General features: G+C 58.6%; 38 protein-coding genes, 4 tRNA genes and 1 pseudogene (1 of these 43 running past the window's edge). 16 read left to right on the top strand and 27 right to left on the bottom strand.

Going from position 1 to position 57,671, the window contains the following annotated elements:
- The 7 genes in view from PVZ78_RS30240 to PVZ78_RS30210 are tightly spaced (at most 50 nt apart) and all read left to right on the top strand, a layout consistent with a single transcriptional unit that may run on beyond the window.
- On the top strand, window positions 1-355 hold the 3' portion of the coding sequence (locus tag PVZ78_RS30240) for an HAD family hydrolase (RefSeq protein WP_273829717.1). Its footprint begins 344 nt before the window's first position; only the last 355 of its 699 coding nucleotides appear in the window; its start codon lies beyond the left edge, outside the window; its stop codon occupies window positions 353-355.
- Window positions 352-921 (top strand): DUF2165 family protein, encoded by a 570-nt coding sequence (locus PVZ78_RS30235; RefSeq protein ID WP_273829716.1) that lies wholly within the window; start codon window positions 352-354, stop codon window positions 919-921. The genes PVZ78_RS30240 and PVZ78_RS30235 overlap by 4 nt, the downstream gene beginning before the upstream one ends.
- Window positions 918-1,604, top strand: a complete 687-nt coding sequence (locus PVZ78_RS30230; RefSeq protein ID WP_273829715.1) for a hypothetical protein — start codon at window positions 918-920, stop codon at window positions 1,602-1,604. The genes PVZ78_RS30235 and PVZ78_RS30230 overlap by 4 nt, the downstream gene beginning before the upstream one ends.
- A 50-nt stretch (window positions 1,605-1,654) precedes the next feature.
- Window positions 1,655-2,899, top strand: coding sequence for an efflux RND transporter periplasmic adaptor subunit (locus PVZ78_RS30225; RefSeq protein ID WP_372437235.1), 1,245 nt, complete (start codon window positions 1,655-1,657; stop codon window positions 2,897-2,899).
- 17 nt (window positions 2,900-2,916) lie between these two features.
- A complete protein-coding gene (locus PVZ78_RS30220; protein ID WP_273829714.1) occupies window positions 2,917-6,099 on the top strand; it encodes an efflux RND transporter permease subunit in 3,183 nt (1,060 codons plus the stop codon).
- Window positions 6,096-7,496 (top strand): efflux transporter outer membrane subunit, encoded by a 1,401-nt coding sequence (locus PVZ78_RS30215; protein ID WP_273829713.1) that lies wholly within the window; start codon window positions 6,096-6,098, stop codon window positions 7,494-7,496. The genes PVZ78_RS30220 and PVZ78_RS30215 overlap by 4 nt, the downstream gene beginning before the upstream one ends.
- A 32-nt stretch (window positions 7,497-7,528) precedes the next feature.
- Window positions 7,529-8,005, top strand: a complete 477-nt coding sequence (locus PVZ78_RS30210; RefSeq protein WP_273829712.1) for a RidA family protein — start codon at window positions 7,529-7,531, stop codon at window positions 8,003-8,005.
- Between the two features lie 58 nt (window positions 8,006-8,063).
- Here PVZ78_RS30210 and PVZ78_RS30205 read toward each other — a convergent pair whose 3' ends face one another.
- Window positions 8,064-8,309, bottom strand: coding sequence for a hypothetical protein (locus PVZ78_RS30205; protein WP_273829711.1), 246 nt, complete (start codon window positions 8,307-8,309; stop codon window positions 8,064-8,066).
- Window positions 8,310-9,404: 1,095 nt separating this feature from the next.
- On the opposite strand from PVZ78_RS30205, the gene PVZ78_RS30200 reads away from it, so the two are divergent.
- Window positions 9,405-10,181: a hypothetical protein gene (locus PVZ78_RS30200; protein ID WP_273829710.1), complete on the top strand. Its 777-nt coding sequence runs from the start codon at window positions 9,405-9,407 to the stop codon at window positions 10,179-10,181.
- A gap of 399 nt (window positions 10,182-10,580) precedes the next feature.
- Here PVZ78_RS30200 and PVZ78_RS30195 read toward each other — a convergent pair whose 3' ends face one another.
- The 5 genes from PVZ78_RS30195 to PVZ78_RS30175 form a co-directional block, all read right to left on the bottom strand.
- Complete coding sequence (locus PVZ78_RS30195; protein ID WP_273829709.1) at window positions 10,581-11,582, bottom strand: fimbrial protein; 1,002 nt, start codon at window positions 11,580-11,582, stop codon at window positions 10,581-10,583.
- Window positions 11,583-11,938: 356 nt separating this feature from the next.
- Window positions 11,939-12,565, bottom strand: coding sequence for an IbrB-like domain-containing protein (locus PVZ78_RS30190; RefSeq protein ID WP_273829708.1), 627 nt, complete (start codon window positions 12,563-12,565; stop codon window positions 11,939-11,941).
- Window positions 12,555-12,995 (bottom strand): GNAT family N-acetyltransferase, encoded by a 441-nt coding sequence (locus PVZ78_RS30185; protein ID WP_273829707.1) that lies wholly within the window; start codon window positions 12,993-12,995, stop codon window positions 12,555-12,557. Before PVZ78_RS30185 ends, PVZ78_RS30190 begins: the two co-directional genes overlap by 11 nt.
- Window positions 12,992-14,218, bottom strand: coding sequence for a DUF3440 domain-containing protein (locus PVZ78_RS30180; RefSeq protein ID WP_273829706.1), 1,227 nt, complete (start codon window positions 14,216-14,218; stop codon window positions 12,992-12,994). The genes PVZ78_RS30185 and PVZ78_RS30180 overlap by 4 nt, the downstream gene beginning before the upstream one ends.
- A 466-nt stretch (window positions 14,219-14,684) precedes the next feature.
- Complete coding sequence (locus tag PVZ78_RS30175; RefSeq protein WP_273829705.1) at window positions 14,685-17,666, bottom strand: ATP-binding protein; 2,982 nt, start codon at window positions 17,664-17,666, stop codon at window positions 14,685-14,687.
- A 181-nt stretch (window positions 17,667-17,847) separates the two neighbouring features.
- On the opposite strand from PVZ78_RS30175, the gene PVZ78_RS30170 reads away from it, so the two are divergent.
- Window positions 17,848-18,255 carry an Hpt domain-containing protein gene (locus PVZ78_RS30170; RefSeq protein ID WP_273829704.1) on the top strand — a complete coding sequence of 136 codons (408 nt, stop codon included), beginning with the start codon at window positions 17,848-17,850 and terminating at the stop codon, window positions 18,253-18,255.
- A gap of 26 nt (window positions 18,256-18,281) precedes the next feature.
- On the opposite strand, the gene PVZ78_RS30165 is transcribed toward PVZ78_RS30170, so the two are convergent.
- Window positions 18,282-19,472, bottom strand: coding sequence for an EAL domain-containing response regulator (locus PVZ78_RS30165; protein WP_273829703.1), 1,191 nt, complete (start codon window positions 19,470-19,472; stop codon window positions 18,282-18,284).
- Between the two features lie 1,415 nt (window positions 19,473-20,887).
- On the opposite strand from PVZ78_RS30165, the gene PVZ78_RS30160 reads away from it, so the two are divergent.
- On the top strand, window positions 20,888-24,664 hold the full coding sequence (locus tag PVZ78_RS30160; protein ID WP_273829702.1) for a transporter substrate-binding domain-containing protein: 3,777 nt from the start codon (window positions 20,888-20,890) through the stop codon (window positions 24,662-24,664).
- Between the two features lie 271 nt (window positions 24,665-24,935).
- Here PVZ78_RS30160 and PVZ78_RS30155 read toward each other — a convergent pair whose 3' ends face one another.
- The 4 genes from PVZ78_RS30155 to PVZ78_RS30140 all read right to left on the bottom strand — a co-directional run bounded on the left by PVZ78_RS30155 (window position 24,936) and on the right by PVZ78_RS30140 (window position 29,687).
- A complete protein-coding gene (locus tag PVZ78_RS30155) occupies window positions 24,936-25,592 on the bottom strand; it encodes a response regulator transcription factor (protein WP_273829701.1) in 657 nt (218 codons plus the stop codon).
- 133 nt (window positions 25,593-25,725) lie between these two features.
- Complete coding sequence (locus PVZ78_RS30150) at window positions 25,726-28,248, bottom strand: fimbria/pilus outer membrane usher protein (RefSeq protein ID WP_273829700.1); 2,523 nt, start codon at window positions 28,246-28,248, stop codon at window positions 25,726-25,728.
- A 58-nt stretch (window positions 28,249-28,306) separates the two neighbouring features.
- Window positions 28,307-29,029, bottom strand: a complete 723-nt coding sequence (locus PVZ78_RS30145; protein WP_273829699.1) for a fimbrial biogenesis chaperone — start codon at window positions 29,027-29,029, stop codon at window positions 28,307-28,309.
- A 70-nt stretch (window positions 29,030-29,099) separates the two neighbouring features.
- Window positions 29,100-29,687, bottom strand: a complete 588-nt coding sequence (locus tag PVZ78_RS30140) for a fimbrial protein (RefSeq protein WP_273829698.1) — start codon at window positions 29,685-29,687, stop codon at window positions 29,100-29,102.
- Between the two features lie 593 nt (window positions 29,688-30,280).
- Here PVZ78_RS30140 and PVZ78_RS30135 point away from each other — a divergent pair.
- Together PVZ78_RS30135 and PVZ78_RS30130 are read left to right on the top strand one after the other, a co-directional pair.
- The gene (locus PVZ78_RS30135) at window positions 30,281-31,108 is read left to right on the top strand and encodes a fimbrial biogenesis chaperone (RefSeq protein WP_273829697.1); all 828 of its coding nucleotides are present in this window, start codon (window positions 30,281-30,283) and stop codon (window positions 31,106-31,108) included.
- Between the two features lie 579 nt (window positions 31,109-31,687).
- Window positions 31,688-36,847, top strand: coding sequence for an autotransporter outer membrane beta-barrel domain-containing protein (locus PVZ78_RS30130; protein ID WP_273829696.1), 5,160 nt, complete (start codon window positions 31,688-31,690; stop codon window positions 36,845-36,847).
- Between the two features lie 174 nt (window positions 36,848-37,021).
- On the opposite strand, the gene PVZ78_RS30125 is transcribed toward PVZ78_RS30130, so the two are convergent.
- Both PVZ78_RS30125 and PVZ78_RS30120 read right to left on the bottom strand, forming a co-directional pair.
- Entirely contained in the window at window positions 37,022-38,293 is a 1,272-nt protein-coding gene (locus PVZ78_RS30125; protein WP_273829695.1) for a type II toxin-antitoxin system HipA family toxin, read from the bottom strand.
- On the bottom strand, window positions 38,290-38,838 hold the full coding sequence (locus PVZ78_RS30120; RefSeq protein ID WP_273829694.1) for a helix-turn-helix domain-containing protein: 549 nt from the start codon (window positions 38,836-38,838) through the stop codon (window positions 38,290-38,292). The genes PVZ78_RS30125 and PVZ78_RS30120 overlap by 4 nt, the downstream gene beginning before the upstream one ends.
- A gap of 314 nt (window positions 38,839-39,152) precedes the next feature.
- Between PVZ78_RS30120 and PVZ78_RS30115 the strand changes: the two genes are divergently transcribed.
- Window positions 39,153-39,665: a hypothetical protein gene (locus PVZ78_RS30115; protein ID WP_273829693.1), complete on the top strand. Its 513-nt coding sequence runs from the start codon at window positions 39,153-39,155 to the stop codon at window positions 39,663-39,665.
- Between the two features lie 128 nt (window positions 39,666-39,793).
- Here the strand turns inward: PVZ78_RS30115 and PVZ78_RS30110 are convergent, their stop codons facing one another.
- Entirely contained in the window at window positions 39,794-41,404 is a 1,611-nt protein-coding gene (locus PVZ78_RS30110) for a hypothetical protein (protein ID WP_273829692.1), read from the bottom strand.
- A 127-nt stretch (window positions 41,405-41,531) separates the two neighbouring features.
- Between PVZ78_RS30110 and PVZ78_RS30105 the strand changes: the two genes are divergently transcribed.
- Window positions 41,532-41,795, top strand: a complete 264-nt coding sequence (locus PVZ78_RS30105; protein ID WP_337960409.1) for an autotransporter outer membrane beta-barrel domain-containing protein — start codon at window positions 41,532-41,534, stop codon at window positions 41,793-41,795.
- Window positions 41,796-41,872: 77 nt separating this feature from the next.
- On the opposite strand, the gene PVZ78_RS30100 is transcribed toward PVZ78_RS30105, so the two are convergent.
- The 11 genes and pseudogenes from PVZ78_RS30100 to PVZ78_RS30050 form a co-directional block, all read right to left on the bottom strand.
- Complete coding sequence (locus PVZ78_RS30100) at window positions 41,873-46,219, bottom strand: ATP-binding protein (protein ID WP_273829690.1); 4,347 nt, start codon at window positions 46,217-46,219, stop codon at window positions 41,873-41,875.
- Between the two features lie 189 nt (window positions 46,220-46,408).
- Window positions 46,409-46,762, bottom strand: coding sequence for an NIPSNAP family protein (locus PVZ78_RS30095; RefSeq protein WP_273829689.1), 354 nt, complete (start codon window positions 46,760-46,762; stop codon window positions 46,409-46,411).
- A gap of 47 nt (window positions 46,763-46,809) precedes the next feature.
- Window positions 46,810-47,334 (bottom strand): annotated as a pseudogene (locus PVZ78_RS30090) (IS66 family transposase); the annotation flags it as partial.
- Window positions 47,335-47,404: 70 nt separating this feature from the next.
- Window positions 47,405-47,692: a hypothetical protein gene (locus PVZ78_RS30085; protein WP_273829688.1), complete on the bottom strand. Its 288-nt coding sequence runs from the start codon at window positions 47,690-47,692 to the stop codon at window positions 47,405-47,407.
- Between the two features lie 9 nt (window positions 47,693-47,701).
- A complete protein-coding gene (locus PVZ78_RS30080; RefSeq protein WP_273829687.1) occupies window positions 47,702-48,694 on the bottom strand; it encodes a caspase family protein in 993 nt (330 codons plus the stop codon).
- A 14-nt stretch (window positions 48,695-48,708) separates the two neighbouring features.
- Entirely contained in the window at window positions 48,709-49,080 is a 372-nt protein-coding gene (locus tag PVZ78_RS30075; protein ID WP_273829686.1) for a TIR domain-containing protein, read from the bottom strand.
- Window positions 49,081-49,689: 609 nt separating this feature from the next.
- Window positions 49,690-51,546, bottom strand: coding sequence for a tyrosine-type recombinase/integrase (locus PVZ78_RS30070; RefSeq protein ID WP_273829685.1), 1,857 nt, complete (start codon window positions 51,544-51,546; stop codon window positions 49,690-49,692).
- 236 nt (window positions 51,547-51,782) lie between these two features.
- Window positions 51,783-51,858: transfer RNA gene (locus PVZ78_RS30065), tRNA-Gly, on the bottom strand.
- Between the two features lie 3 nt (window positions 51,859-51,861).
- Window positions 51,862-51,937, bottom strand: a tRNA-Glu gene (locus PVZ78_RS30060).
- Window positions 51,938-52,041: 104 nt separating this feature from the next.
- Window positions 52,042-52,117 (bottom strand) — tRNA-Gly (locus tag PVZ78_RS30055).
- Window positions 52,118-52,119: 2 nt separating this feature from the next.
- Window positions 52,120-52,195, bottom strand: a tRNA-Glu gene (locus tag PVZ78_RS30050).
- A gap of 365 nt (window positions 52,196-52,560) precedes the next feature.
- On the opposite strand from PVZ78_RS30050, the gene PVZ78_RS30045 reads away from it, so the two are divergent.
- Window positions 52,561-53,331 (top strand): hypothetical protein, encoded by a 771-nt coding sequence (locus PVZ78_RS30045; protein WP_096373414.1) that lies wholly within the window; start codon window positions 52,561-52,563, stop codon window positions 53,329-53,331.
- 88 nt (window positions 53,332-53,419) lie between these two features.
- Here the strand turns inward: PVZ78_RS30045 and PVZ78_RS30040 are convergent, their stop codons facing one another.
- Both PVZ78_RS30040 and PVZ78_RS30035 read right to left on the bottom strand, forming a co-directional pair.
- The gene (locus PVZ78_RS30040; RefSeq protein ID WP_016702190.1) at window positions 53,420-55,384 is read right to left on the bottom strand and encodes a methyl-accepting chemotaxis protein; all 1,965 of its coding nucleotides are present in this window, start codon (window positions 55,382-55,384) and stop codon (window positions 53,420-53,422) included.
- Window positions 55,385-55,591: 207 nt separating this feature from the next.
- Window positions 55,592-56,353, bottom strand: a complete 762-nt coding sequence (locus tag PVZ78_RS30035; protein ID WP_029526150.1) for an SDR family oxidoreductase — start codon at window positions 56,351-56,353, stop codon at window positions 55,592-55,594.
- Between the two features lie 233 nt (window positions 56,354-56,586).
- Here PVZ78_RS30035 and PVZ78_RS30030 point away from each other — a divergent pair, with 233 nt between their 5' ends.
- Window positions 56,587-57,591 (top strand): NADP-dependent oxidoreductase, encoded by a 1,005-nt coding sequence (locus PVZ78_RS30030; RefSeq protein ID WP_009047797.1) that lies wholly within the window; start codon window positions 56,587-56,589, stop codon window positions 57,589-57,591.
- The last annotated feature ends 80 nt before the right edge of the window (window positions 57,592-57,671 follow it).

The following is a 57,671-nucleotide window of genomic DNA, read 5'->3' as shown; positions in this document are numbered from 1 at the left end:
CTTCGTTTCGGGCTCGGCAGTTCAATTCCTGGCGCCGCTGGCAGCCGAGCTGGACGTCACCCATGTCCTGGCGAATCGGCTGGAAACACGCAACGAACGCTTCACGGGCCAGCTGATTCCCCCGCAGACCATCGGAACAGGCAAGTGGGAAGCGGCGTTGGGCTTGATGAATCAGTTGGGGGTGTTGGCGGCCAATTGTTACGCCTACGGGGATCACCTGTCAGACCTCGCGCTGCTGATGAACGTCGGCAGCCCCACCGTCGTTGCGCGTGATCCGGCTTTGGTCAGGCACGCCGAGCAACTGGGCTGGCCCATCCTATGGCCCGCCTCCTCCACTCAAGGAGGAACGCCATGATGTCCTTTCACGCGTTCTCCTTTAGCCGCTTGGTGGTGGTGGCCGGCCTTGCACTTTGGCTGAGCATTGCCGTGCTGAACAACCTGTGCGACCCCGAAACGAACCGCTTCCATATCGGCAACACCCTTTCCATGGTGCTGTTGGAAGAGGAAGAGCTCCTGGGATCGGCATTGCGTTGGCGCGCCTGGCCAGCCCAATGGGCCGAGGCCGTTTTGTACGCCGTGGCAGGCATCCAGGTCTTGGTCTCGCTACTGCTCTGGTACGCCGCCTTCAGCTACGCCAGGGCCTGGAGGCGCAAGAGTTTGGCCCTGCTCAACCTCGCGCGCAACCGAGCCGTCATCGCGTTGACCTGCTTTCTACTGCTCTGGTTTGGCTTCATCTGTGGCGGACTGTGGTTCGGCTACTGGCTGAAGCAAGGCGCCATCCAGTCCGTGCACTTGACCCTGATTCTGATTGGGCTCCTTGCGCTGCTGTTCGTGCAAGGCGAGGCCCCGTCGCAGCCGGCCACGCCCACTGCAGTGTCCACCGAACCCGGTGACCCATCACTCCATAGGAGTCTTCCATGACCACGCCCCGTATCACCGCAGGCCTGGCGCTCGCCGTTGCCCTCGTAGCGAGCGCAGCCAACGCCAGTAACGAAATCGAATCGACCCAGGAGATCTCAACCATGAATCAGGCCGTCAACAACGTTGTCGCTATTCCGTCCTCTCACCAAGAAACCTTCCAACGCGCCGTGGCTGTCGATGGCGAGTTCGCAGTGCTCTCCCGGTATGAGCGAGCCGATGGTCGTAACGCCGGCCTGGGCGGTGAGCATTTCAGCACAGTGGTATCCGACGCAGGGATTTTGAAGGGTTTCGCCAACATGTCGTTGGATCTGGTGGGCAAGACTTTGCCCTCACGTGAGCGCTCCGAGGCGATCGCCCGGGACTTTCTCCAGCAGTATGCCCCGGACCTGTTGGAGCAGATGAGAATCAGCTGGATCGAGCCGCACGACGAACCGCTAAAAGTGATGCGTAATGGGCGTGAGGAAATCGTCACTCTCACCGGCATGAAGATCAAAGCACGCAACCTGGCCGATGGCCGCTGGTTCTGGGTCATCGTCGGCGGCGATGCCAAGCCGATGGTGTTCGAGCGAGACATTGTGTGGATCACCTTCCCAGGCAAGCGCAAGACCGAGAAGTGGCTGCATGACAGCTGGCTCGCCGAACTGCCGCTGGGAGATGTCAGCAAACGTACCCAAGCGCTCTAGCCGCTTCAAGAACCGCGACGTACACCCTGCATCTTCTTATGGAGTGAGACATGCGTATTTCGATTTCCGCCAGCATTAAACTCGCTATGGCCATCGCTACCACCAGCATGTTGGTTGGCTGCGGCCCAACTGATACCGGCCCGATAGCAGCACAGCCACCGCCCGCCGTCAGCGTCGCGCAGGTGATCGTTCACCCCATCAGCGACTGGGATGAGTTCTCCGGCAGGCTCCAGGCCCCTGAGTCAGTGGAGCTTCGTCCTCGGGTATCCGGGCATATCGACCGGGTCCTGTTCCGGGATGGTTCGCTTGTGAAGAAAGGCACCGTCCTGTTTCAGATCGACCCCAGGCCCTTCCAGGCAGAGGTCGACCGCTTGGAGGCCCAGCTGCAACAGGCCCGTGCCATCCAGGTGCGGGCAGCCAGCGAGGCCGGACGGGGGGAACGACTGCGGGCGAGCAATGCCATCTCGGTTGAGCTGGCCGATGCGCGCAAGACGGCGCATCAGGAAGCCACGTCTGCCGTTGCGGCGATCAGTGCTCAGCTCAAGGCAGCACGACTGAACCTGAGCTTCACGCGTATTACCGCGCCCATTGATGGGCGCATCAGCCGCGCTGAGGTCACTGCCGGCAACCTGGTCAACGAGGGGACGACGCTGTTGACGACGTTGGTGGAGACCAAAGAGTTGTATGCGTACTTTGATATCGATGAAGCCACCTATGTGAAGCAACTTCGCCGTCTGCGCGGTGACGATGCCGCACACTCCTCGCGCGTTCCGGTTCAACTAGCATTGAGCTCAGATGAAAGGCCCCAGTACGAAGGACATCTGGATTTCGTCGACAATCAGGTCAGTCCGCTCACCGGTACCATGCGCGCGCGCGCCGTCATCGACAACGCTACGTACCAGCTCACGCCTGGACTCTTCGTCCGGCTGCAGCTCCCAGCCAGTGACACCTACCCCGCTACGCTGGTTCGAGACGAAGCTGTCGGCACCGACCTGGGCAACCGTTTTGTCCTGGTGCTGGGCGAGGACGCGGTAGTGAGCTATCGCGCGGTCCAGCTCGGCCCCAAGGTAGAGGGCTTGCGCGTGATTCGCGATGGTCTGAGGGAAGGGGACCAGATCGTGGTCAATGGGCTTCAGCATACCCGGCCTGGCGCCACGGTTGTCCCTGAGCAGGTGGCCATGGCGACTGATGAGGTGCTCGCGCGCCTGGCACGGATGAAGACCGCCAGCGACCCTCTGCCTGTCGTCAAATCGGCCCAGGACAGCGAGTCGGCGCGTGCTGCGCCGAACAGCTGAGAACGAGGAACCTTGCCATGAACTTCTCGCAATTCTTCGTTCGGCGCCCGATCTTCGCCATTGTCCTGTCTCTGCTGATCCTGATCGCCGGCGCCGTCTCGTTGTTTCAGTTGCCTGTCAGCGAGTACCCGGAAGTTGTTCCCCCCACCATCGTGGTGCGGGCACAGTTTCCTGGCGCCAACCCTGACGTGCTCGGCAAGACCGTCGCTTCGCCCCTGGAGCAAGCGATCACCGGCGTGGAGAACATGCTCTACATGGCCTCCCAGTCGACCGCGGACGGTTCGATGACGCTGACGCTGACCTTCGCGCTCGGCACCGATCTCAATGCAGCACTGGTGCAGGTGCAGAGCCGGGTGACCCGGGCGACCACCCAGCTTCCACCTGATGTGCAGCGGCTTGGCGTGACGGTGGACAAGACCTCGCCTGCCCTCGCCCAGGTGGTTCACCTGTATTCCCCGAGTGGCCAGTACGATCCGACCTATCTTGCCAACTATATGGCGATTCACGTCATCGACGAGTTGTACAAGATCGAGGGGGTCAGCGACATTCGGTTGCTGGGTATGGGCGACTACGCCATGCGGGTGTGGCTGGATCCGGACAAGGTGGCGTCCTACAACCTGGTAGCGGCGGACGTGATTCGCGCCATTCGCGAGCAGAACCGGGAGGTCGCGGTTGGTTCACTCGGCGCACCGCCAAATGCGAGCGACAGCGCGTTCCAGTTGCTGATCAACGCCCAGGGGCGACTGGTCGACGAGGATGACTTCGAGCGCATTATCGTGCATGTCGGCAAGCACGGCGAAGTGGTCCAACTGCGCGATATCGCGCGCATTGAACTGGGCTCAAGCCAATATGCGCTGCGCGCACATCTGGACGGACGTCCCTCTGCGGCGTTGCAGATCTTCCAGAACGCCGACGCCAATGCAATCGAGTTGTCCGACCGGCTTCGCCATCGAATGGTCGAACTGGCGCGCGACTTCCCGCCGGGTGTCGAGCACTCGATCGGCTATGACCCGACCATTTTCGTTCGCAGTTCGATTACCGCTGTGGTGTACACGTTGCTGGAGGCGGTGGCGCTAGTCGTACTCGTCGTCATCCTTTTCTTGCAGACCTGGCGCGCGTCGATCATCCCGCTTGCAGCGGTACCGGTGTCCCTGGTCGGCACATTCGCGGTCATGCAGATGCTGGGCTTCTCCATTAACGCGCTTTCGCTGTTCGGCCTGGTGCTGGCCATCGGAATCGTGGTGGACGATGCCATCGTGGTGGTGGAAAACGTCGAGCGCAACATCGGCCTGGGCAAATCTCCCGTCGAGGCGACACGCCAGGCCATGAAGGAAGTCACCGGCCCGGTTGTCGCTACTGCGCTGGTGCTGTGCGCCGTCTTCATTCCCACCGCCTTCATCTCCGGCCTCACGGGACAGTTCTATCGGCAGTTTGCGCTCACCATCGCCATCTCGACGGTGATCTCGGCGCTCAACTCGCTGACCTTGTCGCCGGCGCTGGCTGCGATGCTGCTCCAGGAGCATGGTGCACCCAAGGACCGGTTGTCGACGTTGATCGAGCGGTTGTTCGGCGGATGGCTGTTCCGCCCTTTCAACCGCCTGTTTCAGAAGGCCAGCGGCGGGTATGTTGCTCTGACCACCCGTTTGCTGCGCGCCAGCTCGATCGTTCTGGTGTTGTATGTCGGGTTGGTGGGGCTGGCCTATCTCGGCCTGGAAAGAACCCCCACTGGATTCATCCCGCAGCAGGATAAGCAGTACCTGGTGGCCTTTGCCCAACTGCCCGAGGGCGCCAGTCTGGACCGCACCGAGTCGGTCATTCTGCGGATGTCCGAACTCGCCCTGGAGCACCCGGGCGTGGCCAATACGGTCAGCTTCAGCGGGCTGTCGATCAACGGCTTCGTCAACAGCGCCAGCGCAGGGCTGATGTTCATTCCCCTCAAGTCGTTCGATGAGCGAAAGGACGCATCGATGTCCGATGTGGCCATTGCTCAGGCCCTGGGCGCCAAGTACGGCCAGATCAAGGAGGCCTTTGTGATGGTGGTGCCGCCACCACCGGTGGAAAGCCTGGGCACGATCGGCGGATTCAGAGTGCAGATCGAGGACCGAGGCAGCCTGGGACACGAAGCGCTGTTTCGTCAGGTACAAGCTGTCGTGGACAAGGCAAGGGCACTGCCGGAGCTGGCGGGCGTGTTCTCCGGCTACCAGGTGAACGTACCGCAACTCGATGCGCAGATCGATCGGGACAAAGCGAAGGTTCAGGGCGTGGCGATCGATGACATCTTCGACACCCTGCAGGTGTACCTGGGCTCGATGTATGCCAATGACTTCAACCGTTTTGGGCGGACCTACCATGTGACCGTCCAGGCCGAACAGGCGTTTCGCATGGCGCCGGAGCAGATCGGCAGGTTGAAAGTGCGCAATCGGAACGGCGAGCTGGTTCCGCTGTCGTCGTTCGTGCGCGTTCAGGAGTCAGCGGGCCCCGACCGCGTGATGCACTACAACGGCTTCCTGACTGCCGAGATCAATGGCAGTCCTGCCCCCGGGTTCAGTTCCGGGCAGGCCCAGGCCGCCATCGAACGGCTGCTGCAGGAGGAGTTGCCTAACGGCCTGGCCTACGAATGGACCGAGCTGACCTACCAGCAGATCCTCGCGGGCAACACAGCGTTGTTTGTCTTCCCTTTGTGCGTGCTGCTGGCCTTCCTGGTACTGGCTGCGCAGTACGAAAGCTGGAGTCTGCCACTGGCAGTTGTGCTCATCGTTCCGATGACCTTGTTGTCGGCCATTGGAGGGGTTCTGCTCACCGGGGGGGACAACAACATCTTCACCCAGATCAGCTTGATCGTGCTTGTGGGGCTGGCATGCAAGAACGCCATCCTGCTGGTCGAGTTTGCGCGGGAGAAACAGGAACAGGGCCTGGACCGCGCCAGCGCGGTGCTTGAGGCCTGCCGCCTGCGCCTGCGCCCGATCCTGATGACCTCTATCGCTTTCATTATGGGTGTGGTGCCTCTGGTGTTGTCGAGCGGCGCCGGCGCCGAGATGCGCCGTGCCATGGGGGTAGCGGTGTTCTCGGGCATGCTCGGAGTCACCGTCTTCGGACTGTTGCTGACTCCGGTCTTCTACGTGTGGCTGCGCAAGATGGTGGAGCAACGTGTCACACGTCGCGCCACCGTGGCCAAGCCCCTGCTGGAGGAGAAGGTATGAGCTGCCACATTCGAAATGTAGGTATCCCCCTTGTCGCAGTGCTGTTGGCCGGCTGCGCGGTCGGGCCTCACTACAAGCAACCAGTGTTGCCTTCGGCCGCCGTGATGGCCTCTCAGGATGAGGAAAGCTACGACAAGGGGCGCTTTGAGGTGCTCTGGTGGCGGCAGTTCGAAGATCCAGTGCTGGACCGGCTTGTCATACGGTCACTGGAGGGGAACCAAGACCTCAAGGCAGCTTTTGCCCGGTGGAGGGTGTCGCGCGCCTTACGCGACGACGCCGCAAATGATCGCTTCCCGATCGTCACAAGCCGTGCCAGTGCCGATCTTGGCAAGGGGCAGCAGCCAGGCCTGACCGAGGCGCGCGTGAACCAGGAACGCTACGACTTGGGGCTGGACACAAATTGGGAACTGGACCTGTTCGGCCGCATCCGGCATCAGTTGGAGTCCAGCGAGGCCCGAAGCGAAGCCGCCGAGGCTGATCTTCAACAGTTGCAGGTGAGTCTGATCGCAGAGCTGGTCGACGCATACGGCGGGCTTCGCGGCGCGCAGTCGAGGGAGCGCATTGCCCAGGCAAACCTTGGCAACCAAAGCGGCTCGCTCAATCTGACCGAGCGGCGCCGGGAAGCCGGAATGGGCACCGACCTGGATGTGCTGCGGGCGCAGGCCCGCCTGCAGGCCACGCAGTCGCAGATCCCTGGGCTTCAGGCCGAGGCGGCACGCGCCAGGCATCGAATCGCCGTGCTGCTGGGAATGCGTCCAGACGAGCTCACCGAGGACCTGTCGCCCCAAGTTTTGCCGGCAATCGCCACAGCGCTGCCTATCGGCGATCCCGCGGACCTGCTGCGCCGGCGGCCCGATATCCGCGCAGCTGAACGGCGCTTGGCTGCCAGTATTGCCGAGGTTGGCGTTGCTACAGCTGACCTGTTTCCACGGGTCAGTCTGAGTGGCTTTCTGGGATTCACCGCCGGGCGCGGGTCGCAACTTGGCTCGGCGGCCGCCAAGGCCTGGAGCGTCGCCCCAACGCTCACCTGGAGTGCATTGGACTTAGGCAGCGTGCGGGCTCGCCTGCGCGCTGCGCAAGCCGGGTCGGATGTCGCCATGGCGCAGTACGAGCAGCAGGTGCTGTTGGCCCTGGAGGAGACCGCCAACGCTTTCAGCGACTATGCCAGGCGCCAGGAGCGACTGGTGGCGCTGACGCGTCGCAGCGATGCCAGCCGCGGTGCGGCACAGCAGGCATCGATCCAGTACAGCGAAGGCGTTGTGGATTTTCTCGTCCTCCTGGATGCAGAGCGTGAGCAACTGGCCGCGGAGGATGCCCAAGCCGAAGCGGAAGTGGATCTGTACCGCGGCATCGTCGCCATTTACCGAGCCCTCGGTGGGGGCTGGCAACCTGCCTGAAACCCAATTTTCTCAAAGGAGTATCTCAACGCATGAAAGCACTCGTAGTTGCCTGCTTGATAGCTGGCGCGGCCAGCTCATTGCCCGTGTTTGCGGCAGGTTCCCCCAACTCCAGCAGCGGAGAAAACTCAATGATCACCAGAACGAACTATCCCGCCTTGCCCGAGCCAGCAGGCCCGTACTCGGTGGCAGTGCGCCACAACAACACCTTGTACTTATCCGGCATGACAGCCTTCGGCACCCCGGCCCAGGGCAAGGATATCGCCAGGCAAGCAGAGGCGATCTTCGAGCAGATGCAACGAGTCACGCAGGCCGAAGGCATTGGCATGCGTGAGCTCATCAAGGTGACGATTTTCGTAACCTCCATGGACGATGTCGGGGCACTGCGCAGTGTCTTGTCCAAGCACTATGACGGCTCGTATCCAGCCAGCTCCCTGGTCAAGGTGGCCGGGTTGTTCTCAGAGGACGTCAACATCGAGATCGAAGCGGTGTTCGCCTTACCCGGCTAAGCCCAAGGGGACGTTGACACGAGGGCAGAAGGTGGGACACACCTTCTGCCCTCACTTGCTAGTGAAGCTGCTTTGGCCAATGCTCGGACGCGATGTCGTTGGTGACGTTCCTGATCCGATCCAGCAACGCCAGGAACTCCTCCTCTCCGCTCAGCAGGCGAGTGAACGCTGCACACTGGCAAAGGATGGATTCCAGCAGCAATCGTTGTTCTTCTCCAGTGCCGCACTCCGTAATGCCTGATTGAATCAGGTCGAATGCCCGCTCCGCATGCGCTCCAATCGTCACTAATCTCAAACTATCCATAACCGACTCTCCCTCTTGCGGCCCCTTAAATGAGGCACTTCCTGGCAAATGATGACAACAATGCACGCGCCAGATCCGGTGCATTCGCACGCAACGCGGCCAGATCATTACTGCATTCAACCGCTCAAACAAGATGGCCGGCCCGCTGCAGCGTTTCCAATAGGAGACAGCGGCTCAACTTGGCAGGAATTCACCTGGCCGCAAACCCGCTTGCAAGGCATGACCTTCCCAAGCCGTACGATCCTGGAAAAGCCTGTATATCAAGGAAAAACCTACTATGGACGACAATCCGAACAGGCTAATGTGCACGTGTAGCCAAACCAATTTGGTCCAGATCGAATCTTTAGCCTTAGGATTATTCCGCCTTTATTTACGAATAATCTGAAGAAAAAATAGTTCCCGCCTCGATACGGACCGCACTTCGTATAGCCAGGCCATATTGGGAACAGTTCCAGATGCGAAATACGGCCTGAGCATCCTCCCAATCTAGTTCAATAGCCGGCTTCAGCCACGACGAATTCCGAACCCAAAGTCGCAATCATCCTCGCAGTTCTCCGTGCCGGCGGGCTGCGGGTTTTGGCTCGACCCCAGGCTGGGGTTGAGCTTTTTTTTCGAGTGCCACTTCGTGTTTTGAAACACTGTTGCGACGTAGAAACATATGTACGCCGTTATGTCATTCTGACTGATCGGATCGGATCAAAGAGAATGAAATAGAGATAGTTCCCATATTCTCTACGCAGTTGATATAGGAAGATTTTGGTATCGGCAGAGTGCTTTTTTAACAAGCCGCCGCCCTTAGACCGAAATCCCACCTTCCTCCAATTGTTCCGGCAGACTTATCGAGGCCGTGACCTCGCCACCACTCCGGCTAGCCGATAGAGACCGCGGCGCTCCCTGTTCAGAATCGACAATCTTTGCCGGGATTCGTACAAGGCAACGAGAGATACCGGCATTGGAAGTCTGGGATGCACCTTGTGTTATCTCACGATGAAAAATCCAACTAGCGCGTTATTGAACATTAGAACGAAGACCCCTGCTTGCAAAAGGGTGCGAGGGCTACTGTTACAGCCAGCCTTTGCTTCAGATGGTGAAGTCGTGGAGTACGTTGTCCAGAACACGGGAAACCACACAGTCGCCCATCATGCTTTTGGCTCTCCGAAATCCATCCTGAAAAGTGCCATGGCGCTCTTTCTGCGCCACGGCAACTCCATCCCGTTCTCAATGCCCTACACCCCTGCAGGTGGCCGTCTCGATCCGCTATCGGCAGAGGACATGTGTAAGGAGCTTGGATTACGCGTTGTTGACGGTGGGCTGCACATCGACGCGTCAGAGCTTGAGCCCGCGCTTGCCCCGCAGATGAACTACCCGGCAAGCCACATCACCTTCACGGTGCCCCTATCAGAGTCACTGTGTGACAGGGCCTATGCATTTGCCCGATTCGAAGAGTTCCGTCCTCGCCTGCGAGTTGCCCTACTCCCTTTGACCAACGCGTCTGGGGAGCGCGGTCAAGCAGCTGTGAGGTCGGTGGGGCTTCACCTGAATATCCCGCACGGGGTTTCCGACTCCTCACTGCTTCAATCTCGGTTCTGCCAACTGCTGGAACTGGCCCGCACCAGTCGACTACAGGTTCTGGTGGGGGGGGCCGACATTGCAAGCGACTACTGGTGGATCCGCCAGTTCGACAGGGTGCAGCAATATGGCAACCTGTTGTCCCCCGTATTGAGCGCCGATTGCCTAGAAGCCATGCTGCATATCAGCAACCCGAGCTGGCGCAATTTTCGGGTTTCCGGGCGCTACGCGTTGCAGCACGCTACGCCGCAGGCTCGCAGAGGCGCGGAGACATCGACATCGGTGGTCGCGCAGGCTGGTTAGCAATCCAGAATAGAAACGCGTGAGTTCTGCCAGGCAACAGTGCCGCTATCACTCGATGGCTACGGTGGCACCAGCCTGGCAGGTTCGATTCTGCAGAGAGGCAGCTAGCCTACCGGACCGTTTGAGAGCCAAGATGACCTGACAGGCTGATGAAGGGGCGCCGCCTTGCCTCAGATTGGATGCGGACGGAGTGGCCGCCCTCAGGGTCGGGAGTGGTCAGGCGGGGGGCATGGAGAGCTCTCGCGCATGTGGCCAAGAGCTTGCTATACGTGGGGCACTGACCTCTTGAATTGTGAGTCAACAGAGGCCTGGCCGCCGTCTACCGGCCAGTGCTGGACGGTAGACGGGCTTTGTGTGCAGGGGGCCGCGCAAGGTGCTCCTACATTGCATTCCGGAGGGTCATTTGTAATACACCTCCAATTGCACAGCGGCTTCAAAATCTCCCAATTTGGCCGTATTGCTCAGCCAGCGAAGCTCTGCCGTGTAGTCCTTGACGGAAACTCTATTGGCGGTCTTCGCGACCAATTCGAAATCCCGGGCAAGCGGAATCGCTGAGGCATTTTCCTTCTTCAGCAATCGAATTCCCAACGAATTATTGTTGGAAGGAATCAAGGTGGTCCCATCCGCGCCAATGCTTGCCTTCATAGGGAGAAATCGACCGGTGAGCCCGTAACTACTGTCGCAGTTCTTGGTCGATGTGATGCTGAAGCTCTCCTCTTTCACAACTTTGTTGGTTTGAGCCCCGAAAGAACTGATCGGGCCAAAGTCGATGACCCTTGGCGAGACCTCCACGGTCGAAGCGCAGCTGACGAATCGCATTGCATTCATACCAATAATGCCATATCCGAAACTGACGCCGGGAATATAAGGCGGGGGCGGCGGAGTGATATGTCCAGACATTTGGAACACCATATACGCCCCTCCCGGCACGCCTGTCACTGGCCCCTCCTTGCCTGGGCCTGCCTCTGACCTTTTGGACAAGAAAACGCTAAAACTCAGAGGAACCCGAAGGGCCGTGGAATAACATCCCGCCGGGTTTTTACATGGTGGGATTAGATTGTATAAAACAATCTTCTTATTAGCCTCGCTCCATCGGTAGTCTACGCCGTTCAGGCGGATTCCCGCTTCGATCTCTGACCCCAGCAGCGTACCGGTAGGATCATTCGGCGCTAAGTACAGGGTTAAGTATTCACCATCAGCTACTCCTTGGTGCCAACACTGGATGTTGATGGTCTGCGGTTCCGAACGCCAGATAATGGTGTTCTTTGGCAACGTAGATGCCAGCGCAAGGGTAGGAACTTGTGCGGCCTCAATGTCTTGGTTGCCGTTCTTAAGACACGTGAGGGCGTAGCTGCTTTGAGCTGCGAGTAACCCCAGTGCAAGGATAATGAGTCGTAACATGGGCTTCACTTTTTGGAAGGCTCCTGGCGCCAATTGGCCGGAAATATGGCAAAGGGTAGTGATCACCTATTCTATTTGGTAGGGTCGCTGAGCTCGACAGGATCGTTCCTCAAATCCATCAGATCGGTCTGAGATCCGCAGCGGCATCGAGGGGTTACCTGACTAGCCACGCACCAAACCGTGTTGCAGTGGCGAGCCCCTGCTCGGTCAAGGTGGGGAGGCTTCTACCCTAGGGGTTGCCGCGGCCGAACTCAACTCCGACTGGGGCTACGTCGATGGTGCGCTGTACGATGAATATGAACACACCAGCCGTTCAACGCACGCATGCTCTCGCCGTGTCCGATGGCTAGTACAAATCACTCCCAGGACCGGGAGTAAGGGTGATCCTTGAACAGTTCCGGCAGGCCGGCCACCTGCTTGAAACGCAGGACTTCTTCGGCATCCATACCAAGTCGCTGTGCGACGACTTCTTCAGTCCACCCCGCCCGCAAGAGCGTGACAACGACCTCTGTCATCGGCTGGACACCGTGAATGCCGCGGGCACGGTTATGCCTGATCGTGGCGGCTATGCGGTCCTCACGCGCTGCTCGCTCGCTGCGGACGGTTACGACAGGCAGATACCCGTGAAGCCGCTCCTTGAGGGGTTTGGAACGCTTGCCCACTCGCTGGCGGTGAAACCCATCCACCACCACACGGCGACCCTCTTCGGTATGCGAAACGATAGGCTGAGTGAAGCCATCGACATCAATCGAGTGCTCAAGCAGCTTCAACTCCGGAGGCGCTACGGAGTTGGGGTTGTAGTCGTTGCCTTCGACCTGCTCGCCTTCGACCCATTCAACGAAGTCGACCGGCTCGCCAGCAAAGGGGCTGTGCCCATGGAGGCTGCGGCGGATTCTGTTGATCGCCTCGATCTTCGTGTGCAGCGGAAGGGAATCGAGTTCTTCAAAGAGCAGAGCCGCTCGCTGTACTAGGCTATCGGGCATTTTGCTTCCTTTCGAGCGTTGCCCACTTTCCTCGCGTAGCACGCAGAGTAAAACCGTGGGGCTCGAGGAATGGAACTGAATTGTCGGGAACCCGTGTCGTACACGTCAACTGGTGGCAATCCACGTAGGTCAGCACCTGTTGGCGCAGCGTTCTGAACACGCCGCGGCCACGCGCTTCAGCGCGTACGTAGGCTTCACGCCACATAAGGATGCCGCTCCGATGCTCGATGCTGGCAAAGCCGACCACGCGAGAATCAGCCTTATGGACAGCGACGAACCACCGATGAAACGGACTATCGTTGAGAGGGTAGCCGCCGCATTCACGGCGCACATGCGGGCTGGCAAAGAAGCGGCCGAGAAGCGAAAAGAAGCGTGCTTCGTCCTCCATAGAGCAGATCTCGGTGAACTCGTAGTGGGTAGAAGCATTCATGCCTTCACCTTGTTGCAGATGCCAAGCGCCTTCATGTCGCGCTGGGACGTGCTGAAAGACAGCGACCGGGCCATGTCCTGCTTGAGCAGTGCCATGGCTACCCTACGCCAGGAGGGTTGCGCCTTGCGGTTTTCAAGCGCGGGCGTGCCGGCGTCTGGCCACACCTCCAGTGGGTAGCCATGTTCCCCCCACCACTTGATAAACCGTTGGATGCGTCGAAGGTAAATGCCCCGCAAAGGTGAGGGCATGCTCTCTAGGAGGAACTTGGCGTAAGCGCGCCAGGTGTCGAATGATGGCGGCAGGCCGAGTCCACCTCTGTAGCCCAGGAACCGCTGCCGGCAGTAGCGCGCGGCATAGTTCGCACCGGCTACCCGCCGGACGACACGGACCCAAGTCTGGGGCTCGAGCTTCTGGAACAAGTCCAGCCCTTTTCGCTGATCGTCGCCAAACGGCTGGCAGATGCGCATCTGGGAAAAGGGCAGCCCCGCGCGATACATCAGATCGTAGATCCGGTTGTAAGGCAGCCGGGCGCTGCCAACGTACTTCCAGATATCTTCAAATCGCCAGTCGTAGATTGGGAAAAACGTGACGCATCGATCATCCAGGAGCACGTCCCGAGAGCTCCATTGAATTGGAGTGGATGTGTCTGGCGGTGTCCACGCGCTTTTCTTCTGCTTGGCCCTCTTCTTGACTGCAAGATAGCGGTTCAATGACTCGTCCGAGCGGATTCCAACCAGAAACGCTGTCGACTTATCTTGCGAGAGCCAGGCATTGAAGGCCGGGAAGAACTCCTCGAACTCCATGCGATGGCGAAAGAACGGGAAGCGGTCGGGATCGTTGATCACCGCCGGATGCTTCGGCAGCGGGCGAATCCAGTCAGCTTCACGACCGGGTTCCCAAGAGCACCAGAAGGGCTCCTGCAGGCTCGATGCATTGCGCAAATTGATGGGCAGGCAAATCCACCATGGGTGCACGTCGTCTCGATCAAACATCTCTGTGACATGGTCGATCGTCGCTTGATACTGCCCTTCCAGATCAATGAACACGGCATGCACGGGCAAGCGGTTCAGTTCGCGGGCGACTTCCAGGGCCAAGTGGAGGGTGATAGAGCTATCCTTGCCGCCAGATAGCGCCACACAGACACGCTCAAAGTGTTCGAACACGAGTCGAATGCGCCTCTTGGCCGCGTCATAGACGTTGAGGTCCTGGTAGTCCTTGGCCAACTTCTCCCCCCTCCCTGTTCACCAACATCTCCTGAATGGTTGTCTGGGCTATCACCCCGACGCGTCAGCACTTCCCCAGCCTTCAATAGGCTCCGGCTGCAGCACTCGTGGATGAGCTGCAGCGGTGCTGGTAAGAGATCTTTAGCGGTCGGTTGTGAGCTATCTCGCCAGCCTGCGCGGATTTGCGAAACGGTAGCGCTTCCAATATGTCCAACCGCTCGAGGCCTGTGTAACAAGCCAGTCCGCACGGTGCCTGACCGACAAGGCCCTTGTCGGGTGGATCGCAGACTGGGGAGAATGACGGCGGCATTGCAGTTCAAGTAAGGTCGTTCGCTGTCGGCCGATTTATGGTTTTGACAGCCCATGCTAATGGCGGATGCAGATCGCGACCAAGAGGACGTGTCTTGGTCATCCGGAGATATATCTGATTCTGCGGACAGACGCAGGCTGACTGCCCGCTGATCAGCTATGGCATGATTTCGCGCAGCGCCTGCTCCAGAATCTCGAGCGTTATCGGCTTGAACAAGATTCGATCCATTCCCGCATCGATGCCACGATAAGCCTCCTCTTCCTCGGCGCTTGCCGTGCACCCGAGGATGTAGCAACGGCGTCTACCACTGTTCGCCTCTTCCGCGCGGATCTTCTCGGAGAGCTCATAACCATTCATTCGCGGCATCTGGCCGTCCGTGACGACAAGGTCAAAAGTCCCCGCCTGCCACAGCTCCCATGCGCTCTGACCATCAACCGCCAGGGTGACCTGGTGGCCCAGCCGCTCGAGTTGCGCCTCGAGGGTAATCCGGTTGGCCAGATTGTCGTCGACCGCTAGGATGGACAACGCCACTTGGTGCTGCGTGGGCGCGGCAACGCGTGGCACGGGCGCTGCGACATCATCCGTGGGGCTGGGCGCCTCACAAAGTGGCAATTCGAGCAGCACGCAAAAGCATGTTCCTTTACCGACCTCACTTTGCACACTCAGCGTCCCGCCCAGCAGTCCTACCAGACGCCGACTGATGCTCAAGCCCAACCCGGTGCCGAAGGGCTGGGCCTCTTGTGCTGATTCAACCTGGCTGAACGGCTCAAAGAGCGTCACTTGATCCTGTGGGGAAATGCCGATCCCGGTATCGACGACTTCTACGCGCAATTGGAGGTGGCCTGGCCGCGCTTTCACATTTGCTACGGCTCGTAGCGTCACCCCGCCTTGCTCGGTGAACTTGATCGCATTGCTCAGCAAATTGAATAGCACTTGCCGGAAGTGCATGCGGTCCATGAGAACCCACTGGTCAACATCACCCTCCAGGGTCGCCTTAAGCGCCAGGCCTTTCTGGCGGGCCATGCCCACGACAAGAGGAACGATCCCCTCGATCTCAGCGCGAACCATGACAGGCTTGGGAGCAGAGTCGACGCGGCCGCTTTCAATTCGAGCAAGATCCAGGACATTGCCCAGCAACAGAAGCAGGCCGCGAGCGGCATCTTGGGCGGTACCTAGAAGGCCTGATTCAATTTTTCCTTGTTGAGCGCGCTCAAGCACCAACTCCTGCAAGCCGATTATGGCGTTCAGGGGCGTGCGGATCTCGTGGCTCATCGTCGACAGGAAGACGCTCTTCGCCTGATTGGCCGCTTCCGCTTTTTCCCGTGCGATTTGCAGTTGCTTCTCGGCTCGGCGAGCCCGCTGAACCTGGCGAAAAAGGTAGAAGCCCCAGACCAGCGAGAGCACCAGCACCACGCCGAATGCGGCGATCAGCTGCAGGATGTTAGCGCGATGGTCTCGCCAGAAATCAAGGCCGGATGCAGGGTAACGGGGCCCCCACTTTTGTATGATATCGGCGAGCTCTTCCGGAGCGACCGCATACTGTGCTTTTTCAAGGATGCTTATCAGCAAGGGCTCCTTGACCGTAGCTCCGATGCTGACTGGACGTTCGAACTCAGACAGAACTCCGGTAACTGTTATACGGTCGTTGAAGCTTTGGGCCGAGATGAATCGGCCGGTGTACTCGCTTCCGACAAATGCGTCGCTACGGCCCTCGTCGACGCTGCGCATGGCCTCCAAGAAGTCCGGGTAGATCTGCAGTTTGATGTCCGGATATTGTTGCTCAATGATTGAGTTGATGAAGTAGCCCGATGGCGATGCAAGGCGCTTACCACGTAGATCGTTCAGGTCATAAGCATCAAATGTGTCGCCATGACCAAAGTTCGGAACGCCGCGGGTCATCAACACAACAGAACTTGGCAAATACGGAGGCAAGAGCTCAACACTTCCGTCCGGTTCGGTCTCCGTAGACATGATCGGCGTTAACATCGCCTTACCTTCACGCAACAGGTTGCCAACCTGGGTATAGTTACTGGCGTAGATATACTTGAACTGAAGGCCGCTGCGCTGACCGATCAGGTCTAGGTAGTCCGGCCCGATACCCACCGCACCGCCCAGCGTATCGCGCTGGCCAAGCGCACCGAGCGTATCGTTTATCACCACCGGCACCACGGGGTGCGAGGACAGCCAGCGGTTCTCCGCAGGTGTCAACGCAATCTTGCTATCGCTGAGCCGCAGGTGTCTGCCTGCGCTCCAACTGCGCAAGATGTCATCACCATAGGTTGCGGTGATTTGAGGGAGCGTGCGATTGATCAGCGCATGAAGTCTTGTATCGGTGCCGCGAACCAGAAATCCGAATCCTTCAGCCTCCAGCGGTGCAAAATTCTCGATGCGCAGATTCAGCAGGTAGTAGGTGTTGATGGCATAGTGCGCGGCAACGGCGTCGATGATGGCGGCATCCGCGACGCCCAGGCTGACGGCTTCCGCCGCCAACTTCGGCGTGGCGTACCGCAGGATTTTGCTATTGGGGTAGACAGCCCGGACTTGATCGCTGGTGCGATAACTCGTCACCATCGCGATGCGGGAAACCGGAGCCTTCCGGTCAAAGGGCGCTCCGCGGCGGGTTATCAGTGCCGGCTGGTCCTGTAGGTAGGCTCGGCTCAACAGGAGCTTGTGATTGGTGGCTGCAAGTTCAGTTCCGCCGCCCAAAAGATCAATCTCGCCCCGCTCCAGCGCATCCAGCGCAGCTTCCCAGGAAGGAAACATCCGCACGGTAGGCGGTGCCTCCAGCAGGAGCGCCAGGTAGTCGACGGTTACCCCGCGGATCCGGTCGCCGCTCATTACGCTCAAGGGCGGATAGCCAGGGGGCATCATCCCCACGACGAGCGGCCCGCGCTCGGTAAGCCATTGGCGGTCTGCGGGCGTGAGCCAAGGTTGTGTGGATGAGCTGGTACCGGCCACCATTACGTATTGGGAGTCGGCAGGGGCTGCTACGCTGGAACAGGCGGCAAGCAGCAGCCAGAGCACCGCGGCAAAGGCGCATAGGCGAAAAACAGCGTTAGATAGCGCGAAACCGGCCCTCCCTGCGGTGGGCCATTGATGAAAGTGCCGGCCGGCAGTTGGAGAGAAGGCTTCCCTCATAATCAGTCGCAGTTCCTTGGATGGCAGCGTGGGCACGGCTTGGCCCCGATCGTCACTATAGCGATTTGCCGGATATCTCCAAAGTTCGAACCACGTTATTCTTGCAACTGCACAACAAGTCGGCCCATCCAGGTCAATGGAAGGTCAACTTCGGCCAATCTTATCTGGAACCCGTGGAATCATGAATACACCTCCCTCGTCCAACTTGCCCGTTCAGACGCCTTTGATTGGCGACGCCAACGCTACCCTGTTCGACCCAGAGTCGATCGTGGCGTTGGGGGGTGGGGATTTGGAATTGGTCAAGCGATTGATAGCCGGGATCATTCAGAGCAATCAAGATGACCTGGCAGCATTGGAGCCTCTGCTAGCCAAGCAGGACCGGATCGGCATCGCGGCGCTAGCGCATCGCACCAAGGGGACGGCCCGTATGATCAATGCGGCAATTGTGCTGGACGCCTGCCACGATCTGGAAGTTTGCGCAGGACACGGAACTGCAGCCGAGCTACGGGTTAAGGGAGAGAAATACTGTGCGCTGCTACAAAAAATGGAAGTGGCCCTGCGTGATCTCCTCGCCCGCGATGAGAGCTGAGGAAAGCTCTCCAACCGCGGGCTGAGTTACAGAAGATAGGGGTCTTTCGAAACGAGCAACTCTCCCAGGGCATCCCGATCGACCGCAGGAGAAACCAAGAACCCTTGAATCATGTCGCAGCCGAGCGAACGCAGCAGCTCCAGTTCCTCGTGGGTCTCCACACCTTCGGCGACCACGTTCAAGCCAAGCTCTTTTCCGAGATGGATCAGACTGGTAAGCGCTTTGCGAAAGGCCTCATGCTTGACGGAACTCTGCACCAGGCTTCGGTCGAGCTTCATTTCCGTAAACGGTGTGGCCACCAAGCGGTAGAAGGAACTGTAACCTGTGCCGAAATCGTCTTGCGACAGGCCGAACTGCATCATGCGCAGGCGGGACGCTCCACTGTAATAGCTGCATGCTTCCGTAGTCGTGGTGTTCTCTGTCAACTCGAAGCAGATGCTTCCGGGCGACACTCCCATCTCGGTGACGAATGCGTGAAGACGCTCCGGAAGGGTAACGTCATCCAACAGACGGGTATGAAGGTTCACTGATCCCATGACTTCATGACCCAGTGACTTCCAGTACTTCAGGGCTGTAATCGTCTGTCGCAAGATCACCCAAAGAAGCCTCTCGTAAAGCCCTTCACGCTGCATGTCCGGCATGAACGCGTGGGGAAGCAACAGGCCCAATTGAGGATGCAGCCAGCGCGCCAAGGCTTCTACGCCCACAATACGCCGCTCGGACAACGAGTACTTGGGCTGAAACCAAGCCTGGATGTCCTGACACTCCAGCGCATTGATGAGCATGTCGGCCGGATTGTCATAAACAACATTCTTTTTTGCCGCGGGAACAGCCGCTCGCCTGTCAAGCGCCAGAAGCAGCTCTTCTGCGGCGTCTTTTGAGAACGGCTTGGGGTAGGCCCCTAACACTTTCAGGCCTCGCGCTCGCGCCGCCTGATAGGCCCCCGATAGAATCGGCTGCGCATCGCCGCTGACGATGGCAAGTGCTGGGCTGGTCCGGTCCTCAATGGGGAACCGCTCAATCAACTGTACACCGTCAATGCCCGGCATGCGTAGATCACTAACTACCAGGTCATAGGGTTGCTCAGCGAGCAGTTGCAACGCCTCTCCCCCGTCCTTGGCGCCCTTCACCTGGTGATGGCCTGAGGCTTGCAGCACGGACATCGTGCTCGCGCGTACTAATGGATGGTCCTCGACAACGAGGATGCGATAGCACATGGGTGACACTCCTGCGCCAGTGGCGCCAGCATGCGATCTGTCGTGCATAAAGTGAGGCCTGAAATTCCCCGAGGACTCAGTCCTCGCAGAGGCAGCGGCTGCAAACACCTGCTGAGCTTGGGCGCAGAAGAGTTGAGCCTTGTTAGGGGAGGTTTTATGTATGGATGACATCATCGATCTGAGCTTAGTGCCGGCCCGAGTCAGAGGGAATGCGGAATGATCCCGGCTTTGCGTGGATAGTTCTTAAAGATCAAGACGAGAGCGTTACTTAAGAATCAGATGAATCTGCCGTTAGCAAGATGGGAGACGGCGAGTTCGCCGCTGCACCTAACGGAACGATTCAGATTCGAGGAGTAGCCATGGCTGTGCATCGCATATCAATAGGTCGCACCCTGACACTTGCCGCCCTGCTAGCTTGCTGCTCTGCAGCTGGGGCCTCGCAAGTGACTTCCGGCTTCATTCAGTTCACGGGAAGGATCGTTACCCCACCGCTGCGACTCATCGCAACTTCCTCACCCATTGTTCAAGCGCCTTCACAGAGGGTCTCTCAGCTGGAACTGGAGCTGCGACCGCAAGACAGATCGCGGGTCAGCGTAGCCGTTGCCTTGCCGACCGCGCACCTCGCCGCAGGAGTGCGCGGACAATGCGTGGAATCACCGCAATCAGCGCCCTTCACCATGCCAGCCGGAGGATGTCACTTTGGTGAGCAGGGCGGCCGGGTTCTACTCACAGCCGCGCCGGGTAGCGCAGTGATGTCCACGGTGGTGCGCATCAGCTACGACTGAGGGCGTACTCTCCAGAAATTCGGTTCACGCCAACTACGCCCATTCCTGGGCGTAGCACGGCGATCTTCAATCGCCGATAGATGCGCCTTCCAAGCTATCGCTGGGGTTGCGGCCACAGGATAGACTCTTGGTCTGCCTGGATTTGCCTTGTTCTCCAAGCTCATTGCTCGAAGGTCTCGCCGGCATTGCTTGGAATCTCCATAGCCTGATTCCTTCGTGATTCCTGCCGAAGGATGCCGCTTTGCTGGGTGAGCGGGCAAAAGACGCTCACTACCGCACGACATCAGAACACTCTGACACCACCTATCCATAGGCACCCCAAGAATTCGGGATGCATCTGATCTGATTTCCGATCAGATTTGGCTAACTTGCATAAATAAACCACATAGCCCCCAGCTGCCTCCCGGCGAAATGTCGGATTGTTCCAAGTAAGATTCATCGCCATCCTCAACCCTGTGTCTGCGGACCTCCAGCGACGTCGGATTGAGCGAACGCGCAGCCCCGTTCTTCGACGCCCGGCTGGCGAACACCTACGTGCTGAACAAGGCATCGCGATCGCCAACTCTTTGCTGATGGTGACGACTATGCCGTGGCCTTGCCCCTGGCTGGCTCCACAGCGGAGTTTCCTAAATGCGTCGCATCGTCTTCTCGTTTGCCCTCTTGATTCTGTGCTCTCTGCGTGCAACGGCCACCCCCGGCGTGTCCAGCGAGACGCAGGGGCCCGTTGAACTCTCTCTGCTGAGCTCGGTTAGCCCAGCAGAACACGAGCCCCCCCTGACCCCGGACGAATGGGCGTTTCTGCGCCGCAAGAACATCCTAACCCTAGGTGTGGTCGAGCCAGGTTTGCCTCCTTTTGATATTTCGAGAGACCCGGACCTCAAGGGCATAACCGCGGACGTGGCCTCACTGTTGGCCAGCCAACTTCATCTCAAGGTCCGTGTGCTGCGGTACGCGAGTCGTGAACAGGCGGTCGATGCCTTGAAGGAGGGCCAACTCGATCTGCTCGCCGGTGTTTCGAGCATGAAGACGGCTGGGAGCAAGATCGCTCTCTCGGCCCCTTACGCGGTGGACATCCCGGCCATCTACCGGAGGCCCAAGGACAGTAGGGTATTTCCTGACGACTTGGCGGGCATGAGGATCGCCTTCAAGGAAGGCTATCTGGACGACAACACACTGGCGGCCAAGTATCCCGCAGCGACCTTCGTCAAGTATCGGTCGAGCGGACAGGCGATGGCATCAACCGCATTCAACAGGACCGACCTGTTCCTTGGCGACTCGCTGTCGGCCCGATACCTGATCAACCACAGCTACTTCAACTACATCAAGATCGAGCGCCTGATGCCGATCGAATCGCGAGGCTTTGCATTCGCTCTGAGAGAAGAGGATCGGACGCTGATCCACATCGTCAACACCGCACTGACAGCCTTTGGCAAGGCGAAACTCGAGTCATTGAGCCGCAGGTGGGTCGGCGGGGGCTATGACCTCCCCGAGGCGAAGCTGCGGTTGACACCGGACGAGCAGGCCTGGATGGCGAACCACCCTGTCGTGTCGCTTGCCGTCAATGATGACCAGGCGCCCGTGTCCTTTGTGGACAAGGACGGAAACTTCAATGGGATGGCGGCCGACATACTTGATCTTGTGACCCAAAGGACAGGGCTGCACTTCAGGGTCGAGCGTGTCGATGATTTCGCATCGCTCGTCAATGCGGTCAGGGACGGCAAGGCCGACTTGAGCGTGATCAGCCGAACGCCGGAGCGTGAAGCGATCCTGCGATTCTCTCCCCCCATCGTGACCACGACCTATTCGCTGCTCACCCGCCGCGAGAACGTGCGCGCCTACGGCCAACTCAAGGATCTGAAAGGCAGGCGTCTGGCTATTGCCAAAGGCCATGCATGCATGAAGGACATTGCGGAGAATTACCCCGAGATCAAGCTCGTTGAAACTGCGACATCACTGGACTCTCTGCAGGAAGTGGCGGCCGGCAATGCCGATGCGGCCGTGATCGGGTTGATCCTGGGGCGCTACTACATATCGAAGCTCTACGAAGACAAGCTGGCGGTAAGCGGGATTGTTGACGACGACACAGCGCTCGGCCACTTTGCGATGCGCCGCACCGACGTCGAACTGCAGTCGATTCTTTCCAAGGTCATCCTGGATATCCCGCCAGAGGAAATGAATGCCATTGCCAGCCGGTGGCGCCCCAACCCGGCGATGAGCGGCCAAACATGGCGAGATCATAGGCAAGTTATCCAGTTCATCATTGCTGCTGCCGCGCTACTGGTAGGCATCTTCATTGTCTGGGCGCTCTACCTGCGAGCTCAGGTCGCCAAGCGAATCGCGTCTGAAAAGGTGGCAAACGACCAACTCAAACTGATCGATGCACTGAGCGCGGCCACGCCGCAACCCATCTATGTGCGGGATCTGCAGGGCAGATTGGTCGGTGCAACGCACAGCTACGAAGAGGCAGTGGGCGCCAGCGTGGCCGAGCTGAAAGGCAAGACGGTCATTGAGAGCACATCGAAATTTGGGGCTGCCCAGTCCCTGCACGATGCATATCTGCATGCCATCGGGAGGAACGAACCCATTCGGGCGCTGCGAAAGATCCACATGAATAATGAAGAGCGCTGGATAGATCACTGGGTCCAGCCGTTTCATGATGCGGCCGGCGCCATGCAAGGCGTGATCTGTGGCTGGCTGGACGTCACTGAGCAACAACAGATGATCATGGAGCTGGAGCACCTGATTGGCGAGGTCGAGAATGCCCGTGAGCAGGCGATGCAGTCCAGCAGACAGAAAACCAACTTCCTGGCCACGATGAGCCATGAAATCCGAACGCCGCTAAGCGCCGTGATTGGCACACTGGAGCTGGTACAACGTCAAGCGGATAAGGGCGTGCTTGATCGGCATGGCATTCAGGTCGCCCACAGCAGTGCAAATGGGTTGCTCGGCCTCATCGGGGATGTGCTGGATGTCGTCAGAATTGAATCAGGGCGGCTGACCTTGGCGCCGGTGCGCACCGATCTCATAGACTTGATCGAATCGGTAGCGCTGGTGTTCGACGGGTTGGCTCGTCAAAAGGGGTTGAACTTGGCGTTGGAACTTGATTCGAGCATCGGGGGAGACTTCCTTATCGACCCTGTTCGGGTCAAGCAGATCCTGTCCAACCTGGTCAGCAATGCCATCAAATTTACCGCTGTTGGGCAAGTCAAGATCAGTGCACTGGGACGCACCATGGCTGACGACAGGATCCAGATGGAACTGACGGTCGCAGATACCGGCATTGGCATTTCGCAGACCGATCAACAGCGCTTGTTCCAGCCGTTTTCCCAGGTGAAGCAAGATATCTCTGGCCAAGCTGGCGCAGGGCTCGGGCTGGCTATCTCGCGCTCCCTCTGCGAGCTGATGGGGGGGAGCCTGACAATGCGAAGCTCGCCTGGTGCGGGGACCAGCGTAGTCATCGTCTTGGCCCTCCATCAGATGCCCGCGATTCCTTTGGATACACCGGACGAACACGGCAACCTCCCCGCAATCAGCCCAATGGATGTACGTGAGGCACGTCGACTCCGTGTGCTCGTTGTCGATGATTACGCGATTCACCGACAATTGCTCTGCCAGCAATTGGAGTTCCTGGGCCAGGAATTCGAGGCCGTGGAAAGCGGAGAGCTTGCGCTCGAGCTGTGGCGCGCCGGCAGCTTCGACATAGTGATCACCGACTGCCAGATGCCTGGCATGAAAGGCGTGGATCTGGCGGCGGCGATCCGCAGTGAAGAAGCGTCATCGGGTAGGCCACGATGCATGATCCTGGGCCTGACGGCCGATGCGCAGCGAGAGGAGATCGATCGTTGTCTTAGGGCGGGAATGGACGAATGCACGCTCAAGCCGCTGGGGCTGGACGCGCTTAAAGGCCAGATTGCCACTTGGTCCGGGCGCTTGGCACAAGCGCCGGATGCGTCAGTGAGAGCTGCTGATCCGATTGCACTAGACATGCAGACTCAAGCATCGCCGGCTCATTCGAAGCGCGATTTCGATGCGATTCTGACCCTTACCGGCGGAGACCTGGCCAAAGCCAGAAACGTGGCCCTGGAGGTGGTGAAATCACTGGTCGATGCCCGAGCTCGATTGCAGCGACCAACCAAAGAACAGGATCTTGCAGATCTCGGTGTGTTGGCTCACCAGATGCTGGGGATTGCGGGCGTCCTCAACGACAATAGGCTTGCGCAGTTGTGTATCAAGCTGCAGGTGGCCTGCCGCGAGGGGAAGCCCGATGGAGTGGATCTGCTCAGCGTCTCGCAAGAACTCGACGACATGTTGGTGCAGATGCATGCACGCTACCAGAAGCATCTTGCCAATGTCTGGATCGCTGCAACTGAAGAGGCCACCTCAGGGACTGAGGAGCAATCAGTCTGATGCGGCGCAGGAAGATTGTTCGAACTGGTTAGCTCGTCTCAAGGGCATAGTCCCAGCACTTGCGCCTTAGGGGGCGCGCTCTGCTGCGGCCCATACTCTCGCTGGTAGTTCATTTCGGCGTGACACCACCCGTTCTCTGGCTAGCGGTGTTGCGTCATACCGGTGTTTGGACTGATGCGGGGCCTCCAACGCCCCTACCCCCCAATGGAATAGGGGCGCCATCGTTGGATAGCACCCCTATGCAGATTGAACGAAAAGCGGTGCGGAGAAGTTAGGTGGTCGCAATTCCATTGCGTTCCGCAAGCCTCAAAAGCGCCACCATGTTCGGGGTATTGAGCTTGCCCATCAGCCTGACCTTGTACGTGCTGACGGTCTTATGGCTGAGCATCAGGATTCCAGCGATTTCCTGGTTATTCATCCCCTTTGCCAGCAATCCAAGGATGGTCATTTCTCGATCAGTCAAACCGGCAAGCTCCGAGGCAGGCTCAGCCTCGGATTGACTGACCTTGGCAACCGGACCCTGTTCTGCCAGCAGGTCGACGACAACCCGGGGGAAGTAGGTGTAGCCGGAGAGCACGGCTTTCACGGCACCCGCCAATTCATCCAGCTTGTCGTCCTTGCAGAGAAAGCCAGCCGCGCCCGCCTGCAGACAACGCATCCCATAATTACGGGCATCGCTGGAGGTGAGAACAAGAATATTGGCGGGTGACTTAGCATTCCGAAGGCGGCTGATGACGGAGAAACCGTCCAACTTCGGGATGCCCAGGTCAAGGATCACCAAGTCAGGCTTCAAATTGCGCACGGCTTGGATGCAATCGGCGCCGGTGTGGCATTCGGCGACGACTTCATAGCCCTCTCGCTCGAGAACCACGCGCACAGCCATCCTCATCAAGGGATGATCATCAACAATAACAATACGCTGCGCCATAACAGCCTCCGTCGGAAGTTCCGTTGCTTTCACGTTCTCATTTTCCATTGTGATTGTACGAAATGTCCTACCAGAAATGTTGTGTCAGACCATGCTAGGGGAGTCTTTTTGCCGCGTAGCTTTACCTGTTGAGTTACCGGCAGGTTTCCTCGGCCCTGTCGTAGTACCGCGCCGGGTCGCGCTCGGAGAGCTTGTAGGTGACCTCGCAGGCCCCATTCTGCCAGCTGACCTTGAGCCGGCCGGTATCCTGGCGGAGCAGCAACAGTGCCTGCCCATTGTTATCGACCAGGCCGACCTGGCGTTCCTCTTCGTCCTCGACCGCGGCGCCAATCGGCAGGTTGCCGCCAGCCCAGTTAAAGCTCATCTGCACACGACGACCCGAATAGCCCTTGAAGCTAGTCGAAACGATAGCTCCCCGGCGCGGCACGACGGTTTGGGTCAGCGACTCAATTTCAGTATCAGCGCCGAGGGTCCCGGCGTCCAGCCGCACCGTGTTAAGACGGTAGGGTTGTGTGTAGGGGTAGATCGTATAGTCGTTGAGCCAGGTCTTCGGCAAGTTGCTGCCCACGCCGACGCCCCTGACGCCTTCGACGTGCACCAGTGCAAAGCTGTCCCCCACTTCTCGCGAGAAATTGATGCCGCCCGCATGGCCAACGATTGAACCCGAGGCGTTCAAGCCATAGGAGTGATAGTTGCTGCCCGCGCTGTAGCTTCCGCCCACGCGAGCGGCCGGGAGGTCACTGGTCAGTCCGAGCGAACCGGATGCGTCACCATCTTGACTACGAGCGCCCTGAATCGAGTAGCTGGTGTAGTCGGTACCAGGCACATAGCCGTTCACGCTCGCCGTAGACGAGGTTCCTTCGGATGTACGCATGCTGGACAAGTACAAGCTCGGCGCATGACGCTCCATGCCGAAAGGAATGGAGAGCGACAGCATGACCTGGTTGTCGTCGCGGGACGCCGAGGTAGGACTGCGCGTGGCGGACTTGGTGTATGTCAGGTTATAGGAGACACGCCCCCAGTTGTTGCCATAGCCGGCACTGACACTGCTCGAGCGTCGGTTGTTCCAATAGTTCTCATGCGTTCCATTCAAATAGACGCTGCCATAGCGTCCGGCACTGCCCAGTTGCTGGTTTATCGACAGGTCCAAGCGCGAGCGAGAGAGGTAGCCGGCACGAGTGCGATCGCGATCCCCTCTGGAGTTCTGCACGTCGGACACATGGTTTTCGAATGTCCGATAGCCTTCGGTTGAGTAGCGATAGGCTGCGAGCGTAAATGTGGTGCTGGTTGAAGTAAGCGTCTTGGAATACAACGCTCGCACACTTTGTCCCTTGTTGGTCTTGCCCCCACTGACGCTACGCGAGTTTGTCACGTCGAGCGAGAGCGCGCCGATGGGAGTACTGCCGCCGACACCGACGTTGATTGCTTGGTAGCCCGACGCCGCCAAAACCCCGCCTGCGATCGAGACGTTGTCGGTGAGACCATAAATACCTGACGTGGAGCCGAAGGTTGGCGTCGGCATCTCACTGTCCGTGGACTTGTACTGACCGAATTCCGCGCTGTAGCGTAGCGTGCCACGGCGAACCATGAGCGGCAGACTGGCGTAGGCTTGCCGGAAGGTCCGTCGGCGCCCATCGGACTCGATAATCGTCACTTCCAGGTCGCCGTTGGAGCCGTTTGGATAGATGTCAGCCAATGCAAATGGCCCCGGCGAGACCGGCACACTGGTCAACAGATAGCCGTTCTGACGCACTTCGACTGTGGCGTTGGTCTCGGCCACGCCACGCACGACCGGCGCATACCCGCGCTCGCTGTCAGCCAGCATCGCGTCGTCAGAAGACAATTGGACCCCGCGGAATCGCACACTGCCGAAAATGTCGGAACCACTGTAGAGTTCGCCGGCGGAGAACTGGCTCTTCAGCTTGGTGACATCGTGCTGCACAAACGTCCGGTTGCTCTTGAACTGGGTAGGCATATTGTCGGACTTGTTCAGGTTCGACTCATTGCGCAGACGCCATCCGCCCAGGTTCAGGCCATTGGTGAAACCAAGATAATAGGACTTGTTGGTGCGGCCGCTATAGGTGTCGTTGCGCAGGTTGGCCTGGTAATTCATGAAGCCCGCGTTTACGCCATAGTCCCACAAGCTCGCATCTACGTATCCTCGCTTGCCTGCATCCATGTAGGCCTGCGGAATGGTGATCATGAGTCGGATCTTACTTGGGTCGTAATCCACCTTAATGCGCTTGTCGAGCAGGCTGAGGTCCAGGCAGGTGCCAGAGTTCTGCGCTACCAGCGCATCTATCTGCGCCTTTTGCACGCCGAGCTCCTGCAACATCTCTGCAGAGATGCAAGGCACTACCCGTGCCTCGCCGTCCTTCTTGACCAGTTGCACATCGCGTCTGCCGATGGCGTCACCGTTGATCAGTACATCGAACTGGTAGGTGCCGGGCAGCATGGCCCCGCCGTCCTCGACCAAAAGATTGCCGAACTCGACATTGCTGTCGCCTCTGATAAGCGCAGGGTCGAACATGCCCGCGAGCAACTGGGGTTCACTTGGCGTGCCCGCATAGCTCGGGTTAATGTCAGACACCATTGCGCTGACCGCGCAGCCAATGGACAAAGAGAGGACTCGCAGGCGGAAGGGGGCACGGACCATTAAGACCATCCAGATTTACGCGTCAGAAATTGAGGGAGGGCGAGCGGTACTTCGGGCGTTACTTTTCACCCGTGGCGAGCTCGCCCTTGGTGGCTTGTTCTCCCTTCAGCACAACGCGATAGGGATTCTGGGAGCCGAAGTCGGTCACTGCCGAATAGGTGACCGAACCTTGTGCACTGACGCCTTTGGATGACGAGGCATCGATCGTGTGTACCTGGCCAGGGCCGATAACCAGGGCCTTTTCGAATTCTTTTCCGCTTGCAGCGAGTGCAACCAGCGTTACGTGATAGACGCTCGGATTGGCAATTCGAAGTTGGCCGTTGGTGTAGCTCCATTCGATGTTGCGGATGGCGTCGCTCAGCGATCCCGGCAACCCTTTGGGCCGGTAAAACACCTTGATTCGCTGCAAGACAGCGATCTGAAGGCTGGAGTCGCCGGCTTCTCGTTGAGGGATTTCCTGGACGTTGAGCCAGAACATGCTCTCTTTGTCTGTCGGTGCTCCAACACCTTCATAAAGAAGGCGGACGATCTGTTCACTGTCCGCTTTGACGCGGACAAGTTGCGGGGTGAGCGTGAAGTGCTTGACCGTTTCGGCGTCGGCGCCTTCGTCCAACCAAGACTGAACCAGGATATCGCCGCCCATGTTTCTCACGCTGAATGAAGCCTCCTTCTTTCCGTTCTCCAGGATCACCCGGGTTGAATTGAGGGCAATACTGGCGGAAGACAGTTGAGGCAGGACTGACATCACCAGAGCGATAGCGAAGGAAGTAAGTCGCGACATATTCCGAACCTTGAAACAAAAAGAGGCGGGCCTGTTCAGGCCCGCCCCGGGGCTTGTGTTACCGCAGTCGTTACGGGGTAACGATCACGAACGGCAGGGTGGCGTTAGCCGTACCGGCCTTGATGGCGCCGGTGGTCTTGACGTAGGCAGCGGCGAACTGAGCGCGGACCTTCTGGCCAGCCGTCAGGTTCTGTTCGAACAGCACGCCGTTGGTCAAATCGAACGCATCGGTGCTGTTACGATTCGGATAGACCGCGATGCCGAGACCACCTGCGAGGCCCTCGCCGCCGATGCCATCGTTGATCTTCAGGACTTTGTTGCCGGTTTCGAGATTGGAGGGGTTAGCAGCAAACGACATCTTGACGCCAGTCTCGGCACTGCAAGTGATCTCGAAAGTAGCTGCACCGAAATCGCCGCTCTGCGGAATTGCAGGAGTCGCCAGCGTGCTATTGGCCAAGTCAGTGGTGTTGACATCACCCATTTCGACCAGAATGGTCTTGGAGCCACCGGCCGAGCTCTGGACGTAGCAGGTGTCAGAGTTGACCTTGCCCTTGAACTCGATGTTGCCGCCGCCGATGACGTCGCCAGGGGCCGCCATGGCATTGGCGGCGGCGAAGGACAGGACAGCAGCTGCAACGGCAGTAATACGATTCTTCATGAGTTTGCTCACTAGTTGAGTTGAAGATGTTGTTGAACCCGAACCACGATCAGCCTTGAACTTCAGGACCGTTAATCGAGTGGCTCCACTTTAAGTTCGAGGGGGGCAGTCCCGTAATGAGACAAAAAGGGCAAGTTGCCGCGATTGATCTGATAGGAGGCATAAGATTGTTCTTACACCCCAGATCGACGATGCGTTCTGAGTCAAATGTGAGAGGTCAGGAGCGCATTAGATTTGTCAAAAAGCGATGGCTCGCTTGCGGGAAATTGGCTGGCTGTGGAAAGCTGTCCAAACCCTGCGACGTTGTGCAAAATGATGCGGCCAATGGCTATTTCTGAGGGTTAGGCGCGGGTGAGCGGCCTTACGAAGTCGGCACGGCGAGGGCGCTAATTGGCCGATACTGGATCTACAAGACCCGTTTGCCGCGCGGTCTGGCCAATTCGGGAAGCATCATGGCCTCCGCTCAGATAGTTCTGATACTTAGCGACCCGGCAACTGGGTAAAGTTCTAGCAAATTGGGCGGGTCTCACAGAGTCCGTATGGCTGTAATTGGCCCGCCTGCTCCTCATTTGCATCTGGATCCCGCCACTTCTATGAAAACTCTACTGCTGACACAGGTCCCTTCGGAATCGGGCCATATTGATTCACACCCATCCTGCGGCTTTCGCCTGGGTGGTCCGCGTCAGTTGCTTGCCTGCGCACGCGTTCTGATGTCGCTTCTTGTTCTTGCAGTGACGTTGCCTGCGCATGCAGAGTTGGATTTCGATGGCAGGAATCGTTTCATCTTTGAGGAGGGGCAAAAGCGGCTCTCCATCGTCATCTCCAACGTGGGAAAGCATCCGACACTGGCGCAAACGTCACTCGGATGGGGCGATGGGCACAAGGCAGAATTGCCTCTGGCCTTGAACAAGCCAATGTTGGTTATCCAGCCCGGAGAGAAAGGGGCTGTCGAGATCTTCTACGAAGGCCATGGATTTCCCAGCGATCGCGAGAGCTATCTGTTGCTTAGCGTGCTCGACCTTTCCCAGGCCCCACGTGACCCCAATACCGTACAGGTTGCCCTGCGGCATAATTTCAAGTTGTTCTTCCGCCCCAAGCTTGAGCAAACACCCCAACAGGCCATCGCTGGTCTCAAGTGGACAATTCAGGCGGGAGCATCCACTCCCACCATTGATAACCCCTCACCGTATTACGTCACCCTCAGCAATATTGGGCTGACGGACCAGGCTGGCAAGCAATGCGGAGAGGTAGTGGAACACCTGATGGTGGCTCCGTTCTCGCAATCGACATTGGTGAGCGAGGGATGCACCTCCCCTCTCCGGACCGCGAGCTACCAGTACGTGACAGATGGAGGGAACCTGCGCCCCTATCAGGTTCAGCTTTCGCCGGGCGCGACCAGCTTGGGCCATGCAGTGGAGTGAGCATCACTACAGATCGGCCCTTTGCATTCCCACCTGTGCTCGGTGGAACTATCGGGCCTGATGTTTCCTGCAAGATCTCTCGTGGCAAGTTTGCGGGTGGGTAAGCAGGTCCAGATCTCTTCCTCCCCGCTCGTCATAGGCCACCATCAGTGGCCCAATACGACCTCCTTCCCCTCCCCAGAGCATCACAGCTCTGCTCCCCGCTCCTTGACTGGTTGATAGATCAAGGACGTGATGGGTAGCCGCGGCGGGCACACCCCCCAAGCGCCTATGCACCAGGAAGGCCCGCCGTAGCTTCAGGCGCGACTTCAGTACTGACCGGAAACAATGCGGAGCCGCGCCACGTCGGATTGTTAGCCGCTTTTTGCGAGCGCCTGCGCCACGCTGACATCGTTGCTTGCCATTGCGGGCAGGTAGCGAACCCATCCGTACTCTCCGAATCAACGTGAGGCAAACCTTACCTTGGGCTCCATGAGGCATGTGGTCTCCATGGTTCCGGCCTCGGCCCGACAGTGCTCACAGGTTTGACCTCCAGACTGAGGCATCGACATGTGCTCTGTGAACGCGGGTCATACCCCCATGTGTTCTCTCGATCCGCGCCAGTTCTCGGGAACAACTCCCAGCGAACTGCGCGTGATCACTCTGGCTGTCCGCTTGGCCCTGGGAATGCTGGTGATTTCTGGTGCTGCCGTAGCGCAGGAATTCGATCAGAAGATCAACACGGACCGGACCACGACAGTGAGGTTGACCAAGCCTGGCACAACGGTCTTGGTCGAAACCGGGGTGACGATTACAACAGGGAAAGATGAGGCAATGGTGGGCGAAGCTGGCGACACCTGGGCGATCACCAATCGGGGAACAATCCAGTCTCTAGGCGAAACCGCCGTGCGGTTAAACGGTCCCGGCTCGGTCACCAATGAGGGGGTGATCAGCGGCTCCAACGGGATCGTCGGGATTGATGGCCTACGCGTGCGCAACACCTCCGGCGCGCGCATCGACGGATACACGGGCGTTGGTGGATCGGGGCCACTGCAACTGGACAACGCCGGCATCATTGACGGACAGTTCAATGGGGTTGCTTTCTCTCTGCCCAATCATGGTGATGGCGCTGATATCGTCAACAGCGGCGAGATCAGGGGAGGCTATACCGGGATTCGGCTCATTTCCGGGTCCGCGGCGACTGTTTCAAGCAGCCTGCACAACCAGCCTGGAGGCAAGATCCTTGGGACGCTGCCTTCTGGCGACGGCATTATGGTGCTTCACGGCACTAGCGTCGTGAAGAATGACGCCGACGCTACCATCGAGGGGCGCCGGTCAGGAATCGCTGGAACCGACCTGTTTACCGACCTCCATGTGATCAACGCTGGAACCGTGAAAGGTGGCGGTGCGGCCGGCATCTGGTCCTACGGTGGTGGCCCGATCTCCAACCTGGCTGGAGGGTACATTGGTGGCGCAGGCGGCGTGGCCTACGTACGCAGCATCTTCAACGTCAACAACGTGCTGTTCAATGCCGGGACTATTGAGGGCAACGGCACTCACTTCATTACCGGCACCGGTAAGGATGCGGGCTCAGCCACTGGCGTATACATCGGTGAGGTCTATCAGCCATCCGATACCGTTATACAGAATGATGCTTCCGGCTCCATTAAAGGCACTGCGTACGGTATCTACAGTCGGGGCAGCCTTGCTGAGTCGTACACGGGTTCGGGCAATCTGACCCGTAGGGACTCGGATGCAGGCCGGGTCATTGTGTCCAACTCTGGAACGATTGCAGGGCACACTGGCATCGCCCTGAATGGGGTCGATGGCGATGTGTTCAACTCCGGCATCATTGTCGGTCGTGGGGGCAATGCCATCGAGTTTGACCAGTTCAACCCCTTCTCCAACACCCTTACCCTGGATACCGGCTCGGTGCTGGTCGGAGATGTGCTTGGCGGTGCGGGTAGCAACACCCTCGTTCTGAAAGGCAGGAACACCGAGGATCTGTCCAAGTTCCACAACATGCAGCGCCTGTCCATGCAGGGCGAAGACTGGACCCTGAAGGGTATCGGAGGCTTCACGAACGGTACCTCTGTTACAAATGGCCGGCTGTTTGTAGATGGCAGCCTCACGTCTCCAACGGTCGTCGTGGACAGGGACGGGACACTGTCGGGGAGCGGCACCATCGTCGGCGACGTTAGGAACGCTGGCACTCTCGCGCCGGGTAGCCAGGGTGGTCCTGCAGGAACACTCACCATCGATGGAGACCTCACGCTCACCCACAGCTCTGTTCTGGAGTACAGGCTCGGCCAAGCCGGAACTGCAGGCGGCGCGCTCAATGACCTCACGGAGGTAAGTGGCAATCTAGTCCTGGACGGCACCCTCAACGTTTCGGTATCTGAAGGTGGCACCTTCGGCCCGGGGCTGTATCGCCTGTTCAACTACGGAGGCACGCTCACCGACAAGGGTCTGGTACTGGGCCGTACCCCCGAGGGCAGCGACAACAAGGTGATGACGGCGGTTCCAGGTCAAGTCAACCTGGTAAACCGCGCCGGACTGAACCTGACATTCTGGGACGGTGATGCGGGTCCGAAGTACAACGGCGCCGCAGACGGAGGGGATGGGGTCTGGCAAGCAGCAAGCGGCAACAACAACTGGACGGACGCCGCGGGTGCGGTCAATGACGCCTATGCCAGCGGCAGCTTCGCCACTTTCACTGGTACCGCCGGAGTTGTGAGCGTCGACAATAGCCTGGGCGACGTGGTTTCTTCCGGAATGCAGTTCGCCACCGATGGGTATCGTATCCAGGGCGACCCGATCAGCTTGGCGCCAATCAACAACATCCTTCGGGTGGGCGATGGGACGTCTGCCGGCGCTGGGTTCACCGCGACGATCGCTTCCGTACTGCGTAGTACAGGCGGCATCGAAAAGACCGACCTGGGCACGTTGGTCCTGGCTGGGGCCAACAGCTATAGCGGCGACACAACGATCAGCGAAGGCACCCTGCAGGCGGGCGCCACCAATGTCTTCGCGGCGAGTCGGCAAGTGAGCGTCAATCGTGCTGGAACGCTCGATCTCAACGACCATGATCAGATCGCCAACCGGCTCTCCGGCGAAGGCAGCGTGCGCCTGGGTAGTGCCACGCTCACGGCCAACAATGCGTCCAATGCTGAAAGTAGCAGTTTCAAAGGGACATTCAGCGGTGCGGGCACGTTGGTCAAGACCGGCGCCGGCGCTCTGGGATTGGCCGGTACGGGCTCGAAGATCGGGGCAGTAGAGGTTCGGGAGGGAACGCTGCGCTTCGAGCATGGTGGTGCATTCGTGACCACAGGTGATTTCACGACCTTTGGCGGGGCAACCACGGATCTCGGTGCTCAGGGGACGGCACTCGTGGTCGGCGGAAAATTCTCCCTGGCCGAAGGTTCCAACCTCGGAATCACGCTGGGGGCCTCCCCGGATATCACCGCCCAAACGGCCGAATTGGCGGGAACCCTCAGTATTCGGGGGTTCGACGCCGGCAGCACGCCGGTACGCGCCAGCACGGTGCAGGACAAGGCCTACACCGTGTTGCGCACTACGGGTGGAATCACCGGGGAATTCGCCAACAGCCCGCTGCAGCACGTGGGCCCGGACTACCTCCCCGCGATAGGCGCCGTGTCCGCGGACGGTAAGGACTACACCCTCGGGTTTCGCCTGGCGTGGACCCAGGGTGGCCAGGCGCTGGGAACTGGCAATTTCACGATGGCAGCCGACACAGCCTTTGACGTGGACGTCGCGTTGGCCAACCAGACGGGTTCGTTCGCCAGCGGCTGGGACGGCAAGAGCCTGACCAAGTCCGGCCAGGGGGTGCTGGTATTGTCCAACGCCGGCAACACCTACAGCGGAAGCACCACCGTCAAGGAGGGTGTGTTGCGCGCGGGTGCAGACAACGTGTTCATGGAGAGCAGCGATGTGGTCATCCATCGCGGCGCAACGCTTGACCTCGATGGGCACCAGCAACTGGCCAACCGGCTGACCGGTGCAGGAGCGATCACCCTGGGCAGCGCCATTCTGACGGCCAAGAACGCCACCGAAGCAGACAGCTCCGAATTCAGCGGTGCCATCTCTGGTAGCGGCGGTCTGACCAAGACTGGCGCGGGTACATTGACGCTCAGCGGAGCTACCCAGTACACCGGCGACACTCGGGTAGACAGCGGGAGTCTGGTACTCGACGGTCGTCAAGGAGGCGCCCGGCTGCGCAGCAACATCCTCGGCCTGCCCGGCAGCGCGCTACAGTTGCGTGGCGGCGCCCAACTGACCGGAAGTGCCCAATCGTTGGATGTCAGTGTGGACACGGCCAGCTCCTGGGCAATCACCTCGAGCTCTGTGGTCGGCAAGTTGAGTAATGCGGGGAAAATTGGGTTTACCGCCCCGCCGCTTCCGATGAGCGCCACTCGCTCTCTGACCGTGTCAAATCTGAACGGCCAGGGCGGCAGCATCGATTTGTACGCCGTGCTGGGCAACAGCAACTCGCTCACGGATCGGATCGTGATCGATGGAGGGAAGGCGACGGGGCTGTCGCTGTTACATATTCACAATGCTGGTGGCCTTGGGGATCTGACCACAGGCGCCGGCATCCCGGTAGTGATCACCTCAAATGGAGGCACAACCGAAGCCAGCGCCTTCGCCCTCGGGAGGCCGGTGCTGGCAGGGCCGTATAGGTACAACCTGCGCCGTGGCGGTAACGGTTCATCGGAGGACTGGTTCCTGGTCAGCGGGCGCGACGGCGCGGGTGGGGTCCGGCCGGACTACCGCGCGGAAACCTCGCTCTACAGTGTGCTGCCTGGGCAAGCCCTGCGGTATGGAGATGCCGTGTTGGGTACCTATCATGAGCGCCGCGGCATCAATGCCGACCTGGGGCTTGGACAGGATCAACGCGTGTGGATGCGGGCCATCGCCCAGAATGACCGCACTCGCGGCGCCGGAAATGGACTGCAAGGCCGCAGCGTAAGGAACGAAGCCAACAGCACTGCGCTGCAAATCGGAGGCGACTTCTACGGAAGCCAGAGCGGTGATTCGTCCATGCGTGCAGGTCTGTATGGGGCAATTGGTCAGAGTAAGGGATGGTCAGATCACGTCGATGCCGCAAGTACTCGTGCACGCGCCGGTGACAACGACTTTACCGGCCACAGCCTCGGGCTCTACGGCACCTGGCTGGACGGTCATGGTGGCTACCTCGACGCGGTCCTCCAAGGCACCTACTACGGAAGTAAAAGTCGCTCGAAAGAAGGTATGAAGCTATCCAGTGGTGGGTATGGGGTCGCAGCTTCGCTCGAAGCCGGTCGCCGCTACGAGTTGACACCAGGTCTGAATCTTCAGCCCCAGGTGCAGATGGTATTCCAGCACCTGAACCTGCGCGATGGGTCGGATGCTGCCAGTCGTGTGACGTTCCCCAACACCAATACCGCGCTGTTACGCGTGGGCGCGCGCCTGAACAAGGATCTGCAAGGTCCCGATCAGGTGCCTGGCACGGCCTGGGTGGGCACCGATCTGCTGCAACGCGTAGGTGATCGCACCCGTACACGCTTCAGTACGCCAAGCCAAGGTGATGTGGGCTTCAGCAACGATCTGCCCCGCACAGCACTTCGCCTGCAAACTGGCGTTGAAGGCCAGGTTCTCAAGAACGTGACGATCAATGCTCATATCGGTCTGGAGAAGAGCTTTGATGGCTCAGGCTTGACCAGCTTCAATGGTCAAGTTGGTTTGAACGTAGCGTTCTGATCCCTACCAGCGTCCAACAAGTGCCCCGAACGCTCAACGAGCAGTTCGGGGCGCAACCACGAGATCTATGTGCACAACCTGGCTGCCTGAGATGGGAGCCTTCTGCTCGCGGGCACAGCTAAATGCTTCGGGCATCAGTCGATCTATAGGCTTCAGCACCGCAATTGTGAGGTATCAGCCGTTTGCAGCTCGAAAGGCCTCTGCCATCCGATCTTGCTCACGCGCTGGTAGGCCCAGTCCTCTGGCCACCGTTCTCCATTGGCAAACGATCCCTTGGAACTCTTCGATGGTTTCATCGGCCTCGTTTAGATCCAATCGAAAGTACGCTGCGACTTCGCGGGCGAGCTCCAGATCTAACGCATTGTCCACTTCGGTGATGTTGAGCTTCAGGCCGTCGGCAAAGGGCACCGGGTTCATGTCGTAGGCTTCAGAGAGGCGCCACCCAGCTCCAGGTACCAGGATGAATCCGTGGTTGCGTAAGTGATCGTCCGTGTTGGAGACGAGAATGTTGAAAACGATTCGGGACCAAAGCTCGCGAAGATCTGCATTGGTCTGGGAGCCATGCCTGATAAGTACCTCAGCCAGTTCCAGGTAGCTGACTCCAGTCGACGCATCATCTCCATCGACATGACCGGTCATAGTCATTGCGGAAGCAAAGTGCAAACGTCGCCCGTCATCGGTGCGATCAAACCTGCGAACCATGAAGCAGTGGTGGTCACTCGCAAATTTCCGTGCTTCAGCGGCTGCGACATTCAGCCCACAACCTACTGCCAGGGCATTGACGACCATCTCCCATCCACCGACGTCATAGTCATCGCGAGTGCTCGGAAACTTGGCGATGTACAAGTGTCCCTGTTCATCGGCCACGCTTGCCTTGGGCCTAGCGCCACCCAGGGAGCCACCGGGAGCGATCAACATCCTTAGCCACTCCTGGCCTTGTTGAGCCTCGTTGTTCGGATCCTCCTCCAGCGCCCGACTTGCCTGTTCCAGCGCTCGAATCTCTGCAAAAGGAGGGGCCGCTAGTCCAGCCGTATCATCGAGAAATTCACCCTGATCTTCTCGCTTGTAGCGCAAGGCACCCACGCGATAGAGATCGTGCACGCCGAGCAGGTAGTCCGTTTCATACAGTCGAGTGCCGGCAGGCCGAATGCCTGTGCGGATATCCCGTGCGAGGCGACGGTCCATAAGCAGACGACCCCATCGATCGGGACTGGAGTCAGCGAACACACCGAACCTGTCTTGGGGCGCGGCGGGATACTGGGGGCCTTCGAATAGGAGGATTTTTGGGTCAAGAACCAGTTGGCCAATGACGGGGTCTGCAAGCGCTGCAGGGTCGTACTGAAATTCAAACGTCTCGTGCGCGCGAGTCCTACGGGAGTTCAGAAGGCCTATTCGTTGAGGTTGTGGCAGGCCATCCCAATCTGCATACACTCCGATCATCGTCATTTTTTGCTCCCTTCCTCTCTCTTCTTAGAAGAGGGTCTCAAGAGAGAAGCAAGACTCTTTGAAGTGTTTCGAGAGGTCCCAGCAGCGGTTCGGTCTGAGTCGACATGGGTACTGCTTGGCACATTGCCTCTGCTGCCTGACCTATTACCGCTCTCTTTGTGAGTGCTTGGTTTACTGACTATCCTTCCCTCGCGAGAATCACGAACTCTCTCCCCCACACCAGTTCTAGGACGGGCGGATGTTGGTGCGGCGCTAGCCTTCACAAGACGTGAATCCTGAAGCCGGCGACCAAGTTCATCATCAGCACCCAGCAAGGCGAGGTCTTTTTCAATGCCGAGGACTTGCATGACAGAGAGGTAGGCCCCCATGGTTACTCCAGGCCCACCCGATTCAAGAGAGCGCAGCGTCATCGGTGACATACCTGAACGCTCCGCCATCTGCTTGGCCGTGATCTTGCGACGCAGGCGCGCGAGTTTGAGCCGCTCACCGAATTCAGCGAGTAGCTTCTGGGTCGACGGCATTAGGGGGGCGGTCTTCTTCGCCATGGCGCTAATATTCCTGCACTTCTATGCTGATGTAGCCAAAATATTAGCACCCAAGCGGCTCGTATTCCACTGCTTCAGACCTCGGTCTTTGGTTAGAGACCGCCCCAAAGCGCTAATATTCCATCAAAGAAGTCGCAATAGTGTAAAAATATTGGCACTTTTTAGCGTGGAGTTGGTTCTCGGCGGTGCTGGTTTGCCCCCAACTGCGGATGTTGTTCGGATGCCGCTGCTGTGTGTGAATTCAAGCTTTCGGCTAGCCTCTGGGCAGGACGCCGGTAGTCTTCGGCACTAGGCCGAAACCATAGGACGCGCAGATGACTATTTCCCCAGGTTTGAAGCAGGTCACGCCCGAGAACTGGTTAGCACTAGATCCTGCATGGGGAGGTGTCTACATGCCCCATGAGGAGGGGGATGGTTCGGTCGAATGGATTCGCTATGTCATGGCAGTGACACTGGACTCGTCAGTCCCTGATGAAGTTCAAATCCTGTTCCGGACGGCCCAAGGTGCAATCACGTACGGACTACTTTTTTATCCGCTGATGACCTTGGGCTGCGATCAGTTGTTGCGATCAGTTGAAGCTGCTGCGCGTGCGAAATGTGTGCAGATGAACGCACCAGCGCAGCGCAGCTTTTCTGATGCGATCGCTTGGCTCGTTAAGCACAACATCATCGAGGACGCTGCCAAGCTGCGCTGGCAAAGCGTACGTCTCCTGCGCAACGAAGCTTCCCACCCTCGGCTCCAGCAGTTGTTCAACGTGGCCATGATGAAGGGGCAGCTTGAACTCTGTGTAGACTGCATCAACTCGATCTTCCCCGGAGAGGAATAGCTTTGAGTGACCTTTATCCTCCGGGACAGCCCCTGCAACTGACATTTAGGCGCTCGCCCTCACTGGACGAGCGTCGACATCAGGCGCACGCAAGATCGGATTTTGTTGCAGCGCCCCAAAAGAACGGACTAGAAGTTGTCCCGCAAGTATCGCGCACGACGTATGGAAAGAGAGCCATCACCGAGTAGAGGACGTTCCAGCACGCTGACGATATGGTCTGGAACACTAGGAATCTGCGAACAGCGCGTAGGCGGCTGATCTAGCTCCTCCAAGAACCCCACAGGAAGGCGCAGGACCAACCCGTGGCTGAGCGCCGTATCCATCGTTTTCTTACCGATGCTATCGACCAACCTCAAGAGTTGAGGGGCGACTTCTACCAAAAGCTCAACGCTATCTTCTCGCGTGTTTCCGTAAGAACTGCGGATCAGATTCGACATGGTCGTCATGCCTGGGCTTTCAGAATCGAATGTCAGGCTGAGCTCAGGTAGTCCCTCAGACTTAGGCACCGAAAATTGAGCGACGTAGCTGGGGCGCCCGGCACGGTCATATACCATTAGATCTCGAGCTACGACTTTGCCTAGGAGCTCTCGGGCTAGGGCGAGATTTGAAGTCTTCAAGACGAATGCGACTTCATCTGCGAGGTGTGTGAATTCAACCATCAACTCCTGCTGGATGTCGAAAGTAGTCGCAGGACGAACGAAGAGCAATCCTGGTTGACCGTCATCGCGAGGAGTGACTGGTAAGCCTTCGCCCTTCAGAAGGGACTGTCTAAGCGATTCGAAGTATTCGTTGAATTGACCTGGATGCCTCCGGGTCTCCAAGTCATACGCAATCCACTCAAGGCATACCGCGTGCTCGTCCAGCATCACAACGTGGCTGAAGTTGTCGTCGACCGCCGCCAACTCGATGTTGGAACCGTCCCCTGGATTCGCTTCAACTGGATAGCCAAAAACGACGTAACAATCATGGCCCACCAGGATGGCCGGTACCAACTCATCGTCCCCCGTGCGGTACTCAGCGACACCACCAGTTGCTAGAGCCACCTCAAACCACTCTTCGTGTCGCGCCATCTCTTCGGTGAGTTCGACGACAGGAAGCTGTACATCCTCTGCTTCCAGGTGCTCAAGAAAATTTAGAGCCGCCTGGTGCCATGCCACCGGGTCAGTCCAGACAACGCGGAGTTTGCCTTCGAACGGCTCAGCGTACTCACCGTGTGAGTGCAGTGGACCAAAGTCGTAATGCCCCGGCAAATACGTTCGTGTGCCGACCAACTTGAGGCGAGTTCCGTTGACTACCACCTCGGATTCCACCACCGCCCAAGGGTCAGGGCCAATATCCGCCGGGCGCCAATGCGGCATCGTGAGCGTAGTTAGCACGTCCTGAAGTGTTATCGGGCCAGACCTAATGGCAAAGACCTCTTGGACATGCTCCAGCAGGCCCGCCAGGTTTGTGTTGGTCAACATGTGCTGACTCAACGCCCGAGCAAGGTCCCGACAATTCTCATCGAAATACGAACGGGCTTTGGCGGATTGGGGTAAAGCGGCCAGCAACTGAACATGCTCGTCCGGATCTAAACTCTTCAAACGCCCTTCCAAATCACTCCAATCGGCACACCGATAGAAGGCCTTTGCCAAGATGGCTTTGGACGCAGTGATCGGTAGATCGAGCCTTGCCGAAAAACGCTTGGCCTGGCGATGGATAGTGTCGAGCTGGTGCCCGAGAAGTGCGGAATCGCTCATGGTTGTGTCCTCCATGCAATTTGCACCAGAGACGCCCATCCACCTTCCCTGGCGCTCGCACAGAGCTAAGCCTAGGGTTGAAAAAGCAGGTTGATTCCACTTCGCTGTGGCCCGATGGGCCCTAGGGATGGGCAGCGCGCCGACCATGCAACGGCGTGATCGGCAGTCTACACACAAGGAGGCCAAATCGGCCAGTAGGCACGTCACGAGCCAGGATGATGTGGGTTTCAGCAACGACCTGCCCCGCACAGCACTTCGTCTGCAAACCGGCGTTGAAGGCCAGGTTCTCAAGAACGTGACGATCAATGCTCATATCGGTCTGGAGAAGAGCTTTGATGGCTCAGGCTTGACCAGCCTCAATGGTCAAGTTGGCTTGAACGTAGCGTTCTGATCCAACCAGAATCCAACAAGTGCCCCGAACGCTCAGCGAGCAGTTCGGGGCACAACCACGAAATTTACGTGCGCAAACTAGCTGCCTGAGATGGGAACCTCAGAATGGTTCTTCGGCTCAGATGCGGATCGGCGATCCCGTGCTAACCAGGTCACGTGCGCCCGACCGTCTGGTGCCAAGTAGGCCATACCATAGGAGTCAACCCAAGCTGGGAATTCGGTCTCTGGCACACCTGGCCTTCGAATAGCTGCCTTTCGTTCACCGCGCAGCCACCACACCAATGAGCACTGGGTTTGCTCTAGTATCTCCATCAAGGCGTCGCGACGCGCGACGAGTGCGTTGCGCCCCATCAACCCGAATATGACCTGGTCTCCCGCACGAACTACGCCATGCTGGAGATCCAAAGATAGGCCCCAGTTCTGAAAGAGCAATGGTGTGGGAAGGATGATTTCCCCCTCCTCGTCCTGGCGATCGGGATTTCCACAGCGTCCGGCTAATGGCAACGTGTTTACCGGTAGGTCGGTACGGTCAAAATTTATATGTTCTTCAGGGTCAACCTGCAGGCCTGGCCACTCGGCGAGACGAGCATCCCAATCAGAGGGTAGATCGATCCTTCCCCAACCAAGAAAGTGCCGATTCTGCTCAGGATCTTCCAACGCCTGGAGCAATGCGGGAAGATCTTTCGATAGGACTAGGCCAGGAGTAAGTTGCAGCCAGATATCGACATCCTGCTCCATCCCTAGGCCCCATAGGCCTGGGACAAGCGGACGCTTCCAGACATGCTCGGCAACGACGCTGATCCATGGACCACTGCCCCACTCAGCAGGAACGGGAGGCTCTCGGTTGATAATGTCGATCGCTGGCAGGTCACCAATATCGCTTTCACCCCAACGCCTTATGGCGTCCATTTCCGCCGGTGGCCAGGCGGGTAGGCTCGGTATGCTCCAGAAGTCATTGGCGAGGGAGTTCACAGCCCCTTTTGAAGGAGCTGCTAGCCAGCGTGAAGGATCAAACAACTCGATGTAGCTGATCTGCACCGGCGAGTCATAGATCCTTGCTTGACGGCCTGAGCCGGGTGTCATCTGGTAGTTATCGGTAAGGAATGCCAGCATGGTTTGCCAACTAATCCATTGGTATTTCTTTCCGATCCGCTCTGTGATGCCAGGGAGTTCAATTCGGACATGAGAACGTGTGAAGGGCCCGGTGTCATAGTCGCTGAATCTCGCATCGGTCCAGCCAAGACGCAGGCAGTTCCATACGACAAAGCGTGAGGCCAAATCAATGTCGAAGATTCCTGATGGCGCCTGAGTCGGTCGTGCTCGTCTACTGGAGAAATCCCGAACCGGCTCGGCCGAACTTGAAAGGGGTTGCGACGAGAAGGGTTTGCCTCCAGACGTCCCCCCCATGACATAGCAGTAGAAATCACCATCTGTTGCCGAGCCCAGAATTCTGTAAAAGCCACCTGAAGAGCTTTGGGCACGTAGATCATCAACAGTGGGAAGGGAATTTAGGGGCAGGCTACTTCGGTACGGTGGCCGTACGGTCGACAGGTCTATACCTGTGATCCATCCGTTTTCAGCGGCCACTTCAATGATTCGGCGCGCGTAGTGGCGGATCGTTAGGTGGCAGTGCGGAACCTCCGGTGCAAATATCGCTTCCTGGACCTGGTGAGCGGCCTGCGTGCAGGCGTCTCGATGCCCCCCATGGATGAGTACACCCCATGTCGCAGCCAGAACACTTTCCAGGATGTAGTCGTCATTGACGTGTAGGAATTCGTCGAGTATGACCGAGAGCACGCTTGGGCAGGCGACAAGTATGCGAGCCAGACCTCTGATGGCATCGTCGCGCAGTTGCTGCTGGGAGCTCGCGCTCGCCCATGCGAGTAGTCGGGCTGAGACCAGAGCAAGCCCGGCGTCAATACCTGATAGATCCGACACCTTCGCCCAGCGCACGACCCCAGACAGATTAGAGCCCTCTTCAAACCAGGGATCGGTCAGTCTGATCGTCCAAAACGCATCACGAGCCCCTACACAGTGCATCCGCTGTAGTCGGGGATGCAGGTAGCGCTCCATCGCAAATGGATGACCAGGAATGAGGGCGAGGCGAATCAGCTCGTCAAGATCATCATTGCGTGCAAGGCGTGCTCCAAGCCGTCGATACATCGCCCACAACGCGGGCCTGTCGCCGGCGAACTCAAACGGAGCGCATCGCCATCTCATGCTATCGACGAAGGCCCGGCAGAGTTGCAAATCGCTTAGGACCTCCTCTTTGCTCCGGGGCTGGGCCTCCGCGATCAAACTGGGCAGTTCAATCCCGGCAGTCTTTGGCACCGCCAGGCACAACGCCGTCAATAAGCCAGCCCTGCGCGACGACAGAGCAACACTATCGTGTCCCGGAACAGCAAGCCATGAGAGCTTACCGCCAGGTGCGATCGCCTTCCTGAGCGCCTCTCGTCGGGGTTCCTGATCAGAGTGATTTTCAAACAGCTGATTCAGCAATCGATCAGCAATGAAGGTATCAGACAATCGCTCAAAGCCGAACTCGACAACCTCATCGTCGTCATCGATACGCGTCATCAATGCTCCTGCTGAGCACAGGAAGCCTACGAGTTCATCGTTGCCCGCGGTAGCTCGAGCAATCTCATCGGCAATGCTGCGTGGAAGCTCATACTTGTTGGCCTCCAGCATTGCTCCCGCAATCTTGTTCAGGATTCGCCTGACTGGTTTGGCCCGAGATGGGTCGAGTGCAAATCGTCCTTGAGCGTCGGCCTCCAGACGGGAAATCCATGCGCCCCAGACATCTAGCCAAGATGGTAACCAATGTGAGGGAGAGGGACGCCCGACAAGGCTCTTCACCAGCAACTGGACGTAGAGCGGGTTGCTGAGTTCGCCAATCAACGGAGCTACCGGAGCCTTGACCCCGTAGTGCGCGCAGTAAGCTTCCATCGCTTCGGGCTCGATACCCGAAAAGCCGTGATGTTCTAGCTCCGTCCATAGTGGACGAGCAGGGTCGACCTCAGGAAGAACGTGGGCCTTGTAGTCGGATCTCACGCTCAGGGCCAACGTCAGGTGCGGGCGCTGAAGAATATCAACGATCAGACCATTGAGTTCGTTCTTCCAACGAGTGCGATTCGGTGTCTCATTGAGTGCGTCGATCATGATCAACGCGCGCTGCCCAGACTCGGCAGCAGCTTGTTCCAGGGCATTGAGCATCTCATCGAAGGACGCTTCCGCATATCCCCAGCTTTGCGCCAGGGCTGTTCGAAGATCCGTGCCGCTCGCCAGTGTCTGTCCAAGCGTGCCAAGGGCAATTCCGCCGGAAGCCAGAACGCTTTGTACTTCATGAACCAGCGTGTGGGTCTTACCTTGACCCGCGGGGCCGGTGACGACCAGAACCCGCCGCGCGGCAATCGTCGAATTGAGCTCATTGGCCTCTAGTACGTCTTGTACTTTGGCGATGATATCGCGCACCCGATGTATGGTCAGGCCAGAGGGATGCTGGCTTCCATTGTCGATTGAACGTTCCAGCCTCCTCGCCGCGGCGTAAACGCCAGTCTGAGTTTGCTCGATACGTGTCGGGTTAGGACAACTGAAGGGGCACTTACGGAGATCCCTTGCAAGCTGGCGCATCTCTTCGAGGAATGGCTCAAACTCGGGGTACTGGATCTCCTCCCAAAGTGCGCAGAGTTTGTGATCAATCTCTTGGACAACGCAATCGCGGATCAGAAGCCAATCGAAGTAGCTGCTCGCATCTGACTCAACGTGCGACTCGCGTGTGTAACGAGGGCCAGCATCGCTCTGTAGTCGTTGGGCTTTGCTCTCTAGCCAGTCCCGAAGGGATTGCTTTGCGCGCGGGTGCGACTTGCTCAGGATCACCCGAAGGTGTCCTGCCAGTTGGCTTGCGAAGCTGGCTGTATCGTCAAAGTAGTTGACCGAACCCACCCACTGGCCCTGATCTCTGAACGGGGGAGAGTCGAAGAAGGTATTCAGTCGACGTAGCTGTTCTGCATCACTTGTGGCCGGGGAAGGATCGCGCAGTCGATAGACATAGACTTCTGGTGATTTTCCACCCAAGCGTCTGGCCTTCCAGGCTCTGTCAAATTCGTACTCGCTTCCCGATAGAAATGGCGCGCCGTTGTCTTTACGAAACTCGTTGGCTGGAATCGGGGAGCCGAACCGGCTGCGGAAGATGCCGATGTAGACATCGCACGCCTCTGGCACTGGCATGCGATCGTTGACTGAAACCTGAGGGGAAGCGAGGGCATCGAAGGGAACACCCGCGCCCCAATCCCAGGCAACGACCTCTAGCCGTGCAAACTGCGTGATTAGCGGATCGGCGTTCAATTGCTCGATGATGGTAAAAGCGGCGGCCCGTTCGGCCTCACAGTCACCAGGAGAGGACAAAAAGATTCGGAATGTGCGCATGCTTGGACTACCTGGGACGGCTTTCGTAGTGGACCGTCATGCAAGGAGTTGGTACGGAGAAACCGTGCTGGTATTACGCACGGATGGACTGACTCGTGTAGGGTGTTGCCTCCAACGTAACCGTCCGGCCAACACGTCCACCTGATCCCCGAGTTTTAGGCCACGGGGTCTGCCTTTGTCGATTGTCAGCTACGAGGATCGAGCTTCCGCGCTAGATAGATCTACGGAAGCTCTGATGGCATCAATTACGTCTTGATCGAGTGCCATGACTGTCGTTGTGCTGATTTCAATCCGACTGATAATGTCTTCTCTCGGGCCCTGTTTCCAGGCAGCGCTTGCATAAAAAGCATCTTGAGATGCTTGGCGATGGCTCTCGCTTTCATAGGAGCGAATCAGGTGATAGCTGTCACAATCATGCAACGAGCAGCCATAAGAAACGACATCTATGCCAGCTTCTAGGTGAAGTGGAACACTTACACTCTGCATTATTTGATGAAAGTCCAATCCCGATCCTGGCTTTAAGGTGTACATCAGGATTTCCATAACTCGAGTCATTCCAAGTCTTCCATGTGAAGTTTCAAGATGAGCACCCGTTGGCCGCTGCGTAGCGACCCTGCGAAGAGCCAGTTCTTGCATCCAAGAGCCCACGCCCGGATCTGGTTCTCTGGCCAATTGTTGTCAATGGGTACGGCCCCGTCATCAAGGTAGCACGCAGCGCTACCCAGCGTTTCAGGCTGTAATCCAATGCGCTGCTGATGGTTGAGGCTTCAGGTGCGAGATCACGCAGGGCAATCATCCGAGCATGCAGCATATCCATCACCGGTATCGCTTTTCTTGCCGCTTTCGACGCCGCAAATCCAGCTCTAGATCGTGGACTTCACGTTCGATTTCGTGAAGCAACTGGATATAACGCAGGGCCTGTTCGACGAGTTGGCTCTTGTCGGTGGCATGCCGCTCGAAGGACTTGCGCCGCGCATGGGCCATGCAACCGATCTCGGGTACGTCGAGTTCAAAACTGGCTTTGTATTCGCCAAAGTCGTCGCGCACCAGCTTGCCCTTCAAGTCTGGCGGAAGGCACGTACATGTTCTCCGGCGCGGCTGAGCCTGAAGTCGTAACCCTCCACACTCCTGTGACACTTGGCGCCACTGCAACGGGCATGTGCCGTGTATGTTGCCCGACCAAGGCTAAGGCTTTTTGGGATCGGAGCCGAAAGAACGGTCGACAATTGGGAGATACCGAAGAACCTGTTCGCGGTCGCTGTTCTTTTCAGTTTCGCTAAGTTCGGCGTACGGCGTAGCGATCTGGATTTCCCATCGCGCTACAAGGTCAGCAGGTATAAGCAAGGAGCCATCGGGATTCCGATGGCATTGCTGGTGCAGATAGTTCTGCCAATGAGCCCATCGTTCATGCTCGATCGCAGCCAATTCTTCGATCAGCGCCTCTCGGGAGCGCGATGGGCTTCTATTGGTCATTCCTACCTCTTAGATCAGACCCTTATTGACGAGACGCCAGTAGTGTTGTCCCAGTACCGTTAGCTTGCATGACTTGCTTTGCATAGCGGCATGCCACATGTGGGATACGCCGTGGGGGCGCACCAGGTTGACCTTCACATACCGCTGCAGAATCGCAAAGATAGCATTGTTCTGCGGGTCCGGCGGCGGAATGGACGGGTCGTCACGCTGCTCCTGCAGGCGTTCGGGTTCAAACGACGGATCGAGTTCAAACTCGAAGTCGGGGCTTGGGAAGTAGGTGGTCAGAGCCTGCAAGTCGGTCAGACTGATTGGCGGCGCCGACGTGCGCAGCGATACGAACGTTTTCACGTTCGTTTTGAAGACCGGGCGCTGAGCCCACGGTCCCAAGGACTGGTCGATGTGCGCATAAACACTGCCTGGCGTGACTTCTCCCAGTAGATTTGCTGCTGCACCTCCCAGCGCATCGACAAACAGGTTCGTGAAGACACCCGCTCCCCCACCTGGTACCTCCATCGCGTACTGGTCCGCCGTGGAGGCGGTCAGTATGGTCATACCTTCGTGGATTTCAGCGAGTGCACCGGTGTGAGCAGAGTTTCCTGCAATGCCGCTATGGCAACTGTCCAAGATGATGACTTTGTTTTTTGCTCCAGACTTACTAGCGATTGTCATCACCTCTGCCAAAGACAGGCCGTCATCACCAGTCCTGCAATCGCCGGCACACAGGAAACCACCTGTGTCTTCGATATAGCCGTGCCCGGCGAAGTAGAACAGTGCAATGGAAGAGTCGCCTTTGAACAGCTCTCGGACAGCATCTTTGAGCTCTTGGCGAGTCACGATATCGTGCGGTCCGGTCCCCGTTATGACCCGAGGTGTGGGGAAGTTGACAGTTCCATCCGCGTTACGCTCCAGCGCGGCCTTGACCGAATGGGCGTCGTTGACACATCCGCTGAGGGGGTTGATATGTTGGTAATGATCAATTCCGACGATCAAAGCCTTGCGCATAGAGGCCGCCTACTTCAGAGGGAATCGATGAAGTCGTTGATGTTCTTGTCGTTCCAGGCATAGGTGCTTACGCCCGTGATCTCTGTGCGGTCATCCGAGTATGCCCAGATTCCGCGGATCGGCTTCTTCTCCTCCTTGGCGCAGTCGATTTCCCACTTTTGCCCCTCAGAGGTTTTGGAGTTCTTGCTCACCAAGACAATGACGCCATCAGAACGTTTGATTCGGGTACGGACTTTATCTTTCCAGCCACTGTCGTAAGCTTCTTTGACGGACATATCGATGAACTCGAACGGCTTTCGCGGACTCAGCGATTGCCCTTTGAGGAAATCCCGCTGCCGTTCGTCTTCGATAGCGAAAGCAATGAACACCACTTTTTTATCAGCCATTATTCATCTCCATGAATTGATGTTGCTGTCGGTCGTTAAGCAAGAAACCAAATCGGCTAGCGGGGAGCCCCCAGCCCATTTTTAGTTGGTCCTTGTCGATGGGTATTCTACAAATGCTGCTTCCGAAAAGCTGGAAAACAGCCCGCTTCCTGAAAATTCAGATTTTCCCTACAAAAGAGATTCATTGAAATCATATATATCAATGACTTATAAGCCCCTTGTGGCGGTCGCCTCAGGGCCGGACGCTGGTGGCCTTCGGCACCAAACCGAAACCAATTGGGACAGGCAGACGACTACTCCTCCAGGTTTGAAGCAGATCACGCCCGAAAGCTGGCCAGCTGTGGACCAGCCGTAGATCCGACGAAACGCCAACCAATTGGATACTCAGCGCCAAACGAACTGGACAGTGGCACCATACTGGACACCACCGTCAGTCCGAATGCGACCGAGTTCGACCCGGGGGCTTTTGCCATGCTAGATGCGGCATCATTCTTCGAAGATCCAGCGCCAGGCGAAGTGGCCCCTCCCACCCACCGCCACCCTAGTGCGATGGCTCGAGCCGCACACACCCAGATCACCCACCCCTTGGGGAGCTCAGTCTGGGAGTCGCTATGTCCCTTCAAGGTTAGCCAGGGCCTTGTGTGCACTACGCGTGGCCACCTCCAGTCCGACCGTCGCTATCGACTCAACAGGAGAAAGGCCGCCAAGCCGCTCCAGCGGCGTGGAGAGAGCTTGGTAGACCCTCCAGGAATCGACATCCTCTGCCTGCTTCAACAGCGTGCGGGTCAGGTCTTGGCACTGTGGATCCAATTGCCAGTCAGGGATGCGCTGTCCCCTGTTGCCCAAACTTAGCGTGAGCAACCGTTTGGCCTTGATATCCCGATTGACCTGATCACGCGACTTTCCTGCCAGTTTTGCGAACGTAATCACGGGCAGATTGTGCGGTGATTCGTAGACCTCAAGCATGGCAACGCGCTCGCGTTGAATTGGTGAAAGCTCAGGCTCTACCGGATCAATCGGAGTGACTGGCACAGGCACGGCTGGCAGCCGGAATGCGGTAGCAAGGTCATCCGTATTGTTTACAAGGTGGGAGTTGGTCAGCGTCAGGGACTCAGCAACCGGGATCGGGGGAGTCGCCGATGCCGGGATCAGGCTCGGCATCTGGTCGGACGATCCCAGTGGCACTCCCTTCAACTGAATGGTCAGGCGTGTTGTGGCAGCCTCAGTCAATCCACGTTCCAAGAGATCGAGTCGATCAGACCAATCCTGCATCATGTGCCGACGAGGCTCCACGTATTCGGCGTGGTTGTACGAAGCGCTGACCTTATCGGGATCTGAGTGTGAAAGCTGCGCATCCACCCAGATCTTCGGATAGCCGATTTCATTGAGTGCCGTAGAGATCGTTGCTCGAATACCATGCCCTGTCAGCAACCCGGCATAGCCCATGCGCTGCAGAGCGGTGTTGAGCGTGTTTTCACTGATCCGCTTCTTCAGGTCACCGCGCCCTGCCAGCAGGTATTTCTGCGCAGGCTTCATCTGAGCAATAAGGTATCGCACGACTTCTTGTGCTTGCAGGGACAGCGGGACAATGTAGGGGGGAATATCCTCTGGTTGTTTGCCGTCCCTATTGATCTCCAGTTGCAGCTGCTTGACGATCTCCGGTGGGATGACCCAGAGACCTTGGGCCAAGTGGAACTGGTCAGGCGTCGCCAGGCGAAGCTCTCCCGTACGGACGCCAGTCAACATCAGCAACCGCAATCCCAGTTGAGTTTGCAACAGTCCCGTGTAGGCGCGGAGCTTCTGCAGCATTTCGGGCAGTCTGCCCATACGCAGGAAGGGGTTGTGTTGGACAGGGGGCTTAGGTGCCGCCACCACATCAAGATCAGACGCCGGATTCTGCTCAAGGTTCGGAACCTTAACCAGGGCGTAGCGGAACATCTGGTAGAGCCAGGTTCGACACTTCTCGGCCGTTGTGAAAGCCCCACGACGTTCAACCTTCTCGAGGACTTCCAGCAAGTCTGGACGCTTGAGCTCATAGACAGATCGAGGTCCGAGGGTCGGAAGAATGTCCTTGAGGAAGATTCGCTGGATCTGCTCCTGCGTGCTTTGACGGCCCGCCTTCAGACTCTTCTTGCGAAACTCGAACCATTGCTCGAACACCTTCTGGAAGGTGTGATTCTCAGCAAGCAAGGCGCACCTGCGGTCCTGGTTTCGTTGCTTGCGGGGATTGATGCCGCGGGCAACCAATTCACGAGCTACGTCGCGACGAGTCCGGGCTTCTTTGAGGGAGATTTCGGGGTAGGTGCCAAGAGACAGCCGTTTTTGCTTGCTGTTCCAGGAATACCGAAAGTGCCAGCTTTTGCTGCCTTCGGGTGATACGGCCAAGGCAAGGCCATCATTGTCGCCGAGCGTGTATGCCCTACCAAGGGCTTTGGCCTGCCGAACGGTGGTATCGGAAAGTGCCATGTCCAACTCCTCTGTACCTGGTTCAGGAACAGATGGTCGACATGTCGCCCGCTGCCATACAGCAACAATACGCTCCAGCCCGCGTCCGTATTGATGGACTAAAAAATGGACTAAAAAGCGCTGGCTGGTGCTGGATTCCAGTGGAAAGCACTGGAATGAAAAAAGGGGCTTTCGCCCCTTCTTTCAATGACTTACAGATCTCAGTGGAATTCCAAAGAACTCTGTAGATCAAAATTTGGAGCGGGAAACGAGACTCGAACTCGCGACCCCGACCTTGGCAAGGTCGTGCTCTACCAACTGAGCTATTCCCGCAAATGGCGTCCCCTAGGGGACTCGAACCCCTGTTACCGCCGTGAAAGGGCGGTGTCCTAGGCCACTAGACGAAGGGGACACGCTACCCGGAACACATGGTGTGTGTTTCGGTGTCCAGATCCGCATCCGAAGACTTGGTTCTGGTTTCACTCAGCCCCGCCCGAAAGCAGTGCCGTTTAAAATTGGAGCGGGAAACGAGACTCGAACTCGCGACCCCGACCTTGGCAAGGTCGTGCTCTACCAACTGAGCTATTCCCGCATTGGCGTCCCCTAGGGGACTCGAACCCCTGTTACCGCCGTGAAAGGGCGGTGTCCTAGGCCACTAGACGAAGGGGACACACTACAACATTCACTCCCTGCCGCGTTTCGCTGTGTGCTTTACGCTGCAAGTGGCGCGCATTCTATGGATGGATTGGAGGGTCGTCAACCCCCTGATATAAATTTATTTAAATCAATGACTTCGGGGTGGTTTGCGAGCCCTTTCGGGCATTTGTGCAGCCTGTGCCTTGACGCCTATATTCTGACACTCGACAAGGCGCTATAGTCCACATCCATAGGTGATGGCAATATGAAACCAGCCAGACATTTCCTATATAAGCAGAGAATCGGCCTGTTTCTGCTCGTCGACCTGCGCTAGGCGCCCCAAGGCTAAGTCACTACACTCGCCACTCGTACGCGAACCCCAGAAAGAGGTCTTACACGGTGACACCACTCATGATCACCCTGCTAGTAGTAGCCGGGATCGTACTTTTGATCGCCATTGGCTACATGAACCATGTGGTGGAAAACAACAAACTGGAAAAGGCCCGTACCAAGGTCGAACTCAATGACCGCCTGCGCCGCTGCGGCGAAATCACCGAGACCTTCCCCGGCCAGTTCATGTCGCCGGCGCTCAAGCTGCTGATGACCCGCCTGGAGCTCAACGTCGTTCAGCGCCTGTTGAACCTGAACAAGTCCGATGCCGCGCTCAAGGCACGTATTGCCGAGTTGAATGCGCTGGTCGGCCAGGGCGAATCGATTCCGGTCAACAACCCGCCCTGCCCGATCCAGACCGAAGCCAAGGCCAAGGACGTGCGTTTTCTCCTGGAAGCCCTGCATGGCCAGGTGACGCGCGCCGCCCAGGACGGTTTCCTGCCGACCAACGAAGCCAAGCACTGGATCAGGGAAATCCGCCACATCCTGGTGCTGCTGCACATCGAGTTCTTCAACAACCTAGGCCAGTACGCCCTGCAGCAGGAACAACCCGGCCAGGCGCGCCTGGCGTTCGAGCGTGGCGTGCAGTACCTGCGCAAGCAGCCGGACCCGGCGGTCTATCGGGAACAGTTGGAGTACCTGGAAAAACTCCTGGCTCGCTCCAACGCGATGGTGTTGACCAACACCCAGCCGGTCGAAGGCGAGGTCAACCAATTGACCGAAGGCCTGAAAGTGGTCGAAGCCGACGCCGACTGGAAGAAGAAAGCCATTTACGACTGACCGGCAACAGCCGTGCGAGCAACTCGCACGGCACGGTCTATAAAGGCTGCGCCCCTGGCGGCGCAGCCTGTAGCAAGCATCCGCGGCATTACAACCGGAAATGCCCGACCATCCCCTTCAATTCCGCCCCCAACTGCGCCAGCTCGATGCTCGACGCTGCATTGCCCTGCATGGCCAGTGACGACTGATCGGCGCTGGCGCGGATGCTGGTGACGCTGCGGTTGATCTCTTCGGCGACCGAGCTTTGTTGTTCGGCGGCCGCGGCGATCTGCTGGTTCATCTGCTGAATCAGCGACACCGCCGTGGCGATGCTGCCCAGCGCGCTTTCGGTCTGCAGCGCATCGCTGACCGCCAGCTTGACCAGTTCACCGCTGCTCTGGATCTGCTGCACCGAGGACTGCGCCGCCGAGCGCAAGGCACTGACCAGGCGCTCAATCTCTTCGGTGGATTGCTGGGTGCGCTTGGCCAGGGCCCGCACTTCGTCGGCGACCACCGCAAAGCCCCTGCCCTGCTCGCCGGCACGCGCCGCTTCGATGGCCGCGTTCAGCGCCAGCAGGTTGGTCTGCTCGGCGACACTCTTGATCACGCTGAGCACGGTGCCGATGTTCTGGATCTCGGCGCTGAGGCTTTCGATGCTGGAACTGGCGCTGCTGGCCGAATCCGCCAATTGTTCGATGCGCTGCATGCTCTGGCGCACCACCTGCTGGCCACTTTCGACCTTGTCGTCGGCGGTCTGCGCCGCTTGCGCCGCTTCTTCGGCGTTGCGCGCGACATCGTGCACGGTGGCGGTCATCTGGTTCATTGCCGTCGCCACCTGCTCGGTTTCTTCCTTCTGGCTGCTGACTTCCAGGTTGGTCTGCTCGGTCACCGCCGACAACGACTGGGCGGAGCTGGCCAACTGCTCGATGCCCGCCTGCAAGCCGCTGACAATACCGCTCAGGCCACTGCCCATCTGTTGCATCGCCAGCATCAACTGGCCTATTTCATCCCGGCGCGTCACCTCCACCGTGGCGCTCAGGTCGCCGGCGGCGATCTGCTGCGCCACGCGCATCACGCTGCGCAGCGGAGTGACGATCAAGCGGGTAATGATCCAGGCCGCCAGCACGCCCACCAGCAATGCCAGGGCCGACGAAGCGACGATCAGCAGCGAGTTCTTTTTCAGTTCCGCCTGCATCGACTGATCCTGCGCGCCGTACGCCTGGTCGACCCGCTCCATCACCTGCGCAGCGCGCTCGTGCAGCTGCTGATAGACCTTTTTCTCCTGCGCCAGCAAGCCGGTGTATTCGGCGAGCTTTTCGCTGAAGCCGCCGATATGCCCGACCACCTCGTTGAGCACGGTCTGATAACCGGCGTCCTTGACCACGGTCTTGAGCTGCTCGGCCTGGGCCAGGGCCTGGTCGGCCTGCTCGATCTTGCCCTGCTCGACCTCTTCCTCGCCCTTGCGGCTCTGGTCCAGGCGCACCCGGGCTTCGTTCATGGCTTGCAGCATCAGGCGCGAGACCTGGCTGACCTGATTGGCCTGCTCGACGAACTCGCTGCCCTCCTTGCCGGCGGATTCCTTGAGCGTATAGGTGCCGTCATCGGCCAGACCGGCCTGCAGTACGTCGAGGTTGTTGGCCACGCTGGACACCGACCAGCTGGCCATTTCCAGCGCCAGGTCCTTGGCCTGGGTCAGCTCGACGAACTCGTCGAAGGCCTTGCGGTAAGCCCCCAGCGCCTGCTCGACGTCGGTCATCACCGGCACGTTCGCCGCCGAGCGCTCCTTGAGCTGCGCCGCCAGCCCCAGCAGGCCATCGACGCCCTCATGCAAGGCGTCCGCGGTTTTTGCGTCGCCGTGCAAGGCATAGTTCTGTTCGAGCAGGCGGACCTTGAGCAGACCGCTGTTGAGCGACGACATCTGCTTGAGGCCATCGAAACGCTGGCTGATGGTCTGCAGGGACCAGACGCCTATGGCCGCCACCAGCGCTGTCAGAAGCAGCACCAGGGTGAAACCGACACCCAGTTTTTTCGCCATGCCGAGGTTGGCAAAACGTCCGTTCGTGGCCGAATTCATTGCGCTCAGTCCCCTTCCAGTCCCCAATGGCGACAGGGCCATTGTCCAGTTTTGCAGGTTCGCAACGGGCTGCACTGGAGCACAAGTATCTGGCGTCGGAATAATGGCAAAAAGCTACGTTCAGGTCGTTTTCAGAATGGTCGAGGTCGATCCGGTACAGCCCTGGCAACGCGCGTTCATCAGGGCCGTCGATAAGGCAGGCGAGCCTCAGATGGCGGTGGCGCCACCGTCGACCGCCAGCGCATGGCCAGTGGTGAAGGCCGCGCCGTCGCTGCACAGATACAGCACCGCGCTGGCGATTTCCTCGACCTTGCCGATCCGTCCGACCGGGTGCATGGCCGCGGCGAATTCGGCTTTCTTCGGATCGGCCTCGTAGGCGCGGCGGAACATGTCAGTGTCGATCACCGCCGGACACACCGCGTTGACGCGGATTTTCTTCTTCGCGTACTCGATGGCCGCCGACTTGGTCAGGCCGATCACCGCATGCTTGGAGGCGGCATAGATGCTCATCTTCGGCGCAGCACCGAGACCGGCCACCGATGCGGTGTTGACGATGGCCCCGCCGCCCTGGGCAAGCATCAGCGGCAACTGGTGCTTCATGCACAGCCAGACGCCCTTGACGTTGACCGCCATGATCGCGTCGAACTCGTCCAGGGTGCCGTCCGCCAGCTTGCCCTTCTCGATTTCGATCCCGGCATTGTTGAAGGCATAGTCGAGGCGCCCGTAGAGGCTTACCACCTGTGCCATCAGGTTCTGCACATCCGCCTCGTCGGTGACGTTGCAACGCACGAACGCCGCCTCGCCACCGGCGGCGCGAATCAATTGCACCGTACCTTCGCCGCCGGCGACGTCCAGGTCGGCCGCCACCACTTTCAGCCCCTGCGTGGCGAACGCCAGGGCCGTGGCCCGGCCAATACCCGCCGCTGCGCCGGTGACCAAAACGACCTGGCCGGAAAACGTCATGCTCATGGTGATGCCCTCGATGGAATGCATGGATCGGATTGGCCCAGTCTAGGCACAGGCAACGGGCACGCGGCAGCACTATCAGAGGGCCGGTTGCCCACTTATCCGCGATAGTGATGAAGGCGGCCATACGACCATCACGCCTCTGGATCGCGCCCTATTCGCTACAGCGGCAAACCTTGCGGCATCAGGGCTGAAGGTCTATCAACTAGGGTTCCATTGATCCTCGAGTGCCTGCCATGACCACCCTGACCAATCGCCAGTTTCTGCTCGCCAAACGCCCGGTGGGCGCGGCAACCCGCGAAACCTTCACCTACCAGCAGGTTGCCGTCGGCGAACCGGCGGCCGGGCAGATCCTGGTGAAGAACCAATACCTGTCCCTCGACCCGGCCATGCGCGGCTGGATGAACGAAGGCAAGTCCTACATCCCGCCGGTGGCCATCGGCGAAGTGATGCGCGCCCTGGGCGTGGGCCAGGTGATCGCTTCGAACAACCCCGGCTTCGCCGTCGGCGACTACGTCAATGGCGCCCTGGGCGTGCAGGACTATTTCCTCGGCGAGCCGCGCGGCTTCTACAAGGTCGATCCGAAACTGGCGCCACTGCCGCGCTACCTGTCGGCCCTGGGCATGACCGGCATGACCGCCTATTTCGCCCTGCTGGACGTCGGTGCGCCAAAGGCCGGTGAAACCGTGGTGCTGTCGGGCGCGGCCGGCGCGGTGGGCAGCATTGCCGGGCAGATCGCCAAGATCAAAGGCTGCCGGGTGGTCGGCATCGCCGGCGGCCAGGACAAGTGCAAGTTCCTGATCGATGAGCTGGGCTTCGACGGGGCCATCGACTACAAGAGCGAAGACGTCCATGCCGGCCTCAAGCGCGAATGCCCGAAAGGCGTCGATGTGTATTTCGACAACGTTGGCGGCGACATTCTCGATGCCGTGCTCAGCCGCCTGAACTTCAAGGCGCGGGTGGTGATCTGCGGCGCCATCAGCCAGTACAACAATAAGGAAGCGGTCAAAGGCCCGGCCAACTACCTGTCGTTGCTGGTCAATCGCGCGCGCATGGAAGGCTTTGTGGTGATGGACTATGCGGCCCAGTTCGCCGCCGCCGGGCAGGAAATGGCCGGCTGGATGGCCAAGGGGCAGCTCAAGAGCAAGGAGGATATTGTCGAGGGGCTGGAGACTTTCCCGGAAACGCTGATGAAGCTGTTCAGCGGCGAGAACTTCGGCAAGCTGGTATTGAAGGTTTGAGACAGGCTTTTTGAATGGCGTTGGCTGGTCGATTGTTTCGCGAGCAAGCTCGCTCCTACAGGAAACGCGTCCCCTGTAGG

Origin of the sequence: Pseudomonas sp. SBT1-2 (genome assembly GCF_028640875.1) — a bacterium.
GTDB classification, from domain to species: Bacteria; Pseudomonadota; Gammaproteobacteria; order Pseudomonadales; family Pseudomonadaceae; genus Aquipseudomonas; species Aquipseudomonas chlororaphis_I.
This window is presented reverse-complemented; position numbering and strand designations above follow the sequence as displayed.

Bases quoted from the DNA above. Each gene is read 5' to 3' on its own strand.
- PVZ78_RS30135 (WP_273829697.1), top strand. From the start codon at position 30,281: ATGAAAACTCTACTGCTGACACAGGTCCCTTCGGAATCGGGCCATATT.
- PVZ78_RS30100 (WP_273829690.1), bottom strand. From the start codon at position 46,219: ATGCGCACATTCCGAATCTTTTTGTCCTCTCCTGGTGACTGTGAGGCC.
- PVZ78_RS30150 (WP_273829700.1), bottom strand. From the start codon at position 28,248: ATGGTCCGTGCCCCCTTCCGCCTGCGAGTCCTCTCTTTGTCCATTGGC.
- PVZ78_RS30235 (WP_273829716.1), top strand. From the start codon at position 352: ATGATGTCCTTTCACGCGTTCTCCTTTAGCCGCTTGGTGGTGGTGGCC.
- PVZ78_RS30160 (WP_273829702.1), top strand. From the start codon at position 20,888: ATGCGTCGCATCGTCTTCTCGTTTGCCCTCTTGATTCTGTGCTCTCTG.
- PVZ78_RS30205 (WP_273829711.1), bottom strand. From the start codon at position 8,309: ATGGATAGTTTGAGATTAGTGACGATTGGAGCGCATGCGGAGCGGGCA.
- PVZ78_RS30210 (WP_273829712.1), top strand. From the start codon at position 7,529: ATGAAAGCACTCGTAGTTGCCTGCTTGATAGCTGGCGCGGCCAGCTCA.
- PVZ78_RS30195 (WP_273829709.1), bottom strand. From the start codon at position 11,582: ATGTTACGACTCATTATCCTTGCACTGGGGTTACTCGCAGCTCAAAGC.
- PVZ78_RS30230 (WP_273829715.1), top strand. From the start codon at position 918: ATGACCACGCCCCGTATCACCGCAGGCCTGGCGCTCGCCGTTGCCCTC.
- PVZ78_RS30215 (WP_273829713.1), top strand. From the start codon at position 6,096: ATGAGCTGCCACATTCGAAATGTAGGTATCCCCCTTGTCGCAGTGCTG.
- PVZ78_RS30185 (WP_273829707.1), bottom strand. From the start codon at position 12,995: ATGAATGCTTCTACCCACTACGAGTTCACCGAGATCTGCTCTATGGAG.
- PVZ78_RS30095 (WP_273829689.1), bottom strand. From the start codon at position 46,762: ATGGAAATCCTGATGTACACCTTAAAGCCAGGATCGGGATTGGACTTT.
- PVZ78_RS30035 (WP_029526150.1), bottom strand. From the start codon at position 56,353: ATGAGCATGACGTTTTCCGGCCAGGTCGTTTTGGTCACCGGCGCAGCG.
- PVZ78_RS30030 (WP_009047797.1), top strand. From the start codon at position 56,587: ATGACCACCCTGACCAATCGCCAGTTTCTGCTCGCCAAACGCCCGGTG.
- PVZ78_RS30070 (WP_273829685.1), bottom strand. From the start codon at position 51,546: ATGGCACTTTCCGATACCACCGTTCGGCAGGCCAAAGCCCTTGGTAGG.
- PVZ78_RS30075 (WP_273829686.1), bottom strand. From the start codon at position 49,080: ATGGCTGATAAAAAAGTGGTGTTCATTGCTTTCGCTATCGAAGACGAA.
- PVZ78_RS30175 (WP_273829705.1), bottom strand. From the start codon at position 17,666: ATGAGGGAAGCCTTCTCTCCAACTGCCGGCCGGCACTTTCATCAATGG.
- PVZ78_RS30140 (WP_273829698.1), bottom strand. From the start codon at position 29,687: ATGAAGAATCGTATTACTGCCGTTGCAGCTGCTGTCCTGTCCTTCGCC.
- PVZ78_RS30115 (WP_273829693.1), top strand. From the start codon at position 39,153: ATGACTATTTCCCCAGGTTTGAAGCAGGTCACGCCCGAGAACTGGTTA.
- PVZ78_RS30130 (WP_273829696.1), top strand. From the start codon at position 31,688: ATGTGTTCTCTCGATCCGCGCCAGTTCTCGGGAACAACTCCCAGCGAA.
- PVZ78_RS30170 (WP_273829704.1), top strand. From the start codon at position 17,848: ATGAATACACCTCCCTCGTCCAACTTGCCCGTTCAGACGCCTTTGATT.
- PVZ78_RS30190 (WP_273829708.1), bottom strand. From the start codon at position 12,565: ATGCCCGATAGCCTAGTACAGCGAGCGGCTCTGCTCTTTGAAGAACTC.
- PVZ78_RS30155 (WP_273829701.1), bottom strand. From the start codon at position 25,592: ATGGCGCAGCGTATTGTTATTGTTGATGATCATCCCTTGATGAGGATG.
- PVZ78_RS30080 (WP_273829687.1), bottom strand. From the start codon at position 48,694: ATGCGCAAGGCTTTGATCGTCGGAATTGATCATTACCAACATATCAAC.
- PVZ78_RS30165 (WP_273829703.1), bottom strand. From the start codon at position 19,472: ATGTGCTATCGCATCCTCGTTGTCGAGGACCATCCATTAGTACGCGCG.
- PVZ78_RS30125 (WP_273829695.1), bottom strand. From the start codon at position 38,293: ATGACGATGATCGGAGTGTATGCAGATTGGGATGGCCTGCCACAACCT.
- PVZ78_RS30225 (WP_372437235.1), top strand. From the start codon at position 1,655: ATGCGTATTTCGATTTCCGCCAGCATTAAACTCGCTATGGCCATCGCT.
- PVZ78_RS30110 (WP_273829692.1), bottom strand. From the start codon at position 41,404: ATGAGCGATTCCGCACTTCTCGGGCACCAGCTCGACACTATCCATCGC.
- PVZ78_RS30145 (WP_273829699.1), bottom strand. From the start codon at position 29,029: ATGTCGCGACTTACTTCCTTCGCTATCGCTCTGGTGATGTCAGTCCTG.
- PVZ78_RS30220 (WP_273829714.1), top strand. From the start codon at position 2,917: ATGAACTTCTCGCAATTCTTCGTTCGGCGCCCGATCTTCGCCATTGTC.
- PVZ78_RS30085 (WP_273829688.1), bottom strand. From the start codon at position 47,692: ATGACCAATAGAAGCCCATCGCGCTCCCGAGAGGCGCTGATCGAAGAA.
- PVZ78_RS30040 (WP_016702190.1), bottom strand. From the start codon at position 55,384: ATGAATTCGGCCACGAACGGACGTTTTGCCAACCTCGGCATGGCGAAA.
- PVZ78_RS30105 (WP_337960409.1), top strand. From the start codon at position 41,532: ATGGGCAGCGCGCCGACCATGCAACGGCGTGATCGGCAGTCTACACAC.
- PVZ78_RS30120 (WP_273829694.1), bottom strand. From the start codon at position 38,838: ATGGCGAAGAAGACCGCCCCCCTAATGCCGTCGACCCAGAAGCTACTC.